This window comes from Devosia faecipullorum (genome assembly GCF_015158295.1).
GTDB lineage: Bacteria > Pseudomonadota > Alphaproteobacteria > Rhizobiales > Devosiaceae > Devosia > Devosia faecipullorum.
Genome location: NZ_JACDXV010000003.1, coordinates 55,771 through 112,434 on the forward strand (window position 1 = coordinate 55,771; position 56,664 = coordinate 112,434).

Genomic DNA, 56,664 nt, shown 5'->3' on the forward strand with positions numbered 1-56,664 from the left:
CAACGAACGCCTTCTCAATGATTTGGGCATCAAAGTGCTCGGCGTGCTCTATGGCGGCACTCGCCACATGCTGCTGCGTGATGATCGGGAGGTGACCGGCCCCGCCGATCTCGCCGGCGTCAAGCTGCGCATGCCTGGTGCCCCCGCCTGGCAGACCTTAGGGAAGGGCCTGGGTGTTACCCCCACCCCGATGGCTCTGGGCGAAGTCTATCTCGGGCTGCGTACCGGTGCAATTGATGGCCAGGAAAACCCACTCGGCATCATTCGCGCCTTCAAGATGGAAGAAGTCACCAAGCAGCTCATTCTCACCGGCCACATGATCCAGCCGGTGGTGTTCGTGCTGTCGGCCGACACCTGGAACAAGCTCACCCCGGAACAGCAGGACGTCGTCACCCAGGCCGCCAACGAGACGCTCGTTGAGCAAGACGAAGCGCGCCTTGCCCAGGAGCTGGACGATCTGGACTATCTGCGGGCCTATGGCCTCAAGGTTGCTGAGCCTGACCGCGAACCGTTCCGCGCCGCCGTTAATGCCAGCTTCGTTGAATCGGGTCTCGCCACGAGCTGGCCGGCGGGTCTGCTCAATCGCATCGCCGCAGTGCAGTAATCGAGGGCATCATGAACAAGTCGCTTACGAAAGGCGCTGAACTCATCGCCTCTGTCCTGCTCGCGGTGGTCTTCGTCATTTTCGTGGCGGCTGTCTTCATGCGCTACGTCCTGCATATGCCTCTGCCATGGGCGGACGAATTGTCGGTGATCCTGTTTTCGATCCTGATTTTCTTTGCGTCCGCCCTAGCGGTAAAGCCGTCAGAACAAATCCGCTTCGAAGTCGTTTACGAACTGCTGCCGCCGCCCGTTGCCCGCTTCGTCAGTATTGTGGCTAGTCTGGTTTTTGGCGGCATCTTCCTCGTCGCAGTCTGGCCCTGCCTAGACTACACGATTTTTATGCTCCGGCAGCGTACGCCAGCGCTGAACATTCCTTACTTTTATGTCTTCGTTACCTTCCCGTTCTTCCTATTGGTCGTCGGCGTGAAGATGGTGTTGAGCGGCCTAAGGATCGCCCTCGGCCACGAGCAACCCGAATAAGCACGAGATCCACGGCGCCGCCTTCGGATAGATACCGGGAGAATTCAATTGAGTCTTTCATTCATCGCCCTGCTTGCGGTCATTGCCGTGGGCATGACCTTCCGCGTACCGATTGCCTTTGCTCTGCTTGCTGGCGGGATCGTCTATCTGCTGGTGAGTGGGCAAGATGTTGGCCTGGTCGCCGAACAGGTCATGACTTCGACCTATGGCAATTACGTCATGCTGGCTGTCCCCCTCTTTATTCTAACTGCCAACCTGATGAATGCCGCTAGCATTACCGATAGACTCTGGAACGCCATGAGCGCCATGGTCGGCCGCTTCCGGGGCGGCGACGCTCATGTGACGGTCATGGTCAACGCGGCAATGTCGTCGATGAGCGGCAGTGCCCTGGCCGACGCTGCTGGCCCCGGCCTTTTGGCGGTGCGTCAGCAGATTGCCCGCGGCTACCCGCCTGGGTTTGCCGTGGCAGTATCGGCCGCAGCGGCAACGCTGGGCCCGATCATCCCACCTTCGATCGCCATGGTGCTTTACTGCGTCATTGCCAACACCTCTATCTCAACGATGTTCCTCGGCGGCATCGTTCCAGGGCTGTTCATCTCGCTAACGTTGATGACCACCATTGCCATCGTGGCTCGCTGGCGCGGTTTGCCGGACGGCGTCAAAATGTCGGGCAGCCAGACCGTATGGGCCTTGCTGAATGGCATCCTGCCATTGACCGTTCCGGTGGTGATGCTGGGCGGCATCTGGGGTGGTGCCTTCACCCCAACGGAAGCTGCGGCCATCGGAGGGGCCTACGCTTTGCTGTTGGGATTTCTGTTGTTTCGCACGCTCAAATTCAGCATGTTGCTGGCCATCTTCACAGAATCCATGCGTGCTTGCGTCACCGTGATGCTGATGATCGCAGGCGCCTTCATCGTCAACTACGCGGTGGCTGCCGAGCATCTGGGTGACCTGCTGGCCATGTCGATCATCGACATGGACCTCAATTCCATCCAGTTCCTGCTCATCATCAACGTCATCTTTCTGCTGGCCGGCTGCTTCCTGGATACGACGGTGTTGTTGCTGGTCGTCGTTCCACTATTGCTGCCAACGGTGACCGCGCTCGGCATCGACCCGGTGCATTTCGGTGTCGTTATTATCGTCAATATCGTGATCGGACTGGTGACGCCGCCCTACGGCATGTTGCTCTTCGTGCTCGGATCGCTGACCAAAACGCCCGTCATCCTGATCTTCAAGGAAATCTGGGTGTTCATTATCCCCCTCTTCCTCGCACTGCTCACGCTCGTATTGGTGCCTGACATCGTGCTGTGGTTTCCCAATTTGGTGGAAGGCCCCCGCTAACCGCCCCCAATTCATCGAGGTTACGTAATGCCCCGTATTGATCTAGTCGAAATCACTGAAATCGCATGGGATATGCCCAATGTCAGCATGGACTCGAGCGGTTTCAATATCGTCTGCGACCCCGGCGCCAAGACCCAACTGACCAAATTTGTCGTAGTTATTGGCACCAATGATGGTTCGCGCGGCGAATATGTGGCGCAATGGGGGGGCACCAAGACCTCGCTATCTCAGGTACTCGCGACGGCCCCCCACCTGATTGGCCGGAACGCGCTTGAGCGCGAATTATTCTACGACGATTTCAAACGCTCGATGCGGCATCTGGACCGCATGGGGCTTGGTTTGATCGACATCACCCTATGGGATCTGGCGGGCAAACGCAGCAACCAGTCGGTGTCACAAATGCTCGGCGGTTATCGCAAGCGTCTCCCGACCTATGCCAGCACCTACCATGGGGATCGCAATGGCGCGCTATCGTCTCCCGAGGCCTATGCCGAATTCGCCGAACAATGCTACGATATGGGCTATCGCGCCTTCAAAATGCATGGCTGGACCGAAGGCAATGCAGTCGAGGAAGCGGCCGCCGTGCGACTGCTTGGCAAACGGGTCGGCGACCGCATGGCGCTCATGCTGGACCCTGCCTGCGAACTCCGCACCTTCCATGACACACTGATGGTCGGACGCGCCTGCGATGACGCCGGCTTCATGTGGTACGAAGACCCGATGCGTGATGGCGGGCACTCGGCACAGCTCTATCGCAAACTCCGCCAGATGATCCGGACGCCGCTTCTGCAAGGCGAGCATATTCGTGGCCTAGAGTTGAAGGCCGACTTGATCGCTGCCGAAGGCACCGACTTTCTTCGGTCGGACCCGGAATACGACATGGGGATCACCGGGGCGATGAAGATTGCTCATTTGGGCGAGGCCTTTGGCCTCGACGTGGAAATCCACGCGTCAGGCCCGGCACACCGCGCCTGTATGTCGGCGATGCGAAACTCCAACTATTACGAACTCGCTCTGGTCGCTCCGAAATGTGGCAATGCAATTGCCCCAGTCTATGCCGACGACTATTCCGACGAACTCGATGGTGTCGACGAAGATGGCTGCTTCCCCGTCCCCGAAGGCCCGGGCCTGGGTGTCACCTACGACTGGGAGTGGATCAAGGCGCACACGGTCGCAACGCACAGTTTTGGTCGATGAGAAAGGATCAAAGGATGCGTGTGCATACGGTGAGAAGTTAGGCCACGGAGCGGCGGCATTTGCGCTGATGCGGGCGGCGTAAAAGTCGTCCGGTGGTTAGGCTGGTTTCCTTTGCGGGAGCCGCCGGGGATCTTCGCAGTGGAGGTTTATGGGGCGGTTCGGCGGTTTGTGTTCGTGGAGGGTCACAGTCGGCGGGAGGCGGCTCTGAACCGCGCCGGGTTTGCCGGAGGCTCTAACTCCCAAGTAGGATAGAGCCTGATGAGCAAGACAACGAACAAGTTTTCTCCCGAGGTGCGGACCCGGGAGTTGCGGATCGTGCTGGAACATGGCGGGGGTATCCGTCGCGCTGGGCGGCCGTGGTTTCGGTTTCCCAGAAGATCGGCTGTTCGGCCCACACCCTGAGCAATTGGGTGAAGAAGGCCGAGGTCGATGGTGGTCGGCGTGCTGGCGTGCCCAGCGAGGTATCCGAGAAGCTCAAGGCGTTGGAGCGGGAGAACCGGGAGCTGCGGCAGGCTAACGAGATCCTACGCAAAGCCTCCGCATATTTCGCCCATACGTCTCCATCAAGTACACCGAGCGGCTGGCCAAAGCTGGCATCGAACCTTCAGTGGGCAGCGTCGGTGACTCTCATGACAACGCCTTGGCCGAGACTATCAACGGTCCCTACAAAGCCGAGGTCATCCATCGACGCGGACCCCGGCGCAGCTATGAAGCGGTAGAGTTCGCCACGCTTGAATGGGTCGACTGGTTCAACAATCGGCGCCTGCTCGAGCCGATCGGAAACATCCCACCAGCCGAAGCCGAGGCAAATTACTACGCCGCACTGGATCAATCGGCCATGGCCGCATAACTTAGACCAAACAGCCTCCGGCAAACCAGGCGCGGTTCAGTTTGCATTTCTGGGCTATTGTGAAATTGTCAGGTTGGGGTCCGCGGCCCCATTTCGGCTCCACAAATGGTTGCGACGTCCACAACCGCAGGCGCCCCAAGCATGTCGGCCTGCCATCTTCGGCACCCTTTGCAGATCATTGCCGGCCCGGCGCGTCCGGACGCCGGGCCACCGCTAACATCGGAGCTGCCACAGGCGGTGTGTCGCGGAATGCATGCGATCAGCGGGAGACATGTTCCTTTCAACCTATATGGGCAAGGGGCCATCATTTTTGACCTCCTCCATCACCGCATAGGTACGCGTTTCCTTTACGCCTGGCAGTGTGAGGATGACTTCGCCAAGAAACTGACGATACGTGGCCATATCGGCAATTCGCGTCTTGATCAGATAGTCAAAACCTCCGCCGACCATATGGCATTCGAGTACTTCTGGCGCATTGCGCACCGCCTGAGCGAAGCGGTCGAAAATGTCCGGGGTTGTCTTGTCAAGCAGCACTTCGATGAAGACCAGCAATCCGAAGCCCAATTGCTGCGGGTTGAGCTTGGCGCTAAAGCCCAAAATATAGCCGTTGCGACGCAGGCGCTTCAGTCGATCGCCCAGCGACGTTGCCGGCATGCCGATACGACTTGCGAGGTCGGTATTGGATATCCGGCCATCCTCCTGCAACGCCTTGAGGATGCGTCGGTCAATAGCATCCAGATCCATCGTCGCCATGCTCAAAGCCTCCCAAGCAGGATTAGACACGCACACATGTCGGCCACCCCTGACCTCACCGAATCAGCACAATCCGCGCACAACTTGCCCGTTCGTCGCGATTTGCTTTTAGGAAAAAGCCAAACCTCGCACTTGCAGAATGTAAATAAATTAGTTGATATTCTGACGGAAATACGTCACATTTCCGTGGAAAATGCGGCGATCGGGAGTGAATTGCCGCTATATATCCGGACGACAGTTTCCTACAATTGATAATGAAGTGTACTCGATCTCACGGCGTGCCCATGTCCACCGACGTTGCCTCTTTTCCTGTCGCCCTCCCCTTTCCGGGCGAAGAGTTTGCCGCTCGTCGTGAGCGCATACTTGCCGAAATGCAGCGTCAGAAACTCGACGCCATCGTGCTTACCAGTGCGCCGAATTATTATTACACGGCGGGACTGTCGTTTCAGGTCATCCTAGGACTGATGTCTTTGGTGCTGCGCAGCGATGGCCGTGGTTTCTGGATCGGCCGTCGCACCGAAATGGGCAATGTCCAGAGTTTCATCGCTGCTGCGGGCTGGTCTGAAATTGCCCGTGGCATTGCCGACGAAGAAGACACGTTTGCAGTGGCCGGCGAGGCTCTGGCCAAGATCGTGCCTGCGGGCGCCCGGGTGGGATTTGAGCTCGACGCACGCACCATCCCCTATAGTGGCATCCTGGCCATGGCCGGCGCCGTCTCCGGTCTGGAGATCGGCAATGCCTCGCCGATCGTCGAAGGGCTGCGTGCCGTCAAGACGGCAGCCGAGCTGGACGTGCTCGAAATGTCGGCGCAGATGACCGCTCGCGTTATCAAGGGCGCCGTCAGCAAGATCGTCGAGGGCCAGACCGACACCGAGCTGGCGCTCAACATTTTTGCCGGCATGGCGGCTGAAGGCAGCGATCCACTGCCATGCGTGCCGTTTGTCACTGCCGGTCCGCGCAGTGCGCTTGCGCACAGCACTTACGCCAATATCCCGATCAATCGTGGCGAGTTGATCACGGTCGAGACCGGGGCCGTCTACAAGAAGTATTGCGCACCGACCTATCGCATCGCCATGATCGGGCAGCCGAACGACGACCTGCGCCGCTTGCATGATGCATCGCGCGATGCCCTGTTGGCGGCTCTGGAAAAATTCGGGCCTGGCATGACCTCGCACGAGGGCGACCGGATCGTCCGGGACTCCATTGAACGCTCGGGCTACCTCGATTATTTCACCGTCCGCGCTGCCTACAGCATCGGCCTCGGCTTCTCGCCCAGCTGGGATGAGGATCACATCATGAAGCTGCGCCCCAATGACAATCGCGTCGTTCAGCCGGGCATGGTCTTCCACGTGGTGCCTGCGCTCTACAAGCCGGGCGCGGGGGCGGTCTGCTGCTCCAACACCGTTCAGATCACTGAAAACGGCGCCAAGGCACTGGTTCCGGTCGAGGCCGAACTGCTGGTCGTCTAACAAGGGCAGAACATGACTGCATTGCTGGAAGTCTCGGACATCAGGAAGAGTTTTTTTGCTCTTGAAGTCCTCAAGGGTGTGTCTCTGACGATCGAGGAAGGCACTATTACGGGCATCATTGGTCCCAATGGTGCCGGCAAGAGCACCTTTTTCAACACGCTTGCTGGCGAGTTGTCGTCCGATTCCGGCTCCATCCGTTTTGCGGGTGAGGACATCACCAGGCGTTCCTCTTACGAGGTCGCTCGCCGCGGGATGGTGCGTAGCTTCCAGATCTCGCGCGGCTTTCCCAACCTGACCGTCATGGAGAGCCTGCTCGTCTATGGCAGCAACCAGCCGGGCGAAAAATTCTGGCCGGCGCTGCTGGGAACGAAGGCGGCGCGGCAGCGCGAAGACGAACTGGTCGAGAAGGCCCGCGGCATTGCCGAAAAGCTTCGCCTCAGCCATGTGCTCAACAACCTCGCCACCCAGATCTCGGGCGGGCAAAAGAAGCTCCTCGAAATTGGCCGCGCCCTGATGGCCGACCCACGGCTTATCCTGCTCGACGAACCCATGGCGGGCGTGAACCCCTCCCTTGGCAACGAGATCGGCGAGCAGATCCGGGCCCTGAACGCAGAGGGCTACACCTTTGTCATCATCGAACATGACATGAGCTGGGTCGGCAAACTCTGCAATCCGGTCATCGTGCTCGCAGACGGCAAGGTGCTGACGCAGGGCACCTTCGACGAGGTGATCTCGGACCCGCGTGTCCAGGACGTTTACATGGGCATCGACGCATGAGCCTTCTGACCATCAAGTCCGCCATCGCCGGCTATTCGCAGGCAGACATGATCCTCAAGGGCGTGGATTTCACCGTCAACAAGGGCGAGATCGTCGGCATTTTCGGCCCCAATGGCGCCGGCAAGTCCACCATGCTCAAGCTGGCCGCCGGCCTGCTCACCCCGCGCGAGGGCAGGGTGGAGCTCAAGGGCGAGAATATCGGCGGGCTGTCGCCGCGCAATATTGCGCGCCGCGGCATGGTTTTTGTTCCGCAGGAAGCCAATGTCTTCACCTCGCTGACCGTGCGTGAAAACCTGGAAATGGGCGCCTTCCTCTACAAGGGCCGTCCGCGTCAGCGCATCGAAATGATGCTCGAAAAATTCCCCGACCTGGGGCGTCTCCAGCACATCAAGGCGCGGGGGCTGTCAGGCGGCCAGCGCCAGGTGCTGGCTATGGCCACCGCCCTCTTGGTCGAGCCCGAAATCATGTTGCTGGATGAGCCGACGGCTGGTCTTTCCCCCATCGCCGTACTCGAACTCCTCCAGAACATCCGCGACATCAACAAGATGGGCATCACCATCGCCATCGTTGAGCAGAATGTCGCTGCGGCCCTGAAAATTCTCGATCGGGCCTACATCCTCGTCGACGGAAAAAATGCCGTCGACGGACCCGCTGCGGAAATTGCCAGCGACCCAGAGGTCAAGCGCAAGTTCCTTGGCGGCTAAGAGGGAACAAAGGAAGGAAGGAAGAACACTATGAACAACCTGATCCAGCGCCGCACGCTGATCAAGGCCGGCATTGCCGGTCTGTCAGTGGCCATGCTGCCCCGCATGGCCTTCGCTCAGTCAGAAGGACCGATCAAGATCGGTTCGCTCACCCCGATGACGGGTGCCGGCGCCAATTATGGTGGCCGCATGCGCGATTCCATCGCAGCCGTCATCGACGCGGTGAACGCAGCCGGCGGAATCAAGGGCCGCCAGCTCCAGCTGGTCAGCGAAGACGACCAGACCAACCCGGAAGCAGCCGTTCGCGCCGCGCGCAAGCTGATCGACGTCGATGGCGTCTCCGCCATCCTCGGCACCTGGGCTTCGTCGGTCACCACCGCTGTCGCTCCCCTGTGCTGGGAAAGCAAGATCATGCTGATGTGCACCTCAGGTGCCGACACCATCACCCAGCTGCCGCATCAAGGCTATGTGCTGCGCACCGAGCCGGGTACTGAACTCGTCCAGACCAAGAACGCTCAGTTCATGGTCGATGAAGGTGGCCAGAAGATTGCCTTTCTCGGCGTCCAGACCCCGTTCGCCCAGGACCTTGCCAATGTGATGAAGGGCGTTGCCGACGCAGCAGGCATCGGCTTTGCCCAGATGATCTACGAAGCTGACAAGACCAGCTACCGTACCGAAGTCGACCAGCTTCTGGCCGAAAATCCCGACTTCATCTTCCTTGGCGGCTACACTCCGGACACCATCGTTGTGCTTCGCGACCTGTTCCGCGCCGGCTATACCGGCCGCGCGTTGTCGCCCTCCTACACCATCGACGAGACTGTCCTGGAGGCGCTCCCGGCGGATGTTCTGGAAGGTGTCTTCACCTATAGCGCGATGACCCCGGAAACCGCTCCTGGCCTCATCGAGGCCAAGAAACTGCTGGGCGCTGACTATATCGACCCCTACACGGCCCAGACCTACGACCACGCAACACTGACCGTTCTCGCTCTTGCCGCTGCCGCCACCCAGGACGGGGAAGGCATCCGAGACAATGTCCGTGTCGTGTCTCAGGGCGACGGTGAGCCAGTGGCCAGCGCCGTTGAAGGCATCAAGCTTCTCTCCGAAGGCAAGTCGATCAATTACGACGGCGCCAGCGGCGAGCTGATCTTCAACGAGCTGGGTGACATCACCACGCTCGACGTCCGCTTCGACGTCATCAAGAACGGCGCATTCGAAGTCTACAAGACTCCCTAAGCGACTGATCTGCACCAATAATCGAGAGTGGGAATGTTCCTGCAGTATATCGTAAATGGCATCTTTTATGGAGCCACTCTGGCGCTGCCAGCGATGGGGCTAACGCTCATTTTCGCCGTACTGCGCTTTCCCACTTTCGCCCTGGCAGCCCATCTGGCAGTCGGCGCCTATGCCGGCTACGTGCTGAATGTCTGGTTCGGCGCGCCGCTGGTGCCCTCCTATGTCATCGCCTTCCTCGTGGCGGGACTGGTGGGCGTCATCGGCGATGAAGTTGCCGTCAAACCCCTCGATGGCCGCGGATCGCTTTCCGTGGCCATCGTGACCATCGCCTTGAGCATCATCATCGAAAACATCATGCGCTTCAGCTTCGGCAACGAACTGCGTGGCTTTGACGTCCCGCTCTATCGCGACTCTGTTGTCGGCGGCATCCGATTCGGCGTGCAGCAGCTGATCAATTTCGGCGCCGCCTTGGCGATCATGGTGGTCGTCTTCGCGTTCCTGACGTTCACCACACTCGGCAAGGCGATGCGTGCTGTGGCGGACAATCCATCCCTGGCCGCGCTTCGTGGCATCAATCCCCATTTCATCCGGCGCTTTGCCGTGTTCCTCGGCATGGGCCTGGCGGGTCTGGGTGGCGCGCTGATCGCCGCCGAAACCAGCGTCGACCCTCTGATGGGCACCCGCACCATGCTGCCCATCTTCGCCGCTGCCATTCTGGGCGGGCTCGGAAGCATTCCCGGTGCGGTGCTCGGCGCCATCATCATCGGCGTTATCTCCGAAACTTCGCTCATGTTCATCCCGCCAACCTATCGCTCGGGCGTGAGCTTCTTCGTGCTCATCATCGTGCTGTCGTTCCGCCCGCAGGGCATCCTCGGCGAAATAAAGAAATAAGGCTCAGCAGCGATGGAAAACTACATCCTTGGCATCCTGACCACATCCGGGGTCTATGCGCTTCTGGCGCTCGGGCTCAACATGACCTGGGGCGTCACCGGCATTGCGAATTTCGGTCTGGCCGGGTTCTTCGCGGTCGGCGCTTATGCTGCGGCCATCGGGTCGACCGTGCTGGGCCTGCCCATCTGGGCCTGCGCCATTTTGGCGATAATTGTTGGCGGGCTGTTCGGCCTGCTGGTCTCGGTTTCTACCATTCGGCTGCGCGGGGATTATCTTGCCATCGTGACGCTTGGATTCACCGAGGTCGTTCGCCTCGTGGCCAGCAACGAAACCTGGCTGACCAAGGGCACGGATGGCATTTCGGGCATTCCAGGGCCGTTCCGTGGTCAGGTGACGCCGACGGAATATAACATGATCTCGCTGGGCATCGTCACCATCGTCGTGATCGCGGCGCTGATCTTCTGCGTGAGACTGGTCCAGTCCCCCTATGGCCGTGTGCTGCGAGCCATCCGGGACGACGAAGACGTGGCCATGGCCGCCGGCAAGAATGCCACAATGTTCAAGTTGCAGGCCTTTGTCATCGGCGCGGCGCTGATGGGCCTGGGGGGCGCTGTCTATGCCCACTATCTGTCCTACATCTCGCCGGATCTCTTCCGCCCACTCATTTCCATCTACATTTTCCTCGCCCTCACCATCGGCGGTAGCGGCAATAATTTCGGCGCAGTCCTGGGCTCGATCCTGCTGCTCGTCCTGCTTGAGGGCAGTCGCTTCGTCATGGAATGGGTGCCCAACCTGACCGGTGTGCAGTCGGCGGCAATGCGCGAAGCCATTATCGGGCTAACGCTTATTCTTGTGACGCGGTTTGCCGCTCAAGGGCTGCTGCGGGAGCGCAACAAACAATATTAGCCACTGGCTGGAAAGCGCCCGCTACGGGCCCATCCGGGCGCATCGCCGACCGCCGGCGATGCGCTCATTTCTTTGCCCCGGCAAAGCTGCCGGAGTGCGCCAGGCACAGAAAGGCCGCAGTTCCAATCTGAACTGCGGCCCGAAGGTCTGTTCTGCCTGCCGGTGTCAGGCGGCCGAAACCATCAGCGTAGCATTGCCACCCGCCGCGGTCGTGTCGATGCAGACATGGCGCTCATGGATCATGCGATCGAGCTGACCCGCGTCGGTGACAAGCGGCAAGATCGGCCCGCTGCGACGCGACAGCGCCTTGCGAATCTCGACAGCCGCCGGTGCGGACATATCGAAATAGGCTATGGCAGAAAAGCCGGTCAGCGTTTCCAGCGCGGCGATGTCTGACGTGCTCGCGGTGATCCCGGCAACACCAGCTTTTTCCGCCATGGCCTTCTGGGCCAGGATGTCAGCCGGCGCGGGACCGAGGCAGAGCAGCGGACCGCGCGCCACCACGGACAGAATGTTGCTTTCCCCGGTCGGTCCGGGAAGAGCCAGATCACCGGTCGACAGCGGCGCGCTTTGCGTGGTGAAGCGCGGCAGATAGCGAGGTCCGCCTGCCTTGGGACCAGTGCCCGAGAGGCCTTCCCCGCCAAAGGGTTGGGATCCCACCACGGCGCCGATCTGGTTGCGATTGATGTAGATATTGCCGGCGTGAACAGCTGTCGACACCTTGCGAACGCGCGAGGAGATACGAGTATGCATGCCGAAGGTCAGACCATAGCCGCTGGCATTGATCTTCTCGATCACCGCCTCAAGGTCTGCGGCCCGGAAGGTGGCGACATGCAGGACGGGACCGAAGATTTCTTCCGGCATGTCTTCGATGCCGTTCACCTTGAGCACAGTGGGGGCAAAGAAGGTTCCCGCTTCAGGCGCCGCGAGCTGATGCAGCACATTTGCCCGGCGTGCATCGACATAGGCTGCGAGCTTGTCGCGTGCGGCCCTGTCGATGATCGGCCCGATGTCCTTGTCGAGCGTCCAGGGATTGCCCAGGCGCAGCTCGTCCATCGCGCCCTTGATCATCTCGATGGTCCTGTCGGCGGCCTCGTCCTGCACATAGAGGATACGCAGCGCCGAACAGCGCTGTCCCGCTGACTGGAAGGCCGATGCCAGCACGTCGCGCACGGCCTGTTCGGTCAGGGCCGTCGTGTCGACGATCATGGCGTTGAGACCACCGGTTTCGGCGATCAATGGGGCCGCCGGAGACACATTGTCTGCCATGGCCTGATCGATCCGGCGCGCCGTGTTGAGCGAGCCGGTGAAGGCCACGCCGGCGACTGCCGGGTTGGACGTGAGCAGGCCGCCAATTTCAGGACCGCCGGGAAGCAGTTGCAGCGCATCCCGCTCAATGCCGGCTTCATGCAGCAATTGGACGGCGCGATGGGCCACAAGCGGCGTCTGAGGTGCCGGTTTTGCCAGAACCGGATTGCCAGCCGCGAGCGCGGCAGCGATTTGCCCGCTGAAAATGGCGAGAGGGAAATTCCAGGGCGAAATGCATATAAAGGGTCCGCGGGCTGCCCCGGTCAGGCCAGCCGACTGGTCGGCATAATAGCGCAGGAAGTCCACGGCCTCGCGGATTTCCGAGATGGCGTCCTGCCAGGACTTTCCTGCTTCGCGCGCCAGCAGAGCGAGGAGTTCGGCGGTGTTTGTCTCATAGAGATCCGCAGCGCGACGTAGGATTTCTGCTCGGCGCGGCTGTGGGGTCTGGCTCCACATCGAGGCTTTTGCCGAAGCAAAGGCAGAGGCCACTGTCTCCGGTGTCGCTTGAATCACCTGCCCGACAATGTCGCTATGGTCAGCCGGATTGATCACAGGTTCAGGCCGTCCTCCCGCCTGCGGCATGACGGTTATCGGCGCGGCCTCCCAGCGATGGGTCCGGTGGGTGTCGCGGCGATCGCTGGCGGCGCCAAAGGTGATCGGGTCGGCCACGTCAAGACCCAGCGAATTGCGGCGATCGCCGAACAGGGCAAGCGGGGCCGGAATGGCCGGATTTGGAATGTTGTCGCCCAGCGCCAGGGTCTTGGCGATGGGGTCTTCGGCAACGGCTTCTGCCGGAACGTTCTTGTCGGCAATCTGATAGACAAACGAACCATTTGCCCCATTCTCGAGCAAACGGCGCACCAGGTAGGCCAGCAGGTCCTTGTGCGGGCCGACCGGCGCGTAAATGCGGGTGGTGACGCCATGGCGTCGGCGCAGGGTTTCGTGGAGCTGCTCGCCCATGCCATGCAGACGCTGCAGCTCGAACGTGTCCTTGCCGCGCCCGGCCTGTTCGGCCAGATAAAGCACTGTCGTTGCCGTATGCGCGTTATGGCTGGCGAACTGGGGATAGATGTTCCCGGCCGCGAACAGTTTGCGGGCCGCCGCCATATAGCTGATGTCGGTCGACGACTTGCGCGTATAGACGGAATAGGCTGGCAGGCCCAAGACCTGGGCCCGCTTGATTTCGGCGTCCCAATAGGCCCCCTTGACCAGGCGGACCATGATCTTGCGCTTGAGCGTGCCTGCCATTGCGTCGAGCCAGTCGATCAACGGCAGGACGCGCTTGCCATAGGCCTGAACCACGATGCCGAAACCGCTCCAGCCTTCAAGCTCCGGCGATGCCAGCACGGCTTCGATAATGTCGAGGGACAGGTCGAGGCGCTCGACTTCCTCGGCGTCGATGTTGAAGCCCATATTGGCTTGCGCTGCCGCGATGGCGAGCTTGCGGGTTGCGTCGACCAACTCGGTCATCACCCGATCACGCTGGCCCACTTCATAGCGTGGATGGAGGGCGCTGAGCTTGACCGAAATGCCGGGATTGTCGCGGACCGCCTTGCTCTGACAATGGGGGGCGAGGCTGTTGATGGCATGCAGATAGGCGTCGAAATAGCGCTTCGCATCGGCTTCGGTGCGGGCAGCTTCGCCCAGCATGTCGTAGGAATAGCGATAGCCAAGGCTTTCCGGCTTCCTGGCATTCCTGATGGCCTCGTCGATGCTGCGGCCAAAGACGAACTGACTGCCCAGGATGCGCATGGCATGCGCGACAGCGGTGCGGATGACCGGCTCGCCAAGGCGCGCGACGGCGCGATGCAGGGCATTTTTCGGACCGACTTCCGGCTCACCCAGAACGTCGGCCGTGAGATTGAGCGCCCAGGACGAGAAGTTGACCAGCGCATTTTCGGAACCGCCAAAGTGGCTGGCCCAGTCGGCGCCGGCAACCTTGTCATGGATCAGGGCGTCGACAGTTTCGGCGTCGGGGACGCGCAACAGCGCTTCGGCCAACGACATCAGGGCGACGCCTTCGTCGCTGTCGAGGCCATATTCGGAGAGAAAGCTCTCCATCAGACCGAGCTTGCTCTCAGCGCGGACCTCGTTGACGAGGTCTGCGGCACGACTGGCAATGGACTGGCGCTCGTCCTCGGTGAAGCCCGCGTCGCTGATCAATTGCCTGACCAGGCTGGTTTCATCCGCATAGAGAAGGGAGTGGATTTCGGAACGCGCGCGATCTTGATTCATGGAGAGAGAGCTCAACGGTTTTGCCCCGCTGATGTACCAGAAACGAAATAGTTGATTTCCCTTAACTTGACCTATCTGCTAGAGAAATAGCCTGAACTCTGTCGAAAAACTGAGAGCAAATCACGCAATGTCATCAAAATTAGGCCGTTTGGATGAGATGGACGAACGCATCCTTGATGAGCTGCGTCGGGACGGCCGCATCAGTGTCACCGAACTCAGCCGCAAGGTGAATTTGTCCAAGACTCCCTGCCAGAACCGCATCAAGCGGCTCGAGGAAGAAGGCTACATTCTGGGCTACCGCGCCGTGGTCGATCCGCATCGATTGGGCCTGCCGCACGTGGCCTTTGTCGAAGTCCGGCTGAGCGATACCCGCAAGGCGGCACTGGACGCGTTCAACAGGGCTGTGCGGGAACTGCCCGAGGTGGAGCAGGCGCATATGATCGCCTCGAGTTTTGACTATCTGCTCAAGGTGCGGACCAAGGACATCGCCGCCTATCGGGAAGTGCTGGGGGAGAAGATCTCGGCGCTGCCGCATGTTTCAAACACTTCGACGCATGTGTCGATGGAAGCGGTCAAGGACGAATCCGAATAGAAAAAGGGCCCGCCACTGGCGAGCCCTCGGACCTCTTAGCCGATCAGGATATCGCGCGGGAAGTCGGTGATCGTGCGCGAGCCGGTCTCGGTGACGATCAATACGTCGGAGTGACGGAATCCGCCGAGGCCGGGAATATAGACGCCCGGCTCGACCGAGTTGGCCATGTTCGGGAGGAGCTTGGTCTTGTTGTAGGGACGCAGCTCACCCTTGTCTTCGCGACTGGCGGCGCCGATCATGATGCCATGCGCGTGGCCGGTGCCGTGCCGCACATACTGGGCCAGGTCGTATTTGCGCAAGACTTCGGTACAGGCCGCGTCAACTTCCGACATGACGGCGCCGGGCATGAGAAGCTGCTTGCCCAGATCGAAGGATTCGTTGACGGCGTCGAGCGGACGCTGCTGCTCCTTGGTGGCGCCGCCATAGACGAAGGTGCGCTCGAGTTCGGCGCAATAGCCCCAGAGAACCGGGAAGATGTTCAGCGAGACGATATCGCCGCGCCTGAGCCGACGGCTGGTCGGGTGCAAGTGCGGAATCATCGTGTTTTCGCCGAACTGGGCATAGACGTAGCTGCTGGTGAGGCCGTTGAACGAGATGGCGCCCATGGCCTTCTCGACTTCAGCCAGAGCATGGGCAGCCACGGCAAGCTCGGTCACACCTTCATGCAAAGCATTGAGGAAGGCGTCCGCCCCGATCTTGGCCAGGGTGGCGCCGACTTCGAGCAGGTGCAGTTCCTCGTTCGACTTCACCAGGCGCAGTTCGCCAACCAGATCGCCGACTTCAACGAATTCGGCTCCCGGGAAACGCTCCTGCAGGGCGCGATAGATGCCGAGCGGAATGACTTCAGCCTCAATGCCGATGCGGGCCTTGGGCGAAATCGACCCCGAAATGAAGTCCGAGCACAGCTTGAGGCTGGCCTTCACCACGTTCTCGTCGTCGTTATAGACGAGCACGTCGTCAAACGAGGAGTGCAGTTCCATGTTTTCGCGCTCGATGGCCGCGCCGCAAACAGCACTCTTGCCGGCGGCCGGGAGGATGGCCCACATCGGGCGCCCCCATTCTGACAGCAGCGGCACGCCGGACATGTAGAACACGTTGTCGGCGCTGGAGAGGAAGGCAACGTCGATATTGTTCTCGGCAAGCTTCTTGCGCAGGCCAGAGATACGACGGTTCATTTCCTGGGAAGTAAAGGCAGGCAATCTACACTCCTGGTCGGGATCAATCATCACCGACATTATCGGCAGGCTCAATATTGGGCCCGCCACTACGCTTTGCGACGCCCACAGGCCCCCCATACTTTTCATGCTTGAGGATCATGAAGGAGTGCGAATCCTCGATCCCCTCAACACTCGCCAGTTCGACGAGGATGAAATCATAGAGTTCCCGTAGATTCTTGAAGCAAGCCTGGAACATGAGATCATATGGGCCGGTGGTCACCGCAACGCTCTCGACAAAGGAGAATTGCTTCAGCACCTCGGCAACGTGATTTATGTGGTCACGCATCACATCGACGCCGATAATGGCTGACGCCTCAAAGCCGAGAGCCACCGGGTTGGACACAGCCCGGATGTGAACCGTGCCGCTCTCAAGCAGATGCGACAACTTCCGCCGAACCGTGGGTTCGCTCACCCCGATCCGCCGCGCCATTTCCGACGTGGCCATTCGTCCATCTTCCTGCAGAAGAAGAACGATCTGCTGCTCAGTTTCTCCGAGTGGGGAAATATGTTCCATTCTCATATCCAGCTGCGTTATAAACTTCGTATATCGAACATTCCATGTCAAGATATTTTCGAAATTGGTATTTTTGGACCAGAGCAAGCCTTGCACTGCAATCCTGTACGCCCCCCCTCAGAAGGACGACGCCCTCACCACACGCCTTCGGTTCCACAAGGGGCCCAGTTCACGAATTTTGATGAGGCAGGCAAGCGCTCGACCTGCCCCCCGCCAGGCTCGAAAACTTCAGAAATCCAGCGTCGTGCAAAACATGAATTCGGAGGCATTCCAGCGCACCGAATCGAACGCTAATGGATTACAATAACGGCACAATTTCTGCCTTGCCAAGGCTGGCGTCACGGGCCTGAATCCCGTCGGCCGTTCCAGTTGCCAAAGGCCCCCAAGTCATTAATTGCAAAGGGCCCTAGGAGGTCCGCTTTGCATTTCAGGGGAGGCGGAAAGCCGTCAGGCTGGAGGTCGCGGCGCCATTTCGGGTCCGAGCACCGTGCTTCGCCGCGCCATCTTCAGCCGATGTCCGAAACCTTCCTGAAGATGTGCTGGCGCAGGGTTGGGTAGATCACCTCGCGGTCGGCGGACAGAATCGCGGCCTTGAGCGCCTGATGCTCGGCCACCATGGTCACGATGGCCTTCTCGCTCAGAATTTCGCGACCGAACACGATTCGAACATGGCGGGAGATCGCCTGCCACAAGGTCCAGGCGATCTTGTTGCCCGACAGGAGGCAAATTTCCGAGTGGAATGCCAAATCCTCTCGATTGATGGCAATCAGGTCTTTGCGGGCAATCTCGGCCTCCAGCGCCCCGATCCGCATGGTCAGCGCGGCGTCCAGTTCAGCCAGGCGCTCCGGCGATGATACAATGGCGTCGATGGCCAAGGACTCGACCGCGAGCCGCGCGCTGCAGATCTGCTCGATGGCGACATCATCGACAGCCATCACATAAAGGCCGCGATGCGACTCGCCCTCCAAGATCCCCTGAGTGGAAAGGATTTTCAGCGCCTCGCGCACCGGCACACGGCTGACTTCAAATCGCGCCGCGATCTCCGTTTCGACGACACGAGCTCCCGGCTTGATCATCCCAAGACCGATTGCTTCCACCAAGGTGTCCGAAATCTGCTCCGCAAGGCTCTTGCGCCGCTCCAGCCTCAAACCATCAGCAGTTTCTATCCCGTTCAGCATATGGGCCGGCTCCGCATTTTCCGGGACAATCCCTAAACCAACGCGCCCGCGAAAGCCATATTCCTTAAATGTATACAGTTAGAAAGTCTTATTGACTAATTCATGGCAAAGTGTCTTTACTCTGCCTGCACGGCCCCGCATCACCTGATGTCGGACCGTCAAGGGATGAGGGTTTTGGAGGAAATTATGAAACCGGGGATTTCAACACGCGCCGTTTTGAGCGCTGCAATGGTTTTTGCCCTGACGGCAACCACGGCCAATATGGCCATCGCCGCCGATGTTCCGGCGCAAGGCGTCAGCCAACGCGTTGACGAGATTAAGGCCCGCGGATCGCTGCGCGTTGCAGTGCTGGGCGAGATGCCGTGGCTCATCGAGAACACGGCCGGCGAGGGCGAGGCCTTTAGTGGTCCGTCCTGGGTTCTGGCAAATGAATATGCCAAGCAGCTTGGGGTTTCGCTTGAGCTTGTGCCCGTCAGCCACGAAACAAAGATCCCGATCATCGCGACGGGGCAGGTCGATGTGACCATCGCCCCGCTTTCGATCACGGCAGAGCGCGAGAAAGTGGTCGATTTCGCGATCTATTCCAAGTCGAGCATCTGTCTGGTGGGCAAGGCTTCGGACCCCAAACTTGCCGATGTCGCGACGGTGGACGACCTCAATCGTGACGACATCACCATGGCCTTCTTTGTCGGCACCGCTGTTGAGCCCTGGGCCAATGGGCGCCTCCCCAACATGCAGGTTCGTGGCGTCGGCGGCACCGGCGCAACCGCTCCGATCGAAGAATTGCAGTCCGGCCGCGCCAATGTCGTGCCGCTGGACAACACCAAGTGGCCTGAATTGGACAAGGCCGTTTCCGGCCTGACCGTTTTCCCTGCGGACTGCCTGGCGAGCCAGGAAATGGCGACCCCGGTCGGCCATGCGATCGACAAGAACCAGCCTGAATTCCTGGCATTCCTGCGCGCCGTCGCGGAGGAAGTTCAGCCGCTGGTCACGGCAGAGGAAATTCGCGTTATCACCGGCGAATAAGGCCCTTCTGGTTCCCGGCGGCCGGCAATGACCGGCCGCCAAGTGTTTTGCTGGTGGATCCGGAATGATTTTCGATTTCTCGTTTCTTCTCGATTATTGGCGCTTCCTGCTGGGCGGCGTGTGGATCACCCTCTCCATCAGTGCGGCAGCCATCGGCGTTGGCTTCGTCGTCGGGCTGATCGTGGGCATCGCGCGCACTTATGGTGGGCGGCCTGTCGATTTCATCCTGTCGCTTTATGTCGACACGATGCGGTCAATTCCGCTGCTGGTGATCCTGGTGTGGATTTTCTTCGCCATGCCCCTCGTCACCGGACATTCGATGACACCCATTACCGCCGGCATTCTGGGGCTAGGCCTGCATCTGGGCGCCTTTGTTGCCGAGCTCGTTCGAGCCGGTCTGACCTCGGTTCGACCTGGCCAGATGCGCGCGGCCTTGGCCTTGGGGATGAGTCCCGCACAGGCGGTCCGCATCGTCATCCTGCCCCAGGCATTGGTGCGCATGCTGCCCAATTTCGGGTCGCTGCTCGTCATCACGATCAAAGACAGCGCCATTGCCTCGGTGATCGCCGTGCCCGAACTGCTGCGGCAGAGCCAGGTGGTGGTGGGACAAACCTACAAACCCTTCGAGACCTTCACCGTCGTGATACTCATCTACTTCGTCATCAGCTGGCCGGTGGCACGCGGTGTTGACTATATCTATCGGCGCATTGCGCACCTGGGTGCGTCATGACCTTTGATTGGAGCGTCATCACCAACAATTGGCCCCTGCTGTTGCAGGGGGCGGGCATGACGGTGCTGCTGGCGGCAGCGTCCATGGCCCTGGCCATACCCGGGGGGCTGCTGCTGGCGCTGGCGCGCATGTCCTCCTTCGCCCCGATCCGCATTCTGGCGACCGCCTTTGTGGAGTTCTTTAGAACCACGCCGGTCATGTTGCAGGTCTATTGGGTGTTCTATGTCCTGCCCGTCCTGACCGAGATCCGCGTCGATGCCTTCAGTGCGGGTCTCGTGGCGCTGGCCTGCAACGTCTCGGCCTTCAACTCGGAAACGTTCCGCTCCGGCATCAACTCGATCCGCGCAGGTCAAAGGCAGGCAGCGCTGGCGCTCGGCATGAGTGAAGCCGAAGCCATGTGGCATGTCATCCTTCCCCAGGCGGTGCGGCGCGTCCTGCCGGCTTTGGCGAGCACCTGGGTCTCCTTGTTCAAGGACACTTCACTGGTCTCGATCATCGCCGTTGCCGAGCTGTCCTACGTGGGTCTTCAGCTGCGCTCGCAGACATTCCGGGTCTTGGAAGTGCTCACGGCGATGGCGGTCCTCTACTGGCTGATGGGCTACCCGCAGGCGAAGCTCACCGACTGGATACATAGAAAGTTCAAGGTCACAGAATGACTCAAAGGCCGCAATCCGAGCCCATCCTGCATATGTCGGACGTCAGAAAGCGCTACGGGACTCTCCAGGCGCTGGACGGAGTGTCCCTGGACGTGAAGGCGGGAGAAGTGGTTTGCCTGATCGGGCCGAGTGGCTCGGGTAAATCCACCTTGCTCCGCTCCATCAATGCACTTGAAACAATAGATAGCGGGGTCGTGCGGTTCGACGGCGCCGATGTTCACGCCAAGACGACAAGCCTGCGCCATCTGCGCCAGCGCATGGGCATGGTGTTCCAGAACTTCGAACTGTTTCCGCATATGACAGCGCTGGGAAACGTGTCGGTCGGGCCGCACAAGATACTGAAACTTGACGCTGAACTATCCAGGGCGCGCGCGGAACAATTGCTGCACAAGGTGGGCTTGTCGGATCGGATGCATATGCGTCCTGCCGAATTGTCTGGCGGTCAGCAGCAGCGCGTTGCCATTGCCCGCGCCCTGGCGATGCAACCGGACATGATGCTGTTTGATGAGCCGACTTCCGCACTCGACCCCGAGACGATCGGTGAAGTGCTTTCGGTGATGAAGCAGCTGGCGGACGAGGGCATGACCATGGTCGTGGTCACGCATGAAATGACCTTCGCGGCGCGCGTCGCCAATCGCGTCGCCGTTTTCGATCGCGGCAAAATCATCGAAACGGGCCCGCCGAAACAGATTTTTGAAGCGCCGACAGTGCCAAGAACCCAGGAATTCCTCAAGCACCTGGGTTGGGATGGCACGAGCGCTGCTCTGCAACAATAGCTTTTACAAGGAGCGGTCATGAAGATCGTCGACATTGAATGCCACGTCTTGCTGGCACCTAACATGAATCCGGGCGCCACGTCGTCGGCACAGGATAGTTTCATCGTCATCGTTCGGACCGACGAGGGCATTTCGGGTATCGGGGAATCCGATGTCAGCCCATGGATTGCCAAGGCCTGCGTCGAGGCGCCAGGCACCCACACCATGTCGCTCAGCCTGCGCGACATGCTGATCGGTTCGGACCCGCTGAACCCGGAAGCGGTTTGGCGCAAGCTATATGTCGGCTCCGCCATGAGTGGCCGGCGCGGTGCCGTCATTCATGCCATGGGTGCCATCGACATGGCCCTCTGGGACATCAAGGGCAAGGCCGAAGGCAAGCCGATATTCGAGCTTCTCGGTGGCCAGAAGCAAGACAAGGTCGTGCCCTATGCCTCCCTGCAGCCAGCCGGAAATCGTTGGGAAGAATACCGCGATTCCCTGTGCGAATGGGCCGAACGGGCGCGCAATCTCGGGTTCAAGGCCGTGAAGGCCGAGGTGACCATGAATGGTCCTTATGCCCATGATGGCATGCACGAACCCTACGAAAACCACACCAAGGTGATCGAAGCGGTGCGCAAGACCCTGGGCCCGGACATCGCGCTGATGGTGGACGTTCAATATATGTGGCCCGATGCCGAAACGGCACTGCGGACGGTTCGCGACTGGGCCGAGTTCGACCTGTTTTTCCTTGAGACGCCGCTGTGGATCGACAATCTCGATGACTATGCCCGTCTGCACGAGGAAGCACCGATGAAGATCGCCGCCGGTGAATGGCAGGCGACGCGGTATGAATTCGAAGAATTGATGGACCGCGGCAAGGTCGACGTCGCCCAGCCTGACGTCGGTCGTGTCGGTGGCTTTGCCGAAGCCAAAGCGGTTTGTGACATGGCGGCAGAGCGTGGGCGCATAATCGTTCCCCATTGCTGGAAGACCGGGATTTCCGTAACCGCAACGGCGCATCTGGCATTCAACACCCCACATTGCCGCTTCATTGAATATTTGCCGCCCGCACTGTGCGTGGACACCCTTCGCAAGGAATTGGCCGTGGACGGTTTCACCTTCGTGGACGGCATGATCGAGGCGCCGACCAAGCCCGGTCTGGGTGCCGAACTGAATGAAGACGCACTCCGCGCCTACAAGGTGGCATGACGTTCAACCTCGAACAAAGGTCGGCAGGGCAGATGCATTTGTGAATGCCTGCCCCGCCGTTTGGAGGAAGCAATGAGTGATCTACACGGCAAAGTCGTCCTGCTGACTGCGGCGGCGCAAGGCATTGGGCGCGCATCTGCGCTGGCATTCGCGAAGGCAGGAGCGCGCGTCTTCGCGACCGACATCAATGGCGCAAAACTGGCAGAACTGGAGGGGGTGGCAAACATCGAAACGCGCCCGCTCGATGTGCTTTCCGATTCCGCGGTGAATTCCCTCGTGGCCGCTCTCGGCCGTGTCGATGTGCTGTTCAATTGCGCCGGCATCGTACATAGCGGCACGATCCTCGAAATGTCGGATGCCGATCTGGATCTGGCGCTGGATCTCAATCTGCGTGCGCAGGTGCGCACCATCAGGGCGGTCTTGCCGCAAATGGTTGACCGCCGCGATGGCGCCATCATCAACATGGCGACCGTGGCGTCTTCGGTCAAAGGCGTGCCCAGTCGCGCCGCCTATTCCATTTCAAAGGCGGCGGTTATCGGGCTCACCAAATCCATCGCCGCCGACTACGTTGCCGCCAATATCCGGGTCAACGCCATTTGCCCCGGCACAGTGGAATCTCCGAGCCTGCACGAGCGCTGGCACGCGACCGGCGATTTCGAAGCGGCTCAGCGAGCGTTCATTGCGCGGCAGCCGATCGGTCGCATCGCCCAGCCAGAGGAAGTGGCTGATCTTGCAACCTATCTAGCAGGCGCGCGCTATACGACCGGCCAAATTCATATCATCGACGGCGGCTGGACCGGCTAAGGCCCGCTCCCCGGGTTCGAAGCCCGCCATCCGCTCCAATTACCAAGGGCCGGCAGGCCCTTGGTTGCAGGCGTTCCTCGCACCCCGTCTGCAATGCCAGGATAGGCCAAGCGTCTTGGATTCCGCGTTTCCAATTCGGTTTCACCGGCATTTGTGTGCCGCTCAAGATCTACGCCATCCGACCCTGAATTCCGGAACGATGGGAGCCTATCACCGGATCAGGCGCTGGCGGCCGACAGGCCCAGTTCCGCCCGTTGCTTCCGGGTCAGCTTGCCCGCGATCAGGCGGTGCGCCGCCTCGATATAGGCCCGCAAATCGTCGTCGCTGAACCGGCTTTCGGGTGCGATGGCGACCCAGCCGGCGCGGGCAAAATAGGGAGCGGGGCGAATGCCGGGCTCGTCCCGCATCATTTCGAACGTCATGTCGGAGACTTTGAGCCAGATTTCCCCGCTGGCCGGAACCAGCAGGCAGAAGACCTTGCCGCCCAGCTTGCCCACCGAGGCATTGCCCCATTGGCGCACCAGCATCGTGCCGGGCAGGCCGAGCACGAAGGCTTCGAAATCGGGACGCTTGCGGAGCGTTTCACCCTTCATGCGATCTGCAAACCTTGCTTTGGCGGACAATCGGGCTGGCCCGGTCCGGCCCCAACGGCGCTCAGCCCGCCGTCACCCCGAGCCCGATGGGGCAGCTCACCCCGGTCCCCGCCAGCCCGCAATAGCCATTGGGATTTTTGGCCAGATATTGCTGGTGATAGGTTTCGGCATAATAGAACGGCCCGGCCGGCCCGATTTCGGTGGTGATGGGTCCGAGCCCCCTCGCCTTGAGCGCTGCGCCATAGGCGGCGCGGCTGCCCTCGACGATTTCGGCCTGTTGCGCCGTCGTCGTATAGATGGCCGAGCGATATTGGGTGCCCATGTCATTGCCCTGCCGCATGCCCTGGGTGGGGTCGTGCTCTTCCCAGAACAATTGCAACAGGCGCTCGAGGTCGATGCGCCCTGGATCATAAACCACCTTGACCGCCTCGGTATGCCCGGTCAGGCCCGAACAGGCTTCCTCATAGGTCGGGTTGGGCGTGTGGCCGCCCTGATAACCCACGGCGGTGACGATCACCCCATCGAGCTGCCAGAACAGCCGCTCGGCGCCCCAGAAGCAGCCCATGGCGAAATAGATAGTGCCCGCACCCTCGGGATAGGGCCCCTTGAGCGGGGCGCCATTGACGACATGATCGGACGCGATGGGCATTTCGGCGGCGCGCCCGGGCAGGGCCTCGCTGGCGGAGGGAATGGTCATCGGCTTTTGACGGAAGAACATCTGATGCTCCTTTCGCTTCTCATATGGGACATTAAGCCGGACAATTTGAGGGGAACAGCCGAGAAAATGCCGCTTCATCCTGCTCTTTCTCCCAAACAACAGGGCCGGCGCCCCGGCGCCGGCCCGTCCCGCCAAAAATTGCGCCCGCTCAGGCTCAATCGTCCTCGACGAAGACCTCGGCGCGCTTGCGGCGGATCGAGGGCAATACCGCGATGAGCACCGCCAGCAGCGCCAGTCCCAGCAGCGTCGCCGAAATCGGCCGGGTGACAAAGATCATCGGATCGCCGCGCGAAATGATCATGGCGCGGCGCAGATGTTCCTCGAGCAGCGGCCCCAGGACGAAGCCGAGCAGGAGCGGCGCCGGCTCGCAGCCGAAACGGATCAGCAGATAGCCGACCGCCGCGAAGAAGGCGATGGCATAGACGTCATAGATATTCTGGTTGATCGAATAGGTGCCGATACAGGCGAACAGTACGATGGCCGGGAACAGCACCCGATAGGGAATGGAGAGCATCTTCACCCAGAGCCCGATCAGGGGCAGGTTGAGGATGATCAGCAAGAGATTGCCGATCCACATCGAGGCGATGATGCCCCAGAACAAGGCCGGCTGTTCGTTGATGACATTGGGGCCGGGGGTAATGCCCTGGAGGATGAAGGCCCCCACCATCAGCGCCATCACCGGATGGGCGGGAATGCCCAGGGTCATGAGCGGAATGAACGAGGTCTGCGCCGCCGCATTATTCGCCGATTCCGGCCCCGCCACGCCCTCGATGGCGCCCTTGCCGAATTCGTCCGGATGCTTGCTCAGCCGCTTTTCGGCTGAATAGGAGGCGAAGGAGGACAGGATATGGCCCCCGCCCGGCAGGACGCCGAGCAGCGAGCCGAGCCCGGTGCCGCGCAGGATCGGGGCCCAGATGCGCTTCCAGTCGGCGCGGGTCAGCCAGAGGTTCTCCACCTTCTTGACGCCCACTTCGCGCTCGGTCTCGTTTTCGAGATTGCGCAGGATTTCGGCGATGCCGAAGACGCCCACCGCCACGGCGACGAAATTGAGCCCGCCGAACAATTCGCGCAGCCCGAAGGTGAAGCGCGGGGTGCCGGTATAGATGTCCTGCCCCACCATGCCGAGCAGGAGCCCCAGAACGATCATCGCCAGGGCCTTGAGGATGGAGCCATGCGCCAGAGCAATCGAGACCAGCAGGCCGAGCACGATCAGCGAGAAATATTCCGGCGCCCCGAAATTGAGCGCCGCTCGCGCCAGGGGCGGGGCGAAGAAGGCCAGGATCAGCGTCGCCACCGACCCGGCGAAGAACGAACCGATGGCGGCAGTGGCCAGCGCCTGTCCGGCGCGGCCCTGGCGGGCCATCTGATAGCCGTCAATGGCCGTCACCGCCGAGGAGCTTTCCCCCGGCAGGTTGATGAGGATGGCGGTGGTGGAGCCGCCATATTGGGCGCCGTAATAGATGCCGGCCAGCATGATCAGCGCCGTTGCCGGGCCGAGGGTGAAGGTGATGGGCAGGAGCATGGCGATGGTGGCGGTCGGGCCGATGCCCGGCAGCACCCCCACCAGCGTGCCCAGAAGGACGCCGATGAAGCAATAAAGGATATTGGTGGGGTCGAGCGCCACCGAAAAGCCCAGCGCCAGCGAGGAGATCAGGTCCATGATGTTCTCCTAGAATTTGAGCCAGGGGCCGAATAGCGGCACCAGCATGCCCAGCCCGACCACGAAGACGAGATAACAGAGCATGGTGAGGCCCAGGGCGATGACCAAAGCCGAGAGCATGGTGTTGCGGCTGCTCGAGGCGGCGGTGACGAAAGCGGTGATGGCCACGACCGGGATGAAGCCCAGCCCGCGAATGGTGGCGGCGAAAAACACGATAATGCCCAGCACCAGCGCGATGCCGCGCAGCGGCCAGGCATGCGGGGCCTCCTCGTCAGGCCGGCCGATGCCCTTGGCGGCGACGGCAATGCCCAGGGCCACCAGGATCCCTCCCAGCACGATCGGCATGAAGCCGGGCCCCATGCGGAACGGCGTGCCGAATTCATATTTCATCGCTTCGAGCGCGAAGAACGAGCCGAAGGCGACAAACATCGCCCCCGCCGCGAGGTCATTGCGCGACGCATTGAGAGCCATTTTCTACCCCTGATTTTGCAAATCACCGATGCTGAAGCGAGCGCCCCCCTTTGAAGGGAGGGCGGGGATGGGGGTTCTGCGACATCAAAAAGCTTATCGCTCAGAGATGGTTCTGAACCCCCACCCGCAATCCCTCCCCTCAAGGGGGGAGGGAGGCGCATCCAGTATATGGCGACGTCTTGCGAGCCCCGACTTACTGCGCCGAAACGCCGGCTGCCGAGATCACTTCTTTCCAGAGCGCGATCTGGCCTTCGAGCATGGCGCTCAAAGCCGCAGGAGTGGCCTGATCGGCCGGCACCGGATAGGTGCCCAGTTCGGCAAAGGAGGTGCCGACCTTTTCATTGGCCAGCGCCACCTGCAAAGCCGCAGTCAGGCGTTCGACAATGGCCGGATCGGTGCCGGCGGGCGCATAAAGGCCATGCCAGATCGAAAGGTTGAAATTGTCGATGCCGCCTTCGTCCAGCGTCGGCAGGTCGGGCAGGACGGCGATGCGCTCGGGCGTCGTCACCGCATAGGCCTTGATCTCGCCGGCATGGATCTGGCTGGTCGTATTGGTGGTCTGGTCACACATCATGTCGATCTGGCCGCCGAGCAGGTCGGTCATGGCCGGACCAGTCCCCTGATAGGGCACTTCGGTCATCTTGGTGTCCAGCGCATCCATGATCAGCAGGCCGCAGAGCTGGCTGGCAGCGCCGATCCCGGCATTGGCATAGGTGATGTTCTCGCCGTTCTCCTTGATATAGGCGATGAGGTCTTCAAGATTGGTCGGCTCGAAATCGCGGCGCGCCACCACGGTCATCGGCACTTCGGTGACAAGGCCGATCGTGGCGAAATCGGTCAGCGGGTCATAGGGCAGGCTGGCATAGAGCGCAGGAGCGGTGGACATGCCGATATGGTGCAGCAGCAAGGTATAGCCATCGGGAGCGGCTGCAGCCACCTGCCCCGCGCCCAGCGTGCCGCCGGCGCCGCCGACATTCTGCACCACGACCTGCTGGCCCAGCTCGTCGCTCATCGCCGCCGCGACCAGACGGGTGACCGTGTCGGTCGGGCCGCCGGCGGAGAAGGGCACGACGATGGTGACCGGCTGGCTCGGATAATCCTGCGCGCTGACACCGATGGCGCCCAGCGCCGTGGCCGCGACCAGGGCGGCGGACAAAGTGCGGATAACAGTCTTCATGATTTGGAACTCCTCCCGAAGTGGACCCCGGTTTCCTCCCTGGGGCTGCCCAATAGGATTGCAAAGGCCGTGCCAAGATTAAAATGCAAGGCAGATATGCATTTTTGATGGAGCATGTTAGGATTTCTGGCAAGAACTTGCCGGCATTTCGCCCAAAGCCCGGCAAATTCTTGCCGGGAGGACAGGATCGCTTGGGCAATGCATTGCGCAATCTGGTGGATCGCCGCCATTTCATCGGCGCCGGACTGGGGCTGATCCTGGTGGCGCTGGTCGGCTGGGTCAGCTTCGAAATGGCGCTGACCGGCGCCATTCGCCATGCCGAGGAGCAGGCGCAGCGGCGGCTGGTTCTGTTCGAGCGCACGCTCGAAGCCATTATCGAGCGCTTCCATTATCTGCCGGTCGCCATTTCGCAGGCGCGCGAAGTGCGCAATGCGCTGGACCACCCGGACGATGCCAATGCCGTGGAGGCGGCCAATGGGTTTTTGAGCAAGCTCAATGAAACGGCGGGGGCCGGCGAGATCTTTCTCATGGACGAGAATGGCAGCGTGGTCGCCGCCTCGAACTGGTGGACGCTCACCTCGCTCGTGGGCACCGATTATTCCTTCCGCCCCTATTTTGCCGATGCGATGGAGCGCGGCAAATCGCAATATTACGCCTTTGGCATCTCCACCAGCGTGCCCGGCTATTTCCTCTCCCAGCGGGTGGATGGGCCGAGCGAACCCATCGGCGTGGCGGTGACGAAAATCCATCTCGGCGAGCTGGAAGCCATCTGGTGGCGCTCGGGCGAATTGATCGGCATTGCCGATGTCAATGACGTGGTCATTCTCTCGACCCGGCCCGACTGGCGCTACCGGCCGCTGCAAACCATTGCCCCGTCCCGGGCGGAGGAGATTTCCAGCCAGCAATTTTATGGCGGCAATGGCATCACCAATAAAGGCATCGTCGCCGATCGCTGGCAATCGCGCGGCGCCGAATTCGCCTTTATCGCGGGCAGCGACAAGGAGGGCTCGGGCTATTTCGTGCTCGAAGAACTGCGCCTGCCCAAATTGGGCTGGCGGCTGGTCTCCTTCATTCCACTGGCCCCGCTTCAGGGGGGAGCGATGATCCTGGCCAGTGCGGCGGCCCTCGGCTGCGCGGCGCTGCTGCTGATCGTCATATTGGTGGTGCAGAGGCGGCGCCTGGCGGCGCAAAGGCTGGGCGAGCATAGCCGGCTCGAACAGCGCGTGGCCGAGCGGACCGAAGACCTGCATGCCATGAACGAGCAATTGCGCGCCGAGATCGCCGAGCGGGTCCGCGCCGAAAAGGCGGAGCGCGAGGCCCAGGCGGGCCTCGTACAGGCGGCCAAGCTCGCCAGTCTCGGACAGGCGCTGGCCGGGGTGGCGCATGAAATCAGCCAGCCGGTGGCCGCGCTCTCCACCCATCTGGCCAGCGCCCGCCTCCTCGACCGGCGCCAGGGCGGCTCGGAGCTTTCCCCGGTCATTGGCGCCATGGACAAGGTGGTGGACCGGCTCGCCAATCTCACCGGCCACCTCAAGACCTTTTCCCGCAAGGAAAGCCGGACGAGCCTTGTTGCCGATTGCGGCACGGCCATCGCCAATGCGCTGGATCTGGTGGATCACCGGCTGCGCCAGGCCGGCGTGGATGTGGATTATCGCCGGCCCCATCCTCCGGTCAGCGCCGGTTTCAATCCGGTGCATCTCGAACAGGTGCTGATCAACCTTTTCGCCAATGCCGCCGACGCCATGGTTGGCCGCCCATTGCGCCTCCTATCCATCGCCGTCACCGCCGAGAACGGCGTCGTGCGCCTCGTCGTCGCCGATACCGGCCAGGGCATGACCCCGGAGGACATGAGCAATCTCTTTGACCCCTTCTTCACCACCAAGCCCGCCGGAGAGGGGCTGGGGCTGGGCCTGGCCATTTCCAACGGCCTTGTCCGGGACAGCGGCGGCACGCTCTCGGCCCGGTCCGAGCCGGGCAAGGGGACGACGTTCACGATATTGCTGCCGCAAGCGAGCGCGGAGCGCGCCGTCCCAATGCCGTCCTCCCGCTTGCCGGAAGGGGATGAAAAAATGGCATCACCGCGCCGAGCGAAACGATAAAGTCGGAGGCCCAGCATGACCGAGCCCAAAATCCTTATCGTCGATGACGAAGACATGATGCGCACCGCTCTCGAGCAATGGCTGCGCCTGTCCGGCTTCGAGGTCAGAACCGCGGGCAATGCCCCCGAGGCGCTGCGCCTCGCCGATGACTGGCATCCCCATGTCATTCTCACCGATGTGCGCATGCCCGGCCTTGGCGGGCTCGATCTTCTGCGCTCGATTCAGGAAAGCGGCCTGCCCATCGAGATCATTCTCATTACCGGCCATGGCGACGTGCCCATGGCGGTCGAGGCCATGCGCGCCGGCGCCTTCGATTTTCTGCAAAAGCCCTATGTGCCCGAGCAATTGGTCAATTCGTTGACCCGCGCCGCCGAGCGGGCAAGGCTCAAGCGCGAGATCGCCGATCTGCGCCGCCGGCTCGATGGCGGCGACAATGAACTGGCCAATCGGCTGATCGGGGTCGCGCCTTGCATGCAGGCGCTCAGGCGCTCCATTCTCGAGCTGGCGCCCATTCCCGCCGACATCATCCTTCTGGGCGAGACCGGCACCGGCAAGGAAGTGGTGGCGCGGTGCCTGCACGATTTCTCGCCTCGCGCCGAAAAACCCTTCGTCGCGGTCAATTGCGCCGCCATTCCCGCCGAGCTGATCGAGAGCGAATTGTTCGGCCATGAAGCCGGCGCCTTTACCGGGGCGGGCGGGCAGCGGATCGGCAAGTTCGAATATGCCAATGGCGGCACGATGCTGCTCGACGAGATCGAATCCATGCCCCTGCTGGCCCAGGCCAAGGTGCTGCGGGTCATTCAGGAGCGGGTCGTGGAACGCCTGGGCTCGAACCGGCAGATCGCCCTCGACCTGCGGATCGTCGCCACTTCGAAAGTCGATCTGGAGCTGGAGAGCGCCGCCGGACGCTTCCGCGCCGACCTCTTCTACCGGCTCAACATGGCGACGCTGCACCTGCCGCCCCTGCGCGAGCGCGGCGATGACAGCGTCCTGCTGTTCCATCATTTCCTGGCGCTGGCCGCCCGGCGCTTCGGGCGCGAGCCGCCCGAATTGCATCCCGCTGACATCGACGCCATCCTCACCCATGCCTGGCCGGGCAATGTGCGCGAATTGCGCGCCGCCGCCGACCGCTTCGCCCTGGGCCTCAATGGCAATGGCCGGGCACTGGGCCACATGCTGGGCAATCGCGCCCCCGACCTCGGGGGCGGCGCATTGGCCGAAAGGGTCGCCAATTATGAGCGGCACATCATCGAGACCGAATTGCGCCGCCACGATCATTCCGTCGCCGCCGTGGCCGAAGCGCTGCACGTGCCGCGTCGGACGCTGAGCGAAAAAATGGCGCGGCTGGGCGTCAGCCGCTAGGTCCGGACCCGGTTTATCCCCCGGATGGGCCAAGTGTTGGCAATGCGCTGACCAGATGCTGCCAGAGGTGACGAAAATGCCATGTCCGGCACCACCGCAGGCTATCGGTAGAGCCGGTTCATGACACTGCTTCGGCTCAGCGGATCGCCTGCCCTTTTGCGTCGAAAACATGGGCCTTGGCCGGATCGAGATAGGCCGAAATGGTCGAACCCAGTTCCACCACGCGCTGGCCTTCGAGCACCAGATTCAGCGGCTGCCCGTCCGTCGTCGTGGCGTAAACCACTGTCTGGCCACCAAGATTTTCCACGAGGTCCACCCGCACATCGGCGAACTTGACGCCCGAACCCTCGGCGATGGTGATATGTTCGGGCCGGATGCCCAGCATATTGGCCCCGCTCACCTCCCGGCCCAGCGCCAATATGCTCCCCGCCGCCTTCAACATGCCGTTTTCGACGCTGGCATTGAGGAAATTCATCTTGGGCGAACCGATGAAACCGGCGACGAAAAGGTTGCGGGGATTGTTGTACAATTCCAGCGGCGCACCGGCCTGTTCGATGATGCCGGCGCGCAGCACCACGATCTTGTCGGCCATGGTCATGGCTTCCACCTGATCATGGGTCACATAGATCATGGTATTGCCCAAGTCATTGTGCAGCTTGGCGATTTCCACGCGCATGGCGACGCGCAATTCGGCGTCGAGATTCGACAAGGGCTCGTCGAAGAGGAAGATTTTCGGCTCGCGCACAATGGCGCGGCCGATGGCGACGCGCTGACGCTGGCCGCCGGACAATTGCTTGGGCTTGCGCTTCAATAGCGGCTCGATCTTGAGAATTTCGGCCGCCCGCTGCACCCTTTGGGCGATCTCGGGCTTGGGCATGCGCGCCGTCTCGAGCCCGAAGGCCAGGTTCTGATAAACGCTCATATGCGGATACAGCGCATAGGACTGGAACACCATGGCAATGCCGCGCTTGGCAGCCGGCACCTCGTTCATCCGCACCCCGTCGATCAACAGATCGCCACCGGTAATCGGCTCAAGCCCGGCAATCATGCGCAAGAGCGTTGACTTGCCGCACCCCGAGGGACCGACGAAAACCGCGAATTCGCCCGGATCGATAACGAGGTCCACCCCATGGATGACGGCGACGTCGCCATAGGTTTTCTTGATCTGCTTGAGTTCGATACTGGTTGCCATGAGCCCTGTCTCCTGCTGCCAATGCTATCGGTATGCTGCCGGCACCCAGCTCTCATAGAGTGGGTGGTCGGGCCCGAGCGGCAGTACGACTTCCTGATGGGTGGAGGATGAATGATAGAAGGCCGTCACCAATTCCAGGGCGCGGCGCGAATCCCTGCTGGTCACCGGCAAGGGGCCCTTGCCGGATATGGCGTCATGGAACCGGGCCATCTGGGTCTGGAAACGCGATGGAACATGCTGCCAATTGGCTAATAGCGCATCAATCCTGGCCTTGACCTCGTCATTGCGCGGCAGAATTTTCCAGGGCTCCTGGCCCGGATTATAAGGCGCATGGTCGCTTTCGATGGTGACGTTTTCGAATTGCAGCCGGATGCGGGTGATCTCGTCCACCGAGCCCAGGGTGGCGGTAAAACTGGCAAGCGCGCCGCTTTGCATTTCGAGCGAGGCGGAAATGACGTCCTCGACCTCGATCGGGTTCACCCGCGTCGCCACCCGGCCGAACATGCGGGCAATATCGCCCATGAGATAGGTGAAGATGTCGTGGGGGTGAATGGCATGGCCCATGAGCACACCGCCCAGCTCGGTCTTCCACTTGCCGCGCCAGGGCACCGCATAATAGGGCGCCTCGCGCCGCCACATGGTTTCCACGGTGCCGCAATAGGCCTTGCCGGCAATACCGGCATCGATGACGGCCTTGGCCTGCTCGATGCCGTCGCCGAAACGATATTGGAAGACGGGCATCAACAGGCCCCTGGCGCTCTTTTCGAGCTCCATGATCGCATCGACATCCTTGAGCGAGCCGACCAACGGCTTCTCGCAGACCACGTGCTTGCCGGCCCTGAGCGCTGCCGACACCATGGACAAATGGGCGCCCGGCGGCGTGCACACATCGATGACGTCGATGTCGTCCATGCCCAGCAGATCATCAAAATTGACGGCGCGGCGCTCGATGCCGAATTCCTCGCCGATCTGGTCGAGCTTTTCCTGATTCAGATCGCACAACGCCACCACCCTGAACTTGTCGGCATTGGGCAGATAGCCTTCAACAATATGGGAGCGGCCGATGCCGCAGCCGACGACGGCGACGTTGAGAATCCGGTTCATCGTGCCCACTCCGTTCCCTGTTCGGCCATGGCCTGGGCCGTCAGCGCCATCTTCATGGCATTGTAGCAGCGCTGCTGCGGCATGGCGGTTTCGGTGCGATCGCGCACGTCGTCGAGGAATTGGCGTCCGAACGGAATATCGACATTGGAGCAATCGATATGCTGCACGCCCTTGCGGTCGACGAGGAAGAGGTGGTTGTCGCCCGGACGCCCGGCAATATCGACATATTTCCGAAGCTCGATATAGCCGTCGGTGCCCAGAATGGTCAGGCGTCCGTCGCCCCAGGTCGGCAGCCCTTCGGGTGTGAACCAGTCGACGCGGATATAGCCGGTGGTGCGGCCTGTGCGGATATGGGCATCGCCGACATCCTGCAGGCCCGGTCGGTGCGGATGATTGCGATTATGGACATTGGCCGAGACCACCTCCCCATCCATGGCGCCGGAGAAGAACAGGAATTGCTCGAACTGGTGGCTGGCAATATCACAGAGAATGCCGCCATAGCGATTGCGGGTGAAGAACCAGTCGGGACGATTGTTGAGCCGCAGCGAATGAGGACCGAGGCCCACCGTATTGACCACCTCGCCGATGGCGCCCTGGGCGATGAGATTGCCCGCTTCCACGGCGGCAGGCACTTCGAAATGCTCCGAATAGAGCACCGAGAAGATGCGCCCAGTCTGCTCCTGCACCCGCTTGACCTCCTCGAGTTGAGCAAAGGTGGTCATGCCGGGCTTGTCGGTCAGCACATCCTTGCCATGCTGCATGGCGGCGATGCAGATGGCGGCGCGATCGCCGGGAATGGCCGCCGTGGTCACCACTGCGATCGAGGAATCTTCGAGGATTTCGCACGCATCGGCGACACGCCTGGCTTCGGGATATTTCTGGCCGAAGGTTGCGGCCAGATCGTCCTCAACGGCATGGAAGGCCACGAACTCCGCCCCGGCGCGCTTCAGGCAATCGACCTGACCGTAGATATGGGCGTGATTGATGCCGATGGCGGCAAATTTGATGGTCATTTCTGAACCTAATCCTGGTCGTCTCTGGTGGCTGGAGCGCGATGTCGGCCGCGCTCCGAACATATGGGTTAGCGCTTCATGCCCGTGGTCGCGATGCCTTCGATCAGAAGGCGCTGGAACAGGAGAAAGAAGACAAAGATCGGCACGAGGCTGAGCACGCTCATGGCGAACATGCCGCCGTAATCGGACATGCCGGTGGAATCGGTGAAGGTGCGCAGGCCAAGCATGACCGTGTATTGGCGCAGATCGCTCAGATAGATCAGCGGACCGAAGAAATCGTCCCAGGTCCAGATGAAGGTGAAGATCGCCGCCGTCGCCAGAACCGGCATGGAAAGCGGCAGGATGATCTTCCAATAGATGCGCCAGGGGCCGGCGCCATCCATGCGCGCAGCCTCATCGAGTTCCTTGGGGATGCCGCGGAAAAACTGCACCATGAGGAAGATGAAGAAGGCATCGGCGGCAAGGAATTTCGGCACGACCAGCGGCAGGAAGGTATTGACCCAGCCCATATTGAGAAACAGCACATATTGCGGGATCAACGTCACCTGATAGGGCAGCATCAGGGTCATCAGCATCATGGCGAACCAAAAACTCCTTCCGGCAAATTCGAGCCGCGCAAACGCATAGGCCGCCAGCGAACAGGCAATGACATTGCCGGCAACGCTCAGGATCGAGATGACGAAGGAATTGATGAAAAGCTGGCCGAAACTGACGCGCAGGCCATTCCAGCCGCGAATATAGGAATCAAGGCTCCAGTCGAGCGAGGGCAGCACTGAGACACCGGAGGTGAAAATCTCGTTTCCGGGCCGGAACGAGGCCGCCAGCAGCCAGAGCAAGGGATAGAGCATCACCATCGAGGCGGCGATCAGCAGCGCATGCGCCACCACAGACATGATCCGGCGACGCGACGGGGAAGAGCCGGTGACGACGGTGAGGCTTTCTGCATCAGTCGTCATAATGCACCCAATATTTGGAGGTGAAGAAAGAGAAGGCGGTAAAGAGCGCCACGATGGCCAGCAGCACCCAGGCCAGGGCCGAGGCATAGCCCATGCGGAAGAAGCCAAAGGCCTCGTTGTAGAGATAGAGCGTGTAGAACAGGGTCGAATTGATCGGCCCGCCGGTGCCGCCCGAAATAATGAATGCCGGGGTAAAGCTCTTGAAGGCTTCGATGGTCTGGATGATGCCGTTGAAGAACACCACCGGCGTCAGCATGGGCAGGGTGATCTTCCAGAACTGCCGCCATTTGCTGGCGCCATCGAGGCTCGCCGCTTCATACATGTCCTGCGGAATCTGTCGCAGCCCTGCGAGGAAGATGATCATGGGCGAGCCGAACTGCCAGACGGCCAGGATGATCAGGGTCCAGAGTGAAGTATTGGGATTGGAAATCCAGCTCGGGCCCTGAATGCCGAAATTGGCAAGGATCTGATTGACCAGACCATTGCCGGCGAAAATCTGGCGCCAGAGAATGGCGATGGCAACCGAAGCGCCCAGCAGGCTCGGGAGATAGAACAGAGCCCGGTAGACCGGCAGTCCCTTCATGCCGCGATTGAGCAGCAGGGCCACACCCAGCGCGAAAGCCAGCTTGAGCGGCACCGAAAAGATCACGAAGAAGAACGTAACCCGCATGGAGGCGGCGAATTTCGGATCATTGGTGAACATGCGCACGTAATTGTCGATACCGGTCCAGCGCGGCGCGGTGAGCAGGTCGAAATGGGTGAAGCTGAGATAGAAGGAGGTAAGGATCGGCCCGATGGTCAGGCCGAAAAAGCCGATGAACCAGGGCAGAAGGAAGAGGTAGCCGGGGGCATGGTTCTGCCACACCCCCGACCAGAAGGATGGAGAGGCCACGCGGCCGGCTCCGGTTGAAGCACTGTTGTCGACCTGCGTGGCCATATTCTCGTCCCGATCAGCTTGCGCGCTGCAGAATGGCTGCCGCTTCGGAAACGAAGTACTGGCCGGCATCTTCCGGCGAACGGGCGCCGAAGGCTACTTCCTGGCTCAATACCCGGAGCAGCGAAATGTCGATCTCACCGGCAGCGGCGGGTGGCGGCGGCGGCAGCGGGCCGAGCAAATCGCCCAGATTGGCCACGAAATTGAGGGCGATCTGGTCCTGCTCATTGAGCGAGGGCGCGATGGCGTCGCGAACCTTGTCTATGCAGGGAATACCGCGTTCGACGCCCAGCACTTCACCGGCCTTGAGGTCGTTGATGAAGAAGCTGAGATATTCGGCCGAAAGGTCCTTGTTCTTGGACGAGCCGCCAATGGAGAAGAACATCGAGGGCTTGCGGTAATGTCCGCCACCGACGCCGGCAGCGATGCGCGGGTAATTGGTGATGGTGAGCGTGTCCTGCATCAGGGCCTGGAAGCCGACGAGCTGGTTGGAATTGGACGGCATCATCGCTGCCTTGCCCAGCACCACCATCGTGGTTTCGAGCGGCCCATTGGTATCGAGGGCCTGGGTTTCGGCATCGACGCAGATGCCGTCGGCGCGCAGCTGGTTCCACATGGCGAACCATTCGATCGCCGCATCGGCGTCGAAACCGAGCTTGCCATCGGCAGTGTAGAGCGCCAGCTTCTTCTGGCGCAGCCAATTGTCGAGCATCGGCTCAGAGCCTGAACCGTCGGCGATCACCTTGATGCCGCCGCGGATATTGGCGGACTTGAAGGCCTCGCCCATGGCACGGATATCATCGAGGGTGGTGTCGCGGTTCGGCGGCTCGATGCCGGCTTCCTCGAAAGCCGAGAGGTTCACCAGCTGGGCGACGGAATTGGCGCCAAGGCTAATGCCATAGAGCTTGCCATCAACTCTGCCGCCTTCGAGCTGGTCCGCGTCGAAGCCGTCGAGCTTGAGCGCGCCACCAACAAATTCATCCAGCGGGGCAATGGCGCCGCGCTTGGCATATTCGACGATGAAACGGTAATCCATCTGCACGATGTCGGGGGCATTGCCGCCGGCGGTTTCCGTCGCCAGCTTGGGCCAGTAGTCGCCCCAGCCCAGGAAGCTGCTGTCCACAGCCGCGCCATTGGACGCGGCGAACAGATCGTTGACCGCATAGGTGCGGTCGGCGCGCGCCTGACCACCCCAGAAGAATTGGCGCAAGGTAGTACCCTGAGCCCAGGCCGGGCCGGTGCCAAAGGCTGCGACGGCAGCCAAAGCCGACGATCCCATCAGGAACTGGCGGCGTCCGAGTCGAATGCTCATGTGTTTTCCTCCCATGAAACTTAGAGGCTCCGCTGAGCGGAACCACGGTGCGCGCGGCAGCCTCCCTGCCACCAACTCACCAACTGGTTACTACAGTACCAGCCCACCAATCACCCTATTGCTCCCTGCAAATAGGCTATTATCGAAAGATTTCGTCCCTGGCGCCTGACCAGCATATAACCAGCCGGTTACGGCTTAGCATACAAGACTCGTCCAAAGCAATCGTCTTGTATGGAAGTTAAAAACGTAAAAATACGCGGCGGCTGCCAAGAGAAATTGCCGATCCCTCCCCTATTTGACCCGACCTCCCAGGCAGGGTCCGGCCATGTCCCGAGATTTTCCGGGCCGATCCGGGAGCCAGTCTGGAACAAAAAAACCGACTGGCAAACTACGAAATCATCCGCGTATTATAGAAAAAATCTATGCCAAGGGACGAGAATGGACAAGTTGCTCAATCAATTCCTCGCCGTGGCCGATGCGGGTTCGCTCAGCGGCGCGGCCACCAATCTTTTCATCACCCAGCCAACCCTGACCTTCAATATGCGCAAGCTGGAAGAACAGATAGGCACGCCGTTGTTCGAGCGTTCCTCGCGCGGCGTCCGGCTTACCCGTTATGGCGATACGCTCTATGAAAACGCGCAACTCATGCGCCGACTCTATGACAATACGCTCGACGCCATTGCCGACCAGCAGCGCGGCACCGAGCGCGGGCTCTCCATCGGCTCGGGTTATTCATGGTGGACCATGTTTCTCAAGGACATGATCATCACCTATCAGCGCGAATTCCCCAAATCTCCGGTGCAGGTCAGCCTGGGCAACCAACTCCGGCTGATGGATCAATTGCTCTCGGGCGACATCTCCATGTTCCTGGCGCACGAAATCGACGGATTGAGCTCGGCGATCGGCACCGATTTTGTGCCGCTGACTCGCGTCTACAACGCCTTTTTCGTACGTGCCGGACACCCGCTTCTCGGGGACGGTCGCAGCCAATCGGATGTAGATGCCTATCCGGTTGTCATTTCTTCGCTTGCCGAAAGCCGGCATGAACGCTTCTTCGATCCGTCCCGCAGGCGAACGCGCGTAGAGACGGTGTTCGACCATGCCACCTATGCCTTCCGCTCCAATTCGCTGGCGGCCTGCATCGACTACACCCTGAGCACCGAGGCTGTTCTGCTGCACACCCACATGATGCGCGACGATTTCCGCGAGCGGGGATTGTTCGAAGTCGAGCAATCGGGGGAGCCGCGCCGCGCCGTCACCGGCATCTATGTGCTCAAGGAGCGTCGCGGCGACGAGCGCATCGAGGACATGATCCTGCGCATCACCAAGGCCGCCCATGCTGTATTGCCGCCACTTGCATGAATCCGCTTCGCTTTGGCAAGCTAACATGTTAGTGACCCAACATGCAGCACACCCCCTCCTTCTCGCTTCAACCCCATGCTCCCACCCCATTGCGCCTCGCCGCCGGCGAACGCGTTGCCCTGCGCCTAAAGGGGCGCGTAAACGGCGCGATCCATACCGATCCGCTGATGACCTATGCCTGGAGCGGGGATGCGAGTTCCTATCGGCTGATCCCAGCCGTGGTGGTCTTCGTCAATTCCGAGGACGAGGTGCGCGCCGTGTTCGAGGCAGCCCGGGCCGAGGGTCTTCCCGTTACCTTCCGCGCTGCCGGCACTTCGCTATCCGGGCAGGCGGTGACCGATGGCGTCCTCGCCGTGCTGGGCGATGGCTGGCGCAAGCTGGAAATCCTGGACGGCGCGGAGCGGATCACCCTCGGACCGGCCATAATCGTGGCCGAGGCCAATCGGGCGCTCAAGCGCTTCGACCGCAAGATCGGGCCCGATCCGGCAAGCCAGGCCACCTGCAAGATCGGCGGCGTAGTCAATAACAATTCCTCGGGCATGTGCTGCGGGGTGGCGCAGAATACCTATCACACCATGGCGCGGCTCAGGATCGTGCTGGTGGATGGCACCATGCTGGATTCGGGCGACGAGGCCAGTTGCGATGACTTCCGCCGCAGCCATGCCGGCATGCTGGAGCAGTTGCACGCCCTCCACCACGAGATCATGGCCGATGCCGACCTGGCCGGCTTGATCCGCGAAAAATACCGCATCAAGAATACGGTCGGATATTCGCTCAATGCCCTGGTCGACTACCACGACCCGCTCGACATCCTCATCCACCTGATCGTGGGTTCGGAAGGCACGCTCGGCTTCGTTTCCGAAGTCACTTACAATACCGTGCCCGAACACCCCTTCAAGGCGACCGGGCTCATTCCCTTTCCCGATCCGCAATCGGCAGGCCGCGCCATCATCGAAATGGCCAATGGCGGCGTGCAGGTGACGACGGGGGTGACGGCGGCCGAATATATCGAGCGGCGCGCCTTGGCGACGGTGGAGCATCTGGCGCCCATGGCTCCGCTTCTGCCCTGGCTCACCGAAAACTCTCCCGCCGTGCTCATCGATGTGACCGCGCCTGACGCGGAAACACTGGTCAGCGAGGTAAAAAAAGCCGAGGCCCTACTCGCCCGGCACGGCGCCGCCCATATCGATCTTTCCACCGACGAGCATCGCAGCCACGCGTTGTGGGACATCCGCAAGGGGTTTTTCACCTCGGCGGGAGCAGCGCGCCCCAAGGGCAGCATCATGCTCACCGAGGACGTGGCCGCGCCCATCGAGCGGCTGGCCGATTTCGTGATCGACCTGCGGGCTTTGCTCGACGATCACGGCTATGCCGACGCAGTGATTTTTGGTCATGCCCTAGCGGGCAATCTGCATTTCCAGATGGGCGACGATTTTTCCAAGCCCGGCGCGGCGGAGAAATTCGATCTCTTCAACCAGGAATTGAGCCAGCTGGTGTCACTGCGCTACAAGGGCTCGCTCAAGGCCGAGCACGGCACCGGCCGTGCCATCGCCCCCTTCGTCGAGGTCGAATGGGGCGCCAAGGCCTATGCGATCATGCATAAGATCAAGGCGATCTTTGATCCGGAACGCCTGCTCAACCCCGGCGTGCTGCTCAATGACGACGACAAGATCCATGTCAAGAACCTCAAGGTCATGCCGCTGGCCGACGAAATGGTCGACCTGTGCATCGAATGCGGGTTCTGCGAGCCAGCCTGCCCCAGCCACCACCTGACCCTGACGCCGCGCCAGCGTATCGCGGTGACGCGCGAGCGGGCACGGTTGCGGGAAAGCGGCGAAGACCCGGCGCGGCTGGCCCGTTTCGAGGCGGATTTCCAATATGCCGGGCTCGATACCTGCGCCGCCTGCAATCTCTGTTCACTGCGCTGCCCCGTCGGCATCGAAACCGGCACGATGATCATGGGCGAGCGCGCCCGCCGCCGCGGCGGCACCGCCCGAACCATTGCAAGCTTCGCCGCCGATCATCGCGGCGCGGTCGAAACCATGATGCGGGGCGGGGTAGCCATCGCGGACGCCGCCCGCACCGTGTTTCCGGCCCCCGCTCTCGAAGCGGTGACCGAAGCGGCGCGACGGCTGACCGGCAAGCGCGTGCCGCGCGTCTCAAGGGCGCTGCACCATGGTCCGGGTACGCCCAAGGCCCGCGATACGCACCAGGATCCGCGCCAGAGCGGATTTCCCGTGCCTATTGCCCAGACCGGGCGGCCGTCCATCGTCTATTTCCCCTCCTGCCCCAATCGCATGTTCGGCACGCCGAAAACCGCACATGGCCTCTTGCAAACGTCAGAAGCCATGGTCCTCCTGCTCGAACGCGCTGGCTATGACGTCATCATTCCCGACCATCTCAATGGCCAATGCTGCGGCCAACCGTTTCAGTCCAAGGGCTTTCCCGAGGAGGCAGCGCGGGTGGGCGGCGCGCTCAACGCCGAATTGTCCACGTTGAGCGAAGCGGGCCGACTGTCGGTGGTCACCGATGCCTCAACCTGCGCCAAGCATTTGCAGGAATTTCCCGGTGACGCCGCCGTCGCCGATTCGGCGCAATTCCTCTTCACCCATGTCCTGCCCAAACTGACCATTGCCCAAACCCTGCCGGTCGTCGCAGTGCACCACAATTGCTCGGCTCAGCGCCTGGGGGAGCAAAGCATGACCGAGGCCATCGCCGCGGCCTGCGCAGAATACGTCGCGGTCCTGTCCTCAATCACCTGCTGCGGCTATGCCGGGGACAAGGGCCTGTTCGTGCCCGAACTCAATGCCCATGCGACGCGCCGGGTGCAGGCGGATATTCCCGAAGGGTGTGAATTGGGGATTTCGACCATATCGACCTGCGCTTCGGGGCTGTCCGAACATGCCGGCCTGCCCTTTGTCGGACTGGCCAGCCTGCTCGAATGGGCGACGCGGTAACCGCTGGGCCTAGTCGAAGACTTCGTCGGGATAGACGCCCCAGATTTCTTCCTGGCTCACCCAGCCCGAATAGGTGCCACTCTCCCCGCTCTGGCTGGCCGAAACCCGGCACCAGGCGCCATCGCATTCGCTGACGCTGACGCGCACGCCGCCCGCCAGCCGGGCGCGCACTGGCGCCTCACTCGAGCCATTGACCCGCATCTCGACTTCGCCATTGGCCAGAAGTGGCACGGCATAGCCGACACGTGTGCCGGCGAGCAGGCTTTGGTGAACCCAACCCTCGTCCCCGTCGAAATCACGGATTTTTCGCCAGGTGTCGAATTCCTGGATGATTTCCACCGGCACGCCGGGAACTAGAAAATTCCAGGCGATCTCATAGCGCGTGCCGGGGCCGACACGCACATTGATCGGGCTGGAGCGGGTACTGACGAAGCGCGGCAGTTTGAGGCCGCTGGGATTATCCTGCGCCAAAATCGGCATGGGCGCCGCCGGAATCAGCGCCGCCAGAGCCAGCAGAACCAGTAGAATGGGGCGCATAAGGCCCGGAAAAGCGGGCAAACGGAACATCGCTTTGCAGACGGAATAGAATTGCCCTATCACTAACCCATGATCCTTAATGGTCGCTAAAGCTGCGCGAAAGCCCGGCCCGAACGAACCGCATCCGGTCCGCATGACATCAAGCAAACCCAAGATCCTGGTCACCAGACGCCTGCCCGAAGCCATCGAAGCGCGCATGGCAACCCTGTTCGAAACCGATGTCAACGAGGCCGATCTGGCGCTCACCCATGAGGATATCCTCATGGGCCTCGAGGGCAAGGACGTCCTGGTTTCCACCATTACCGACCGGATCGACGCCGAGCTGATCGCCCGTCTGCCCAAAAGCGTGCGGCTCATTGCCCAATTTGGCAATGGGGTCGACAATATCAATCTCGAAGCGGCCTGGGCGGCGGGCCTCACCGTCACCAATACGCCTTCGGTGCTCACCGAGGACACTGCCGACATGGCCACAGCGCTAATGCTGGCGCTGCCACGGCGTCTTGTGGAAGGCACGCAGATGCTGTTGCGCGACCGGGCCTGGGCCGGCTGGTCGCCCACGTCAATGCTCGGCCATCGCCTGCGCGGCAAGATGCTGGGCATAGTGGGCATGGGGCGGATCGGCACCGCCGTCGCCAATCGGGCGCGGGCCTTCGGGCTTTCCATCCATTATTATTCCCGCAATCGCCGTCCTCCCGGCATCGAAACGCCACTGGGCGCCACCTATTGGGACGATCTCGGCGCCATGCTGGCCGCAGTGGACATCGTCTCGCTCCATACCCCGCTGACCCGCGACACGCACCGCATCCTTTCCGCCAGGCAGCTTGCCTCCATGAAAAAGGGCGCGCACCTGATCAATGTCAGCCGCCCCGAATTGCTGGATGAAGAAGCACTGATCGCCCAATTGGAAGCCGGCCATCTTGCCGGCGCCGCCCTCGACGTCTTCGACAATACCAATGGCATCAATCCGCGCCTTCTGGCACTAGCCGAGGCCGGGCGGGTGGTGCTTACCGCCCATATGGCCTCGGCGACGCTGGAGGCGCGCGTCGAGATGGGCGAGGCAGTGATCGTCAATATCCGCACCTTCATGGACGGACACCAGCCGCCCCACCGCCTGCTCCCCGAAACCCCGATTCCCCGCGCGGCGCGCGCCTGACTGTTGCAGCATTTCCGCAGCCAGACGGGCTTTGCAACAGTGCCGGATCGATCTGCTTGCGCGGCGCGGTTTTCAACCCTAATGGTCGGCCTGTCCGCTCCGGCACGGGGGCATGCCAGAGGCGGATGCCACGAGGCTGATCGCCTCGTCCTTTGGGTTTAGGAGAGCCCTGTGTCGAAGACCAGATCCGCCATAATTTTCCTGGCAGGCGCCATGCTTGCGCTGCCCGCCACTGCCCAGCAGGACGCCGCGCCGCTCGTGGTCGATGGCGAACAGCTGGTATTGAGCGCGCTCGGGCAGGATCTTGCCCTGCCATTGCCGAATTGGGGGGAATTGGACGGCGCCACGCCAGCAAATCTGCTCGACCTGGTCTCGGTCTATTTTCGCGAAGACGCCGGGCAGGCGCGGCTCGAAATCTATCCACGCGGCGAGGGCGAGGCGCTCTGGACCCGGCTTTATGGGGCACGTTTGTTCGATCAGCCAGGACTTGCGCTGACCAATCTGCGCTCGGTGATTGTCGACGTCTATGCGCGCGCCTGCCGCCCCGACAGCGTGGCCCTGTTCCAGCTCGAAGCCGACAATGGCGACGCTATTCCTCCGCTGGGCTTTGTCTGCGGCGCCTATCGCGACCTGCCCGGCTATGCCGGACAGGGCGAAGTGATGGTCATGGGCTTTTCCAAATCCGACAAGGGCGTGGCCATTGTCTATGAGGAATGGCGGGGCAAAGCCTTCGATCCGGCGGATTCTGACACCTGGCCGGTCTCAACCGAGCAGATCGAGGCGCGGATCGCCCAGTTCAAGGCCGAGGCGTCATTGACGCCGGTGGATTGACGCCGCCCTCCTTAGGCCGTAAGCCGCTTTCCCATGAAAAAAGACCCAAAAGCCGCCGGCCCCAGCCAGCGCATGCTGCGCGTCGGAGAACTGGTCCGCCATGCTCTGGCGGCGCTGTTCGCGCGCGGCGAAATCGAGGATGAGGCCTTGCGCGGCGCGGTAGTGACCGTGCCCGAGGTGCGCATGACCCCCGACCTCAAGCTCGCCAATGCCTATGTCATGCCGCTGGGCGGCATGCATGCCGAAGAGATCGTCGCCGCGCTCAACCGGCACCGCAAGTTCATCCGCGGCCGCATTGCCCCGCAGATCGATCTCAAATACGCGCCCGAGGTCCGCTTTTTCGTAGACGACACTTTCGAGGAAGCCGGCCGCATCGACGCGCTGCTGCGCTCTGACCGGGTCAAGCGCGATCTCGATGACGACAGCGACGAAACCAGCGAAGACTGATTCAACCTTGACGCAAGCCAAGTCGAAAAAGCGCGCCATCTCCGGATGGATCGTGCTCAACAAGCCCTATGACATGACCTCCACCCAGGCGGTGGGCAAGGTGCGCTGGCTGTTTTCCGCCGCCAAGGCGGGCCATGCCGGCACGCTCGATCCGCTGGCGACGGGCATATTGCCCATTGCGCTGGGCGAGGCGACCAAGGCCGTGCCCCAGGTCCAGGACGGCACCAAGATCTATCGGTTCACCATTGGCTGGGGCAAGGCCACTTCCACCGATGACATCGAGGGCGAAGTCATCGCGACGTCAGAGGTGCGGCCGGAGCGGGCAGCGCTCGAAACGGTGCTGCCGCGCTTTACCGGCACGATCATGCAGCGCCCTCCCGCTTTTTCCGCGATCAAGGTCGATGGCGAACGGGCCTATGATCTGGCCCGTGCCGGCGAGCAGGTGGAACTGGTGGCCCGCCCCGTCGATATCGACGCTATCGAGCTGGTCGAACATGGCAGCGAGAGCACCATTCTCGAGGTCACCTGCGGCAAGGGCACCTATGTGCGGGCGCTGGCGCGCGACATTGCCGAGGCCCTCGGCACGTTTGGCCACGTCACCAGCCTGCACCGCGCGGCGGTCGGCCCGTTCACCGACGCCAATGCCGTGACCATCGAAGCGCTGGAGGCGGCGGAGGCCGGGCCGGCGCGGGATGCACTGATGGCGCCGCTGGAGCTGGGATTGGCCGACCTGCCGGAAATCCGGCTCGATGCCAGCCAGGCCAATGCGGTGAGCCATGGCAATGCCGTCTTGCTGACCGGCGCGGGGGCGCCGGTGTCGGAGGACGAGTGCTGGGTCAGTTTCAAGGGGAAGGTGCTGGCGACCGGCGCGGTCGAGTTCGGCCAGTTCAAGCCCCGGCGCGTCTTCAACCTCTGACCGTCGTTTTCAGCGCAGACCGGGATCCATCAGCCCATGGATGCGATCCGCGCCCAGCCGTGCCAGCTTGAGCATCAGCGCCTTGCGGCGCGCCGGAGCCAGGGGCGTATCGGGACTATCGCGCAGGATGGCTCCATCATGGCCATCGGCGACGATCAATCCCTCGCTGTCCGGAAAGATCGCCGCATCCAGTTCCGGCGGCTTGGCAAAGAAGAACTTGTCGGAAAATTCCCTGTATTCGGGCCATTTTCGGTCCACCTGGAAGTCGATCAGGCTCGACTTGATCTCGATGATCCAGATTTCGCCCTTGGGGCCGACCGCCAGGATATCGGCGCGGCGACCATTGGCCAGCGGCACTTCGGCATAGCACGCCATGTCATGGCGCTCGCGCAACATGCGCATGGCGCCGCGCTGTACCCGCAATGCCGTCGCCGATTGGCGCAGATCGACAAGGGGTTCGCGCCCGTCACCCATTGGGGCCCAAAGGCTCGGGCGGCAGGCCCACCGGCGCCTCGATCTTGCGCTCGCCCAGTGCAAAGCTCGAAGCCCAGAGGCCGGCCAGAAGCAAGGGCAGGCAGATGAGGTATGAGGCCCTGATATTGATGAATTCGGCCACGAAGCCGAGCAGTGGCGGTGCCAAGAAGAACACCACGAAACTCACCTGGCCGAGCGCGGCGACATTGACGGCTGCGGGCCGGTCGGTGCGCTGGGCCGCCGCCGATACGGCCAGCGGATAGACCGCCGAGCAGCCTGCGCCCATCAGCGCAAATCCAAGCAAGGCCAGTTCCGGACCCGGCGCGGCGCCCACAAGCAGCGCCCCGAAACTGGCCAGGGTCAGCATGACCATGGCCACATTGCGCGGTCCGAAACGGGCGACGATGGGGTCGGCAGTCAGCCGCATCAGCGCCATGAAGAAGGCGAAGAGCGTGAGCCCCATGCCGCCCACAAAGGGCTCGGCGGCGAATACGTCGCGCATGTAGATGGCCGACCAGTCGATACCGGCCCCCTCGACGAGGAAAGCAGCAAAACCGATGAGGCAAAGCGGCAGCAGCCCGATCGTGGGAAAGGCGAAACGGTGCTCGCTCGTCCCTTGCCCGGTGCGAACGGGCCGGGGCTCGTTGCTGGCACCGTAGATCAGGTAGCCGCCGATGCCGACGACAACAATGGCGACGATGCCCATATGCATGCCGGCGGACAGGCCCGATTGGCGGATCATGGCGCCAAACAGGGCGGTGATGAAGAAACCGACGCTCCAGAAACCATGGGCCCGGTTCATGAAGCGCTTGCCGGTCCGGGTCTCCAGCCGATCGATCTCGACATTGAGATTGATTTCCAGCGCTCCCGACAACAGCCCGACGATGAATAGGACGCCGAACATGGCAGGGGCATTGGGCAGCCAGGGAATGGTGGCAAAAAGGATCGCCGGGCCGAGCGTGGTGAAAAATGCCGTGGTGCGGAAACCCAGCCGGTCGATGATCGGCGCCCCGATGGTGAGGGAAATGAGCGAGCCGATGGCCATGCCGATCATGGTGAGGCCGAGCTGGCCTTCGCTGACCCCGAGATGAGTCTGAATATCGGGCAGGCGCGCCATCAGCGCCCCGGTGGTGACCGCGAAGAAGAAGAAGCAGGCATAGATGCGGTGCTGAGGCGCGATCATGGCGTTGCCGTTCTGGTCACGGGCCGTGGCGCCAGCACATGGGCAGTGGCGAGGCCCAGCGCCACCAGCGGCAGGCCGACGCCAAAGGTCCATTGGATGCCGTAATGCTCGGCGATGAGGCCAAGAAGCGGCGGGCCAAGCAGGAAGGCGGTGAAGGAGAATTGCGCCAGCGCGGCGACATTGATCGCCGCCGGACGATCGGTGCGCTGCGCGGCAGCGGACATGGCGAGCGGAAAGAGGGCGCTGGAGCCGATGCCGATCATGGCAAAGCCGAGATAGGCGGCCCAGGCCGATGGCGCCAGGAACACGATGACGACGCCGATGCCCAGAATGCACAGCAAAATGCGCGCCACCCGCACCGGGCTAAGGCGATCGACGAAGCCATCGGCGAAGAAGCGGGCAAAGGCCTGAGAGCCTGCAACAATTGCCACGGCAAAGCCGGCCCAGAAGGGTTCGGCGCCGAAAATGTCGCGCATATAAATGGCCGACCAGTCGATGCCGGCGCCCTCCATCAGCATGGCCGAGAGGCAGACCCCGACCAGCAGCATGATGGCGGTTGTCGGCCGGGCAAGGCGGGGCGTTTCATCGGTGCTGGACGTCGCCCGGTGCGGCGCGGGCTGAAATTGACCAAGGATAACAAGGGTCGCGACGAGCACGACGGGGATCATCGCGATGAGGTGAAGCTGGGGCGAGACGCCCATTTGCGCGACTAAGGCGCCGACCATGCCGGCGGAGAAAAAACCCAGGCTCCAGAAGGCGTGGGCGCGGCTCATGATGCGCTTGCCGACGGCGTGTTCCACCCGGTCGGCCTCGATATTGATGATGATTTCGATGGCGCCGATGGTGAGGCCCACCGGGATCAAAAGCAGAAAGAACATCAGCGGCCCATTGGCCCACATGGCCAGCGCATAGAGCATGGAGAGCAACGGAATGGCGAAAAGCAGCGTGCGCCGATAGCCGATCCGCTCGATGATGCGACCGGCAAAAGTCAATGAAATCAAGGTGCCTACGGCCGAACCGACCAGGGCCAGGCCCAGCTGGCCCTCGCCCACACCCATGGCGCGCTGGATGTCGGGCAGGCGGGGAAACATCGAGCCCATACAGAATGAATAAACGAAAAACGCCCCAAAGACCTTAATCTGGGGCGACAGGGCTAGGCCGAATCGCATGTCTGGAAATGCTCAAAAGATCAGTCCGCGCCAGACTAGGATATTTTCGCCGGGCTGAGAATGGGCTTGTTGTAACGATGCCAATGATGACGCGAGGGCGGTATAGCGGTGGCTTTTCGCGCCCCGATCAGCAGCACACTGACCCCGTTTCGTCGCCGCAAGGAGCGATTGGTTAACAGACTGCCAACACCAATCCGCCGGTGGCGCGACGGCAAGAAAAAAGGACCGCCCCACGGAAGGGGGCAGCCCTTTGCAACGTCCCGGGAGGAGACGGATTATCCTTCGGCAATGCACACAGTGGTGACGCCGCGATTGCGGAAGCCGAGCGCGGTGGCTGCGGCCTTGGAAAGATCGATGATACGCTTGCCGTGGAACGGGCCGCGGTCATTGATGGTGACTTCGACGGAATTTCCGGTCCGTTGGTCGACGACTTCGACCTTGGTGCCGAATGGCAGGGTACGATGCGCCGCCGTCATGGCGTTCTCGTTGAAGGTTTCGCCCGATGCGGCCTTTTTCCCATGGAAACCGGGGCCGTACCAGGAAGCGCCGCCACATTGGGCATAGGCTGCACTGGAAAAACTCAAGACACTTGCAGCACAGATGGCGGCGATAACGGCTTTCTTAGTCAATGATCCTGGCTCACTGATGTTGATGATGCCGGGGGTCTTAAGGAGGACGCCGGGCCACAATGTGAGCAAAACCGGCACTTTCGGCCGCCGGGGGCCGATTGTTGCGCCTTTGCCGCAGGTGGAAAGCGGAAAACTGTTAACTTTAACAGCCCGAGTCTTGGAAAATGTAGAAATCGAATCCGCGAGTCAGACGAATCATTATTGCCAGACTGCTGGATTCAACCGGACTCGAGAACCAGTTTGCGACCTGTGGCCGATAGGCAACGGTTCCGGCAAAGCTGACCTGTTCTGCGCTTTTTGCGGGTTCCCCGGTGGAAAAGTGCCGGAATTCCGGCCTTGCGGACCGGGTTTGGGGCGGGAATGTGGCGGAAAGACTGGCGCGCTTGCGCGGTCGCCACAGGTTCGTCCGGCAATCCATTAGTTGGATCGGTGAACTGGATTGCCCGGACAAGCCGGGCAATGACGATAGAAGGGAGGCGTTCGGGCCAGACCGGGACACGCCGGGCAAGGGCGAGGGGCAGACATGGGGCACGCGGCTACAAAAAGGGCGATGGCACAGCCACCGCCCTTTCGGTCACGGAGATGTCGGGATGGATCAGCCCTTGGGCTGGGCCACGATGCGCAGATAGGGCTTGAGCTCTTTCCAGCCCTCGGGGAACTTGGTCTTGGCGTCTTCATTGGAGACGGAGGGGACGATGATGACGTCCTCGCCATTCTCCCAATTGACCGGGGTAGCCACCTGATGCCTGGCGGTGAGCTGGAGGCTGTCGATGACGCGCAGCACTTCATTGAAATTGCGGCCGGTGGACGCGGGATATTCGATCTTGAGCTTGACCTTCTTGTCCGGCCCGATGACGAAGACCGAGCGCACGGTCAGCGTGTTGTCGGCATTGGGATGGATCATGTCATAGAGACGGGCCACCTCGCCCTTGGGATCGGCCAGGAGCGGGAAATTGAGCGCGGTGCCCTGCGTCTCCTCGATGTCGCCGACCCAGCGGCGGTGATCCTCGATCGGGTCGACCGAAAGGCCCAGAACCTTGACGCCGCGCTTTTCGAATTCGGGCTTGAGCTTGGCGGTAAAGCCCAGTTCGGTGGTGCAGACGGGGGTGAAATTGCGCGGATGGCTGAACAAGACCGCCCATGAACCATCGATGTAATCGTGGAAATGGATATTGCCCTCGGTGGATTCGAGGGTGAAATCGGGGGCGGTGTCGCCAATCAGGATAGCCATTATCGTCTTCCTTGCCCGCCAATGCGGGTCCATATGCACTTCAGTCAGAATATCGTGCTCAAAGCCACTGGTTGAAGCGGCCGGGAGCGGAATGGTTTTGCCTTGTTTGCCGCCGGTTGGGCAAGCCTTTGCCGGCAGATCGGGCGTGGCGAAACGCCTCGATTATTCGCCCTGCACCATGACCGAGTCCTGAACGGGCTTGGCCGCGGGGGCGCCCCGCGTCCAGGTCACGTCCTGTCCGCCAAGGGGAATGACCGAAAGGCTCATCTTGCCTGAACCCTGCTGCAATTGGCGGGCATGGGCGAGATAGATCAGCGCATTGTTATTGGCATCGTAGATGCGGGTGACGCGCAGCGATTTCCAGATCAGCGAACGGCCCTGCTGGAAGATTTCCTGGCCGCCGGCGCTGGTGCGGATATTGCCGATGGTGATGGGACCGGTCGCCGAGCAATCGAGCGCCGAATAGGAGGGATCCTCGAACCAATTGCCCTGGCTGATCCGATCGATGAAGGAGCGGTTGAAGAAGGCCAGATGGCAGACGACGCCGTCCACGTCGGGATCGGCCAGCGCCTCGATGGAAATGTCATTGCCGGTCCAGTCCACGCCGACATTGCCCACTTCCCCACCCCGTCCGCAGGCGGCCAGCGCCAGCGCGGCAAAGGCGATGATGGCGAAACGGGCGGTTCTTCGCATGGCAATCTCCAGATGTTGACCAACAGATGGGGTGCGAAAGGGCCGCTGGCAAGCCCGTTCAGGTCCGCATGCGGGTATCCATCACCCGCTCCAGCCAGCGCACCAGCAGGGAAAGCGAAATGGTCATGGTGAGATAAAGGAAGGCGACGACATTATAGGTCTCGAAAAACAGAAAGCTTGATGACGCGGAAAGCTTGCCCAACAAGGTGATGTCCTGCACCCCCAGGGCCGAGACCAGCGCCGAATCCTTGACCATGGAAACAAAGTCATTGCCCAGCGGCGGCAGGATGGTGCGCAGGGCCTGAGGAAAGATGATGAAGCGGAAGCAATGAAAGCGGCTGAGCCCCAGCGAGCGCGCCGCCTCGATCTGGCCGCGCCCCACCGCCTCGATGCCGGCGCGGAAAATCTCGGCGATGAAGGCCGAATAGCAGATGGTGAGCGCGAAAATGGCGCGCCAGACGAAATCGAAGCCGCGCACGCTGGCCTGGGGAAGAAGGCCCCATTCGATCAGCGGCGCGAAGAACCAGTTGAAGCCGGCGACCATGGCGGGGGCGGCGACGAAGGCGATGTAGAAGAGAAAGACCAGGATGGGGATGCCACGGATGATCTCCACATAGAAGGTGGCGATTTCGCGCAGCACCCGGATCGGGGAGGTGCGGGCCAAGGCGACCAGGAGGCCAAGCAGGGTGGCCGCGATGAAGGCGACGAAGGTGACCCAGAGCGTGGTCAGCACGCCCCCCGACAGGGTGCGGAAAATGTCGGCATAGGTCTGGTTGGCGGTGATGGCCCAGAGCCCGATGACAAACAGCAACAGGATGGCCAGCAGCCAATAGGGCAGGCGGGCAAAAAGAGACGGACGGCGGTGCGGGCGAGAGGTCATGAGGCGGACTGGAAGGCGGCGAGCGCCGAACTCTTGATAAAAGTCACCAAAGGGCTTGCCCCGCTGGTCCAGGCTCGTTGCGCGCTGGATTGCCGGGACACGCCCGGCAATGACGTTTGTGAAGATGGCGCGACGACAGGATCATTCCGCCGAATATTGGAAGAACCAGTAATTGATGCGCTCATCGAGCCAGCCTTCCTCGCGCAATTGGTCGAGAGCGGCGTTGAAGGGAGCGACCAGATCGGAGCCGGGGGTCAGGATGAAACCGAGCGGATCGGACTTGATGGATTCGCCCACCTGCTTGAAGGCCCCCGGATCGGCGCCGATATAGCCGCTGGCTGCCGCCTGATCGGCGATGACGGCATCGACGTCGCCGGCCTTGACCGCCTGCACCGCCGCCCCGAAGCTGTCGAAGGTCTTGACGCGCGGATTGGCCTCGTCGCCGTCGAGCACGTCATAGATGGCCGAGTAGAAGGACGAGGTGCCGGCCTGGGCGCCGAACAGCAGATCGGCGTTTTCGGCAAAGCTCTCGGGACCGTCAATGCGCTCCTCGTCGGCGCGCACCAGGAAATATTGTTCGACGGTGATGAAGGGCTCGGTGAAGTCGATCTGCTGGGCGCGTTCCTCACTGATGGTGATGCCATCGGCGCCGATGTCGAACTGGCCGCTGCGCACGCTCTCGATCATCACGTCCCAGGCGGTCAGCTGCCATTCGACCTGGGCATTGAGCCGCTTGGCGATTTCATTGATGACGTCATATTCCAGCCCGATGCCATTGCCATCCGCATCGGCGAAATTGAGCGGATAATAGGCATTTTCGGTGACCGCATGGATGGTTCTGCCACCCAGATCGGGCAGGGACTGGGCCAAAGCGGGGGTGGCGGCCAGCACCAGGGCGGCGCTGGCGAGAAGAGCGGTGATCTTGATCATGAGGCTGACATCTCCCGGAAGGTTCCGCCGGGAGACTAGACCAAGGGGATCGGCTTTGGGAATAGATCAGGCGAGGTCGTTAACTTCGGCACCGGGGCCGTTCTTTTTCAGCGAGTCGATGGCGTTCTTGGCGCTGGCCTTGGACGTATAGGTTTCGGTGCGCACCATGGTCTCGCCATTGCTGGCGACGAAGCGCACGAAATGCTGGCCATCCTTGGAGGCGACGATCTCGAAGCGATAGCCGGTGCCGGTTTCGTCCTTGGAAAGATCAACGACAGCGGCTTCGGGAGCGTTCTTTTTCAGCGATTCAATGGCACTTTTGGCGCTGGCCTTCTGCTTGTAATTCTCGGACCAAAAAATCTTCTCCGCATTGTAGGAAAAGTCGAACTTGAACTGATCGTTCGCCGCTGCGGTGACATTGAACTTGTGTGCCATGACGCTGGCCTCCCGTGAATCTTGCCGACAAAGACTAACGCAAAGTCGGCAATTGAAAAGGCATTAATTGCGCGCCGGGGGTGTACGGGGTCGCCGCTGTGGCGCTAGGGTCGGAGGTACAAAGCGAAAAGGAGCGCGCCATGACCGTATGTCTGCATTTCCACGGCGCGGCGGGCACGGTCACCGGCTCGTGCTACCGGATCGTGCATCCGGGGGGACAATTCCTCGTCGATTGCGGCCTGTTCCAGGGCAATAAGAGCGTGCGCGACCTCAATCTCAAGCCGACGCCCTTCGATCCGAGGCAGATCGACTTCCTCTTACTCACGCATGCCCATATCGATCATGCGGGCCTGTTGCCCAAGCTCTATGGCGAGGGCTGGCGCGGGCCGATGTGGATGACCGAACCCACTGCGGGATTGCTCGAATACCTCTTGCCCGACAGCGCCGGCATCCAGGAAAGCGAGGCCGAGCGCGAAACCAAAAAGCGCGGCAGGCGCGGGGATGAGCCGGCCAGGCCGCTTTATACGATGGAAGATGCCGAAGAGGCGCTCAACCATCGCCGGACCTGCCAATATCGGGAATGGTTCGAGCCGGGGCCGGGGGTGAGGGCGCGCTATTGGAATGCCGGGCACATTATCGGCTCGGCCTCGATCGAGGTGGAGGTCCGGAACGGGGACGGCGAGCCGGTGCGGCTGATGTTTTCGGGCGATATCGGGCCGGACGAGAAAGTGTTCTATGCCGAACCCGAAGGCCCGTCGGGCTTCGACTATATCCTTTGCGAAAGCACCTATGGCGGCCGCGAAAGGGTCGATTACACGCTGGCGCAGCGGCGCGAGGCGCTGAAGAGCGAAATCAACACTGCCCTGCAACGGGGTGGCAATCTGATCATTCCGGCCTTCGCGGTGGAGCGCAGCCAGGAATTGCTGCACGATATCGGCCTTCTGATCAAACAGGGGGAGATCGATCCGCGCCTCGTCGTGCTCGACAGCCCGCTCGCCAGCAAGGTCACCGGCGTCTATCGCAAATATGCGCGCATGTTCGAGGATACCGAGCTGTCCGCCGACGAATTGTTCAGCGATCCGCGCTTCCGCATCATCGAGGCGGTGGAGGAATCCAAGGCGCTGAACGCCATCAAGGGCGGCGCCATCATCCTGTCGGCCTCGGGCATGGCCGATGCCGGCCGCATCAAGCATCACTTGCGCAACAATCTCATCCGCGCCAATGCCACGGTGCTGTTCGTGGGCTATCAGGCGCCAGGCACGCTGGGCCAGATCATTCTCTCGGGAGCGCGGGAAGTACGCATCCACGGCAATCTGGTGCCGGTGCGGGCGGCAGTGCGCGCCATGGGCAATTATTCGGCCCATGCCGACCATTCCGAATTGATGGACTGGATCGCCGAGCGCCTGCCGGCGCATGGGGCGCTGTTCCTCACCCATGGCGAGGACGAGGAGCGCCATGCCCTGCGCGACGCCGTGCTGGCCACCGGCAGGCTGGGTGGCGACCAGGTGATCCTGCCCCAGCTCGACGATTATTTCGAGCTGACCGTCGCCGGCATAAAGGCGGCGCGGCAGCCGGAAGCGCGACGGGTCGATCTGCGGCAGCTGCCGCAGGACTGGCACAATCAATTTTCCGATTTCACCATCAGGCTGAGCCAGCGCCTGCATGAATTGCCCGACAAGGACAAGCTGACGCTGATGCTGGCGCTGCAGGGGCAATTGTCGGCATTGGGGGCCGAGGAAAGCCCCCGCCCGGTGCCGACGCCGGTGACCCCGGTGGAGACGCAGGCCTTCGACGAATAGAAAATGGCGGGAAAGGGAGCGCGCTCAGCGCGCCCCCAGGGCCTCCACCTGCCCCGCCAATTCCTGCACCGCCCGGATCAGGGGGGCGATGAACTGGTCGTAGCGCAGGGCCTGCAAACTCTCCGGTTCGGCGGGATCGGCCAGGACGTGACCGCCGAATTTGTGGCCGGCGAGAATTTCGGCGACCTCCTGGGCGATGAGGCCGTAATGGACAAAGCCATCGTCCTCCTTCCAGGAAAAGCGCACCGGCCGGAGCGCGGCGATGAACGCCAGGCCGAGATCGGAGGGCGCGATGCGGGCCTTGTGGCGGGCGTCCGAGGTCTGGATGGTGCCGGTGGCCGACCAGATCGCCGACCAGCGCGCGCCCGAGGCGCCAAGGGCCTCTGCATTATCGGCGGCAGGGCGCAGATTGCCGGAAAAAATGGCGGCGCCGGTCGTCGCATCGATGGTCAGCGCCTCAAGCCAGTCGAGGCCATCGGCACTGACCTTGATGCGCCAATTGTCGTCACCCATGAGACCCATTTCGGCGCGGCCGGACCAGTTGGACTGGAACAGCAGGCTGGCGGTGTCGGCGGAAGCGGCCTTGTTGATCTTGAGCTGGTGGCCGGCGCCCTCATGACTGAGCAGCGACGCCGCGGCGGCCACGGCGAGGCGATTGACCGGATCGGCGGACGTATTGACGCCCCATTGCGGCAGGCCGGGACCGAAAGCGGCGACCGGCACCCATTGGCTGCCCGAATAGATCAGCAGCGCATCGCCGGCCCGGTCAAAGACCTGCCAGCCCTCGGCCGGATCGTAAAAACGCCAGGCGCCGGACTGGAAGGCGGCGATCTCGTCGCCATGGCCGGCCCAGGCGCCGCTGGCCGCTTCGGGCACGATCCAGGCCTCGCCGGGCAGCGGCGAGACCGGCGGCGCGGCGAGGAGCCGGGACTGGACGATGGGCTGCACCAGCGCGTCGAGCCGTTCGAGCGCTTCGTTATGGGTGATGTGCTTGAGGGCCTGTCCGGCCATGATGAAGG

General features: G+C 61.7%; 53 protein-coding genes and 2 pseudogenes (2 of these 55 cut by a window edge). 28 read left to right on the plus strand and 27 right to left on the minus strand.

Annotation, left to right across the window (positions count from 1 at the left end):
- From dctP to H0482_RS17030, 6 genes and pseudogenes are all read left to right on the plus strand, one after another.
- Positions 1-604 carry the 3' portion of a TRAP transporter substrate-binding protein DctP gene (dctP, locus tag H0482_RS09605; protein ID WP_193729839.1) on the plus strand. The gene continues 392 nt to the left of window position 1, outside the view, so 604 of the gene's 996 nt are visible here — the last part of the coding sequence; the start codon falls outside the window, past its left edge; it ends in the stop codon at positions 602-604.
- 11 nt (positions 605-615) lie between these two features.
- On the plus strand, positions 616-1,083 hold the full coding sequence (locus H0482_RS09610) for a TRAP transporter small permease (protein WP_193729840.1): 468 nt from the start codon (positions 616-618) through the stop codon (positions 1,081-1,083).
- 48 nt (positions 1,084-1,131) lie between these two features.
- Positions 1,132-2,424: a TRAP transporter large permease gene (locus H0482_RS09615; RefSeq protein ID WP_193729841.1), complete on the plus strand. Its 1,293-nt coding sequence runs from the start codon at positions 1,132-1,134 to the stop codon at positions 2,422-2,424.
- Positions 2,425-2,451: 27 nt separating this feature from the next.
- On the plus strand, positions 2,452-3,621 hold the full coding sequence (locus H0482_RS09620) for an enolase C-terminal domain-like protein (RefSeq protein WP_193729842.1): 1,170 nt from the start codon (positions 2,452-2,454) through the stop codon (positions 3,619-3,621).
- A gap of 410 nt (positions 3,622-4,031) precedes the next feature.
- Positions 4,032-4,079 (plus strand): annotated as a pseudogene (locus H0482_RS17025) (hypothetical protein); the annotation flags it as partial.
- Positions 4,080-4,174: 95 nt separating this feature from the next.
- Positions 4,175-4,471 (plus strand): annotated as a pseudogene (locus H0482_RS17030) (integrase core domain-containing protein); the annotation flags it as partial.
- Positions 4,472-4,756: 285 nt separating this feature from the next.
- Here the strand turns inward: H0482_RS17030 and H0482_RS09630 are convergent.
- Positions 4,757-5,215 carry an Lrp/AsnC ligand binding domain-containing protein gene (locus tag H0482_RS09630; RefSeq protein ID WP_193730024.1) on the minus strand — a complete coding sequence of 153 codons (459 nt, stop codon included), beginning with the start codon at positions 5,213-5,215 and terminating at the stop codon, positions 4,757-4,759.
- Between the two features lie 293 nt (positions 5,216-5,508).
- On the opposite strand from H0482_RS09630, the gene H0482_RS09635 reads away from it, so the two are divergent.
- From H0482_RS09635 to H0482_RS09660, 6 genes are read left to right on the plus strand one after another with little or no spacing between them, the layout of a single operon-like run.
- Complete coding sequence (locus H0482_RS09635; RefSeq protein ID WP_193729843.1) at positions 5,509-6,693, plus strand: M24 family metallopeptidase; 1,185 nt, start codon at positions 5,509-5,511, stop codon at positions 6,691-6,693.
- Between the two features lie 12 nt (positions 6,694-6,705).
- Positions 6,706-7,470 (plus strand): ABC transporter ATP-binding protein, encoded by a 765-nt coding sequence (locus tag H0482_RS09640; RefSeq protein WP_193729844.1) that lies wholly within the window; start codon positions 6,706-6,708, stop codon positions 7,468-7,470.
- On the plus strand, positions 7,467-8,174 hold the full coding sequence (locus H0482_RS09645) for an ABC transporter ATP-binding protein (protein WP_193729845.1): 708 nt from the start codon (positions 7,467-7,469) through the stop codon (positions 8,172-8,174). The genes H0482_RS09640 and H0482_RS09645 overlap by 4 nt, the downstream gene beginning before the upstream one ends.
- A 30-nt stretch (positions 8,175-8,204) precedes the next feature.
- A complete protein-coding gene (locus H0482_RS09650; protein ID WP_193729846.1) occupies positions 8,205-9,407 on the plus strand; it encodes an ABC transporter substrate-binding protein in 1,203 nt (400 codons plus the stop codon).
- Positions 9,408-9,440: 33 nt separating this feature from the next.
- Positions 9,441-10,298, plus strand: coding sequence for a branched-chain amino acid ABC transporter permease (locus tag H0482_RS09655; protein ID WP_193729847.1), 858 nt, complete (start codon positions 9,441-9,443; stop codon positions 10,296-10,298).
- Between the two features lie 12 nt (positions 10,299-10,310).
- On the plus strand, positions 10,311-11,204 hold the full coding sequence (locus H0482_RS09660; protein WP_193729848.1) for a branched-chain amino acid ABC transporter permease: 894 nt from the start codon (positions 10,311-10,313) through the stop codon (positions 11,202-11,204).
- Between the two features lie 165 nt (positions 11,205-11,369).
- Here H0482_RS09660 and putA read toward each other — a convergent pair whose 3' ends face one another.
- On the minus strand, positions 11,370-14,747 hold the full coding sequence (putA, locus tag H0482_RS09665) for a bifunctional proline dehydrogenase/L-glutamate gamma-semialdehyde dehydrogenase PutA (protein WP_193729849.1): 3,378 nt from the start codon (positions 14,745-14,747) through the stop codon (positions 11,370-11,372).
- Between the two features lie 127 nt (positions 14,748-14,874).
- On the opposite strand from putA, the gene H0482_RS09670 reads away from it, so the two are divergent.
- A complete protein-coding gene (locus H0482_RS09670; RefSeq protein ID WP_193729850.1) occupies positions 14,875-15,339 on the plus strand; it encodes an Lrp/AsnC family transcriptional regulator in 465 nt (154 codons plus the stop codon).
- Positions 15,340-15,374: 35 nt separating this feature from the next.
- Here the strand turns inward: H0482_RS09670 and H0482_RS09675 are convergent, their stop codons facing one another.
- The 3 genes from H0482_RS09675 to H0482_RS09685 all read right to left on the minus strand — a co-directional run bounded on the left by H0482_RS09675 (position 15,375) and on the right by H0482_RS09685 (position 18,248).
- Positions 15,375-16,538, minus strand: a complete 1,164-nt coding sequence (locus H0482_RS09675) for a M24 family metallopeptidase (RefSeq protein ID WP_193729851.1) — start codon at positions 16,536-16,538, stop codon at positions 15,375-15,377.
- A 19-nt stretch (positions 16,539-16,557) separates the two neighbouring features.
- Entirely contained in the window at positions 16,558-17,070 is a 513-nt protein-coding gene (locus tag H0482_RS09680; RefSeq protein WP_193729852.1) for an Lrp/AsnC family transcriptional regulator, read from the minus strand.
- Positions 17,071-17,576: 506 nt separating this feature from the next.
- Positions 17,577-18,248 carry a GntR family transcriptional regulator gene (locus H0482_RS09685; protein WP_193729853.1) on the minus strand — a complete coding sequence of 224 codons (672 nt, stop codon included), beginning with the start codon at positions 18,246-18,248 and terminating at the stop codon, positions 17,577-17,579.
- A 228-nt stretch (positions 18,249-18,476) separates the two neighbouring features.
- On the opposite strand from H0482_RS09685, the gene H0482_RS09690 reads away from it, so the two are divergent.
- The 6 genes from H0482_RS09690 (at position 18,477) to H0482_RS09715 (ending at position 23,428) form a co-directional block, all read left to right on the plus strand.
- Positions 18,477-19,274: a substrate-binding periplasmic protein gene (locus H0482_RS09690; protein WP_210319141.1), complete on the plus strand. Its 798-nt coding sequence runs from the start codon at positions 18,477-18,479 to the stop codon at positions 19,272-19,274.
- A 64-nt stretch (positions 19,275-19,338) separates the two neighbouring features.
- Positions 19,339-20,004, plus strand: coding sequence for an amino acid ABC transporter permease (locus H0482_RS09695; RefSeq protein ID WP_193729855.1), 666 nt, complete (start codon positions 19,339-19,341; stop codon positions 20,002-20,004).
- Entirely contained in the window at positions 20,001-20,660 is a 660-nt protein-coding gene (locus H0482_RS09700) for an amino acid ABC transporter permease (RefSeq protein ID WP_193729856.1), read from the plus strand. Before H0482_RS09695 ends, H0482_RS09700 begins: the two co-directional genes overlap by 4 nt.
- Complete coding sequence (locus tag H0482_RS09705) at positions 20,657-21,436, plus strand: amino acid ABC transporter ATP-binding protein (protein ID WP_193729857.1); 780 nt, start codon at positions 20,657-20,659, stop codon at positions 21,434-21,436. The genes H0482_RS09700 and H0482_RS09705 overlap by 4 nt, the downstream gene beginning before the upstream one ends.
- Before the next feature lie 18 nt (positions 21,437-21,454).
- Positions 21,455-22,624: a mandelate racemase/muconate lactonizing enzyme family protein gene (locus H0482_RS09710; RefSeq protein ID WP_193729858.1), complete on the plus strand. Its 1,170-nt coding sequence runs from the start codon at positions 21,455-21,457 to the stop codon at positions 22,622-22,624.
- Between the two features lie 72 nt (positions 22,625-22,696).
- On the plus strand, positions 22,697-23,428 hold the full coding sequence (locus tag H0482_RS09715; protein ID WP_193729859.1) for an SDR family oxidoreductase: 732 nt from the start codon (positions 22,697-22,699) through the stop codon (positions 23,426-23,428).
- A 218-nt stretch (positions 23,429-23,646) separates the two neighbouring features.
- On the opposite strand, the gene H0482_RS09720 is transcribed toward H0482_RS09715, so the two are convergent.
- The 5 genes from H0482_RS09720 to H0482_RS09740 all read right to left on the minus strand — a co-directional run bounded on the left by H0482_RS09720 (position 23,647) and on the right by H0482_RS09740 (position 28,047).
- Complete coding sequence (locus H0482_RS09720) at positions 23,647-24,021, minus strand: MmcQ/YjbR family DNA-binding protein (protein ID WP_193729860.1); 375 nt, start codon at positions 24,019-24,021, stop codon at positions 23,647-23,649.
- 61 nt (positions 24,022-24,082) lie between these two features.
- Complete coding sequence (msrA, locus tag H0482_RS09725; protein ID WP_193729861.1) at positions 24,083-24,739, minus strand: peptide-methionine (S)-S-oxide reductase MsrA; 657 nt, start codon at positions 24,737-24,739, stop codon at positions 24,083-24,085.
- A 154-nt stretch (positions 24,740-24,893) separates the two neighbouring features.
- Positions 24,894-26,399, minus strand: coding sequence for a tripartite tricarboxylate transporter permease (locus tag H0482_RS09730; RefSeq protein WP_193729862.1), 1,506 nt, complete (start codon positions 26,397-26,399; stop codon positions 24,894-24,896).
- A 9-nt stretch (positions 26,400-26,408) separates the two neighbouring features.
- Entirely contained in the window at positions 26,409-26,870 is a 462-nt protein-coding gene (locus H0482_RS09735) for a tripartite tricarboxylate transporter TctB family protein (protein WP_193729863.1), read from the minus strand.
- A 193-nt stretch (positions 26,871-27,063) separates the two neighbouring features.
- Positions 27,064-28,047, minus strand: a complete 984-nt coding sequence (locus H0482_RS09740) for a tripartite tricarboxylate transporter substrate-binding protein (RefSeq protein ID WP_193729864.1) — start codon at positions 28,045-28,047, stop codon at positions 27,064-27,066.
- Between the two features lie 191 nt (positions 28,048-28,238).
- Between H0482_RS09740 and H0482_RS09745 the strand changes: the two genes are divergently transcribed.
- Positions 28,239-30,146, plus strand: coding sequence for a sensor histidine kinase (locus H0482_RS09745; RefSeq protein WP_193729865.1), 1,908 nt, complete (start codon positions 28,239-28,241; stop codon positions 30,144-30,146).
- Between the two features lie 15 nt (positions 30,147-30,161).
- On the plus strand, positions 30,162-31,508 hold the full coding sequence (locus H0482_RS09750; protein WP_193729866.1) for a sigma-54-dependent transcriptional regulator: 1,347 nt from the start codon (positions 30,162-30,164) through the stop codon (positions 31,506-31,508).
- A gap of 136 nt (positions 31,509-31,644) precedes the next feature.
- On the opposite strand, the gene H0482_RS09755 is transcribed toward H0482_RS09750, so the two are convergent.
- From H0482_RS09755 to H0482_RS09780, 6 genes are all read right to left on the minus strand, one after another.
- Positions 31,645-32,700, minus strand: a complete 1,056-nt coding sequence (locus tag H0482_RS09755) for an ABC transporter ATP-binding protein (protein ID WP_193729867.1) — start codon at positions 32,698-32,700, stop codon at positions 31,645-31,647.
- 24 nt (positions 32,701-32,724) lie between these two features.
- Positions 32,725-33,804 carry a Gfo/Idh/MocA family protein gene (locus tag H0482_RS09760; RefSeq protein WP_193729868.1) on the minus strand — a complete coding sequence of 360 codons (1,080 nt, stop codon included), beginning with the start codon at positions 33,802-33,804 and terminating at the stop codon, positions 32,725-32,727.
- A complete protein-coding gene (locus tag H0482_RS09765; protein ID WP_193729869.1) occupies positions 33,801-34,817 on the minus strand; it encodes a Gfo/Idh/MocA family protein in 1,017 nt (338 codons plus the stop codon). Before H0482_RS09765 ends, H0482_RS09760 begins: the two co-directional genes overlap by 4 nt.
- Before the next feature lie 68 nt (positions 34,818-34,885).
- The gene (locus tag H0482_RS09770; RefSeq protein WP_193730025.1) at positions 34,886-35,710 is read right to left on the minus strand and encodes a carbohydrate ABC transporter permease; all 825 of its coding nucleotides are present in this window, start codon (positions 35,708-35,710) and stop codon (positions 34,886-34,888) included.
- A gap of 52 nt (positions 35,711-35,762) precedes the next feature.
- Positions 35,763-36,710: a carbohydrate ABC transporter permease gene (locus H0482_RS09775; RefSeq protein ID WP_193729870.1), complete on the minus strand. Its 948-nt coding sequence runs from the start codon at positions 36,708-36,710 to the stop codon at positions 35,763-35,765.
- A 13-nt stretch (positions 36,711-36,723) separates the two neighbouring features.
- On the minus strand, positions 36,724-38,019 hold the full coding sequence (locus H0482_RS09780) for an ABC transporter substrate-binding protein (RefSeq protein WP_193729871.1): 1,296 nt from the start codon (positions 38,017-38,019) through the stop codon (positions 36,724-36,726).
- A 438-nt stretch (positions 38,020-38,457) separates the two neighbouring features.
- Between H0482_RS09780 and H0482_RS09785 the strand changes: the two genes are divergently transcribed.
- Both H0482_RS09785 and H0482_RS09790 read left to right on the plus strand, forming a co-directional pair.
- Complete coding sequence (locus H0482_RS09785; protein ID WP_193729872.1) at positions 38,458-39,381, plus strand: LysR family transcriptional regulator; 924 nt, start codon at positions 38,458-38,460, stop codon at positions 39,379-39,381.
- Between the two features lie 41 nt (positions 39,382-39,422).
- A complete protein-coding gene (locus tag H0482_RS09790) occupies positions 39,423-42,338 on the plus strand; it encodes an FAD-binding and (Fe-S)-binding domain-containing protein (RefSeq protein WP_193729873.1) in 2,916 nt (971 codons plus the stop codon).
- Positions 42,339-42,347: 9 nt separating this feature from the next.
- Here the strand turns inward: H0482_RS09790 and H0482_RS09795 are convergent, their stop codons facing one another.
- On the minus strand, positions 42,348-42,905 hold the full coding sequence (locus H0482_RS09795; RefSeq protein WP_210319142.1) for an SH3 domain-containing protein: 558 nt from the start codon (positions 42,903-42,905) through the stop codon (positions 42,348-42,350).
- Positions 42,906-43,008: 103 nt separating this feature from the next.
- Here H0482_RS09795 and H0482_RS09800 point away from each other — a divergent pair, with 103 nt between their 5' ends.
- From H0482_RS09800 to truB, 4 genes are all read left to right on the plus strand, one after another.
- Positions 43,009-44,028, plus strand: a complete 1,020-nt coding sequence (locus H0482_RS09800) for a 2-hydroxyacid dehydrogenase (protein ID WP_193729874.1) — start codon at positions 43,009-43,011, stop codon at positions 44,026-44,028.
- A 171-nt stretch (positions 44,029-44,199) separates the two neighbouring features.
- Positions 44,200-44,859: a hypothetical protein gene (locus H0482_RS09805; RefSeq protein WP_193729875.1), complete on the plus strand. Its 660-nt coding sequence runs from the start codon at positions 44,200-44,202 to the stop codon at positions 44,857-44,859.
- A 33-nt stretch (positions 44,860-44,892) separates the two neighbouring features.
- Entirely contained in the window at positions 44,893-45,306 is a 414-nt protein-coding gene (rbfA, locus tag H0482_RS09810; RefSeq protein ID WP_193729876.1) for a 30S ribosome-binding factor RbfA, read from the plus strand.
- Positions 45,275-46,222 (plus strand): tRNA pseudouridine(55) synthase TruB, encoded by a 948-nt coding sequence (gene truB, locus H0482_RS09815; RefSeq protein ID WP_193729877.1) that lies wholly within the window; start codon positions 45,275-45,277, stop codon positions 46,220-46,222. Before rbfA ends, truB begins: the two co-directional genes overlap by 32 nt.
- 9 nt (positions 46,223-46,231) lie before the next feature.
- Here the strand turns inward: truB and H0482_RS09820 are convergent, their stop codons facing one another.
- From H0482_RS09820 to H0482_RS17035, 9 genes are all read right to left on the minus strand, one after another.
- Positions 46,232-46,696 carry an MmcB family DNA repair protein gene (locus tag H0482_RS09820; RefSeq protein ID WP_193729878.1) on the minus strand — a complete coding sequence of 155 codons (465 nt, stop codon included), beginning with the start codon at positions 46,694-46,696 and terminating at the stop codon, positions 46,232-46,234.
- The gene (locus tag H0482_RS09825; protein ID WP_193729879.1) at positions 46,689-47,879 is read right to left on the minus strand and encodes an MFS transporter; all 1,191 of its coding nucleotides are present in this window, start codon (positions 47,877-47,879) and stop codon (positions 46,689-46,691) included. Before H0482_RS09825 ends, H0482_RS09820 begins: the two co-directional genes overlap by 8 nt.
- Positions 47,876-49,048 (minus strand): MFS transporter, encoded by a 1,173-nt coding sequence (locus H0482_RS09830; protein WP_193729880.1) that lies wholly within the window; start codon positions 49,046-49,048, stop codon positions 47,876-47,878. The genes H0482_RS09825 and H0482_RS09830 overlap by 4 nt, the downstream gene beginning before the upstream one ends.
- A gap of 275 nt (positions 49,049-49,323) precedes the next feature.
- Positions 49,324-49,677 (minus strand): septal ring lytic transglycosylase RlpA family protein, encoded by a 354-nt coding sequence (locus H0482_RS09835; RefSeq protein ID WP_193729881.1) that lies wholly within the window; start codon positions 49,675-49,677, stop codon positions 49,324-49,326.
- A gap of 595 nt (positions 49,678-50,272) precedes the next feature.
- Positions 50,273-50,908: a peroxiredoxin gene (locus tag H0482_RS09840; RefSeq protein WP_193729882.1), complete on the minus strand. Its 636-nt coding sequence runs from the start codon at positions 50,906-50,908 to the stop codon at positions 50,273-50,275.
- 162 nt (positions 50,909-51,070) lie between these two features.
- Positions 51,071-51,601: a CreA family protein gene (locus H0482_RS09845; RefSeq protein WP_193729883.1), complete on the minus strand. Its 531-nt coding sequence runs from the start codon at positions 51,599-51,601 to the stop codon at positions 51,071-51,073.
- Between the two features lie 58 nt (positions 51,602-51,659).
- A complete protein-coding gene (locus H0482_RS09850; protein WP_193729884.1) occupies positions 51,660-52,481 on the minus strand; it encodes an amino acid ABC transporter permease in 822 nt (273 codons plus the stop codon).
- A 141-nt stretch (positions 52,482-52,622) separates the two neighbouring features.
- Positions 52,623-53,411, minus strand: a complete 789-nt coding sequence (locus tag H0482_RS09855; RefSeq protein ID WP_193729885.1) for a substrate-binding periplasmic protein — start codon at positions 53,409-53,411, stop codon at positions 52,623-52,625.
- A gap of 66 nt (positions 53,412-53,477) precedes the next feature.
- The gene (locus H0482_RS17035) at positions 53,478-53,846 is read right to left on the minus strand and encodes a YegP family protein (RefSeq protein WP_193729886.1); all 369 of its coding nucleotides are present in this window, start codon (positions 53,844-53,846) and stop codon (positions 53,478-53,480) included.
- A gap of 140 nt (positions 53,847-53,986) precedes the next feature.
- Between H0482_RS17035 and H0482_RS09865 the strand changes: the two genes are divergently transcribed.
- A complete protein-coding gene (locus tag H0482_RS09865) occupies positions 53,987-55,645 on the plus strand; it encodes an MBL fold metallo-hydrolase (RefSeq protein ID WP_193729887.1) in 1,659 nt (552 codons plus the stop codon).
- A 24-nt stretch (positions 55,646-55,669) separates the two neighbouring features.
- On the opposite strand, the gene H0482_RS09870 is transcribed toward H0482_RS09865, so the two are convergent.
- Positions 55,670-56,664, minus strand: partial view of a DUF2793 domain-containing protein gene (locus H0482_RS09870; RefSeq protein ID WP_193729888.1) — the 3' portion only. 28 nt of this gene lie beyond the right edge of the window; only the last 995 of its 1,023 coding nucleotides appear in the window; its start codon lies off the right edge, out of view — the gene reads right to left on this strand; it ends in the stop codon at positions 55,670-55,672.

Excerpts from the sequence above, each read along its gene's own strand:
- H0482_RS09610 (WP_193729840.1), top strand. The coding sequence starts at position 616 with ATGAACAAGTCGCTTACGAAAGGCGCTGAACTCATCGCCTCTGTCCTG.
- H0482_RS09620 (WP_193729842.1), top strand. The coding sequence starts at position 2,452 with ATGCCCCGTATTGATCTAGTCGAAATCACTGAAATCGCATGGGATATG.
- H0482_RS09630 (WP_193730024.1), bottom strand. The coding sequence starts at position 5,215 with ATGGATCTGGATGCTATTGACCGACGCATCCTCAAGGCGTTGCAGGAG.
- H0482_RS09635 (WP_193729843.1), top strand. The coding sequence starts at position 5,509 with ATGTCCACCGACGTTGCCTCTTTTCCTGTCGCCCTCCCCTTTCCGGGC.
- H0482_RS09640 (WP_193729844.1), top strand. The coding sequence starts at position 6,706 with ATGACTGCATTGCTGGAAGTCTCGGACATCAGGAAGAGTTTTTTTGCT.
- H0482_RS09645 (WP_193729845.1), top strand. The coding sequence starts at position 7,467 with ATGAGCCTTCTGACCATCAAGTCCGCCATCGCCGGCTATTCGCAGGCA.
- H0482_RS09650 (WP_193729846.1), top strand. The coding sequence starts at position 8,205 with ATGAACAACCTGATCCAGCGCCGCACGCTGATCAAGGCCGGCATTGCC.
- H0482_RS09655 (WP_193729847.1), top strand. The coding sequence starts at position 9,441 with ATGTTCCTGCAGTATATCGTAAATGGCATCTTTTATGGAGCCACTCTG.
- H0482_RS09660 (WP_193729848.1), top strand. The coding sequence starts at position 10,311 with ATGGAAAACTACATCCTTGGCATCCTGACCACATCCGGGGTCTATGCG.
- putA (WP_193729849.1), bottom strand. The coding sequence starts at position 14,747 with ATGAATCAAGATCGCGCGCGTTCCGAAATCCACTCCCTTCTCTATGCG.
- H0482_RS09670 (WP_193729850.1), top strand. The coding sequence starts at position 14,875 with ATGTCATCAAAATTAGGCCGTTTGGATGAGATGGACGAACGCATCCTT.
- H0482_RS09680 (WP_193729852.1), bottom strand. The coding sequence starts at position 17,070 with ATGGAACATATTTCCCCACTCGGAGAAACTGAGCAGCAGATCGTTCTT.
- H0482_RS09685 (WP_193729853.1), bottom strand. The coding sequence starts at position 18,248 with ATGCTGAACGGGATAGAAACTGCTGATGGTTTGAGGCTGGAGCGGCGC.
- H0482_RS09690 (WP_210319141.1), top strand. The coding sequence starts at position 18,477 with ATGGTTTTTGCCCTGACGGCAACCACGGCCAATATGGCCATCGCCGCC.
- H0482_RS09695 (WP_193729855.1), top strand. The coding sequence starts at position 19,339 with ATGATTTTCGATTTCTCGTTTCTTCTCGATTATTGGCGCTTCCTGCTG.
- H0482_RS09700 (WP_193729856.1), top strand. The coding sequence starts at position 20,001 with ATGACCTTTGATTGGAGCGTCATCACCAACAATTGGCCCCTGCTGTTG.
- H0482_RS09705 (WP_193729857.1), top strand. The coding sequence starts at position 20,657 with ATGACTCAAAGGCCGCAATCCGAGCCCATCCTGCATATGTCGGACGTC.
- H0482_RS09710 (WP_193729858.1), top strand. The coding sequence starts at position 21,455 with ATGAAGATCGTCGACATTGAATGCCACGTCTTGCTGGCACCTAACATG.
- H0482_RS09715 (WP_193729859.1), top strand. The coding sequence starts at position 22,697 with ATGAGTGATCTACACGGCAAAGTCGTCCTGCTGACTGCGGCGGCGCAA.
- H0482_RS09720 (WP_193729860.1), bottom strand. The coding sequence starts at position 24,021 with ATGAAGGGTGAAACGCTCCGCAAGCGTCCCGATTTCGAAGCCTTCGTG.
- msrA (WP_193729861.1), bottom strand. The coding sequence starts at position 24,739 with ATGTTCTTCCGTCAAAAGCCGATGACCATTCCCTCCGCCAGCGAGGCC.
- H0482_RS09730 (WP_193729862.1), bottom strand. The coding sequence starts at position 26,399 with ATGGACCTGATCTCCTCGCTGGCGCTGGGCTTTTCGGTGGCGCTCGAC.
- H0482_RS09735 (WP_193729863.1), bottom strand. The coding sequence starts at position 26,870 with ATGGCTCTCAATGCGTCGCGCAATGACCTCGCGGCGGGGGCGATGTTT.
- H0482_RS09740 (WP_193729864.1), bottom strand. The coding sequence starts at position 28,047 with ATGAAGACTGTTATCCGCACTTTGTCCGCCGCCCTGGTCGCGGCCACG.
- H0482_RS09750 (WP_193729866.1), top strand. The coding sequence starts at position 30,162 with ATGACCGAGCCCAAAATCCTTATCGTCGATGACGAAGACATGATGCGC.
- H0482_RS09755 (WP_193729867.1), bottom strand. The coding sequence starts at position 32,700 with ATGGCAACCAGTATCGAACTCAAGCAGATCAAGAAAACCTATGGCGAC.
- H0482_RS09760 (WP_193729868.1), bottom strand. The coding sequence starts at position 33,804 with ATGAACCGGATTCTCAACGTCGCCGTCGTCGGCTGCGGCATCGGCCGC.
- H0482_RS09765 (WP_193729869.1), bottom strand. The coding sequence starts at position 34,817 with ATGACCATCAAATTTGCCGCCATCGGCATCAATCACGCCCATATCTAC.
- H0482_RS09770 (WP_193730025.1), bottom strand. The coding sequence starts at position 35,710 with ATGTCTGTGGTGGCGCATGCGCTGCTGATCGCCGCCTCGATGGTGATG.
- H0482_RS09775 (WP_193729870.1), bottom strand. The coding sequence starts at position 36,710 with ATGGCCACGCAGGTCGACAACAGTGCTTCAACCGGAGCCGGCCGCGTG.
- H0482_RS09780 (WP_193729871.1), bottom strand. The coding sequence starts at position 38,019 with ATGAGCATTCGACTCGGACGCCGCCAGTTCCTGATGGGATCGTCGGCT.
- H0482_RS09785 (WP_193729872.1), top strand. The coding sequence starts at position 38,458 with ATGGACAAGTTGCTCAATCAATTCCTCGCCGTGGCCGATGCGGGTTCG.
- H0482_RS09790 (WP_193729873.1), top strand. The coding sequence starts at position 39,423 with ATGCAGCACACCCCCTCCTTCTCGCTTCAACCCCATGCTCCCACCCCA.
- H0482_RS09795 (WP_210319142.1), bottom strand. The coding sequence starts at position 42,905 with ATGTTCCGTTTGCCCGCTTTTCCGGGCCTTATGCGCCCCATTCTACTG.
- H0482_RS09800 (WP_193729874.1), top strand. The coding sequence starts at position 43,009 with ATGACATCAAGCAAACCCAAGATCCTGGTCACCAGACGCCTGCCCGAA.
- rbfA (WP_193729876.1), top strand. The coding sequence starts at position 44,893 with ATGAAAAAAGACCCAAAAGCCGCCGGCCCCAGCCAGCGCATGCTGCGC.
- truB (WP_193729877.1), top strand. The coding sequence starts at position 45,275 with ATGACGACAGCGACGAAACCAGCGAAGACTGATTCAACCTTGACGCAA.
- H0482_RS09820 (WP_193729878.1), bottom strand. The coding sequence starts at position 46,696 with ATGGGTGACGGGCGCGAACCCCTTGTCGATCTGCGCCAATCGGCGACG.
- H0482_RS09825 (WP_193729879.1), bottom strand. The coding sequence starts at position 47,879 with ATGATCGCGCCTCAGCACCGCATCTATGCCTGCTTCTTCTTCTTCGCG.
- H0482_RS09830 (WP_193729880.1), bottom strand. The coding sequence starts at position 49,048 with ATGCGATTCGGCCTAGCCCTGTCGCCCCAGATTAAGGTCTTTGGGGCG.
- H0482_RS09840 (WP_193729882.1), bottom strand. The coding sequence starts at position 50,908 with ATGGCTATCCTGATTGGCGACACCGCCCCCGATTTCACCCTCGAATCC.
- H0482_RS09845 (WP_193729883.1), bottom strand. The coding sequence starts at position 51,601 with ATGCGAAGAACCGCCCGTTTCGCCATCATCGCCTTTGCCGCGCTGGCG.
- H0482_RS09850 (WP_193729884.1), bottom strand. The coding sequence starts at position 52,481 with ATGACCTCTCGCCCGCACCGCCGTCCGTCTCTTTTTGCCCGCCTGCCC.
- H0482_RS09855 (WP_193729885.1), bottom strand. The coding sequence starts at position 53,411 with ATGATCAAGATCACCGCTCTTCTCGCCAGCGCCGCCCTGGTGCTGGCC.
- H0482_RS17035 (WP_193729886.1), bottom strand. The coding sequence starts at position 53,846 with ATGGCACACAAGTTCAATGTCACCGCAGCGGCGAACGATCAGTTCAAG.
- H0482_RS09865 (WP_193729887.1), top strand. The coding sequence starts at position 53,987 with ATGACCGTATGTCTGCATTTCCACGGCGCGGCGGGCACGGTCACCGGC.